General features: G+C 70.1%; 48 protein-coding genes, 1 tRNA gene and 1 pseudogene (1 of these 50 running past the window's edge). 34 read left to right on the forward strand and 16 right to left on the reverse strand.

All coding sequences use genetic code 11. From position 1 onward, the window contains the following. Nucleotides 1-110 precede the first annotated feature (110 nt). A pseudogene (locus tag AC07AB_RS34370) lies at nt 111-203 on the reverse strand (CopG family transcriptional regulator); the annotation flags it as partial. A 691-nt stretch (nt 204-894) separates the two neighbouring features. Between AC07AB_RS34370 and AC07AB_RS34375 the strand changes: the two are divergent. After that, complete coding sequence (locus AC07AB_RS34375; protein WP_478575528.1) at nt 895-3,966, forward strand: N-6 DNA methylase; 3,072 nt, start codon at nt 895-897, stop codon at nt 3,964-3,966. Nucleotides 3,967-5,008: 1,042 nt separating this feature from the next. Here AC07AB_RS34375 and AC07AB_RS34380 read toward each other — a convergent pair. Continuing rightward, a tRNA-Arg gene (locus tag AC07AB_RS34380) sits at nt 5,009-5,080 on the reverse strand. A 189-nt stretch (nt 5,081-5,269) separates the two neighbouring features. Here AC07AB_RS34380 and AC07AB_RS34385 point away from each other — a divergent pair. The 25 genes from AC07AB_RS34385 (at nt 5,270) to AC07AB_RS34505 (ending at nt 31,652) form a co-directional block, all read left to right on the forward strand. Continuing rightward, nucleotides 5,270-5,791 carry a response regulator gene (locus AC07AB_RS34385; RefSeq protein WP_478575531.1) on the forward strand — a complete coding sequence of 174 codons (522 nt, stop codon included), beginning with the start codon at nt 5,270-5,272 and terminating at the stop codon, nt 5,789-5,791. A gap of 338 nt (nt 5,792-6,129) precedes the next feature. Further along, complete coding sequence (nrtL, locus tag AC07AB_RS34390; RefSeq protein WP_478575533.1) at nt 6,130-6,945, forward strand: ArgS-related anticodon-binding protein NrtL; 816 nt, start codon at nt 6,130-6,132, stop codon at nt 6,943-6,945. An 18-nt stretch (nt 6,946-6,963) separates the two neighbouring features. After that, nucleotides 6,964-8,355 carry a diaminopimelate decarboxylase gene (gene lysA, locus AC07AB_RS34395; RefSeq protein ID WP_478575535.1) on the forward strand — a complete coding sequence of 464 codons (1,392 nt, stop codon included), beginning with the start codon at nt 6,964-6,966 and terminating at the stop codon, nt 8,353-8,355. Between the two features lie 97 nt (nt 8,356-8,452). Then, entirely contained in the window at nt 8,453-9,745 is a 1,293-nt protein-coding gene (locus tag AC07AB_RS34400) for a homoserine dehydrogenase (protein ID WP_478575537.1), read from the forward strand. Nucleotides 9,746-9,753: 8 nt separating this feature from the next. Continuing rightward, entirely contained in the window at nt 9,754-10,842 is a 1,089-nt protein-coding gene (gene thrC / locus AC07AB_RS34405; protein WP_478575540.1) for a threonine synthase, read from the forward strand. 338 nt (nt 10,843-11,180) lie between these two features. After that, nucleotides 11,181-12,098: a homoserine kinase gene (gene thrB / locus AC07AB_RS34410; protein WP_478575543.1), complete on the forward strand. Its 918-nt coding sequence runs from the start codon at nt 11,181-11,183 to the stop codon at nt 12,096-12,098. Between the two features lie 373 nt (nt 12,099-12,471). Beyond that, nucleotides 12,472-14,706: a transcription termination factor Rho gene (gene rho / locus AC07AB_RS34415; RefSeq protein ID WP_478575546.1), complete on the forward strand. Its 2,235-nt coding sequence runs from the start codon at nt 12,472-12,474 to the stop codon at nt 14,704-14,706. A gap of 318 nt (nt 14,707-15,024) precedes the next feature. Continuing rightward, entirely contained in the window at nt 15,025-16,137 is a 1,113-nt protein-coding gene (locus AC07AB_RS34420; RefSeq protein ID WP_478575549.1) for an LCP family protein, read from the forward strand. 203 nt (nt 16,138-16,340) lie between these two features. Continuing rightward, nucleotides 16,341-16,568, forward strand: coding sequence for a 50S ribosomal protein L31 (rpmE, locus tag AC07AB_RS34425; RefSeq protein WP_478575551.1), 228 nt, complete (start codon nt 16,341-16,343; stop codon nt 16,566-16,568). 103 nt (nt 16,569-16,671) lie between these two features. Continuing rightward, nucleotides 16,672-17,751 carry a peptide chain release factor 1 gene (gene prfA / locus AC07AB_RS34430; protein ID WP_478575553.1) on the forward strand — a complete coding sequence of 360 codons (1,080 nt, stop codon included), beginning with the start codon at nt 16,672-16,674 and terminating at the stop codon, nt 17,749-17,751. 92 nt (nt 17,752-17,843) lie between these two features. Next, nucleotides 17,844-18,725 (forward strand): peptide chain release factor N(5)-glutamine methyltransferase, encoded by an 882-nt coding sequence (gene prmC / locus AC07AB_RS34435; protein WP_478575556.1) that lies wholly within the window; start codon nt 17,844-17,846, stop codon nt 18,723-18,725. Between the two features lie 52 nt (nt 18,726-18,777). Beyond that, nucleotides 18,778-19,425: an L-threonylcarbamoyladenylate synthase gene (locus AC07AB_RS34440; protein WP_478575559.1), complete on the forward strand. Its 648-nt coding sequence runs from the start codon at nt 18,778-18,780 to the stop codon at nt 19,423-19,425. After that, entirely contained in the window at nt 19,422-20,072 is a 651-nt protein-coding gene (locus tag AC07AB_RS34445; protein WP_478575561.1) for an arsenate reductase/protein-tyrosine-phosphatase family protein, read from the forward strand. Before AC07AB_RS34440 ends, AC07AB_RS34445 begins: the two co-directional genes overlap by 4 nt. A gap of 69 nt (nt 20,073-20,141) precedes the next feature. Then, a complete protein-coding gene (locus AC07AB_RS34450; RefSeq protein ID WP_478575564.1) occupies nt 20,142-21,404 on the forward strand; it encodes a serine hydroxymethyltransferase in 1,263 nt (420 codons plus the stop codon). Nucleotides 21,405-21,503: 99 nt separating this feature from the next. Then, on the forward strand, nt 21,504-22,883 hold the full coding sequence (locus tag AC07AB_RS34455; RefSeq protein ID WP_478575724.1) for an MraY family glycosyltransferase: 1,380 nt from the start codon (nt 21,504-21,506) through the stop codon (nt 22,881-22,883). 258 nt (nt 22,884-23,141) lie between these two features. Beyond that, the gene (locus tag AC07AB_RS34460) at nt 23,142-23,579 is read left to right on the forward strand and encodes a hypothetical protein (protein WP_478575567.1); all 438 of its coding nucleotides are present in this window, start codon (nt 23,142-23,144) and stop codon (nt 23,577-23,579) included. Nucleotides 23,580-23,858: 279 nt separating this feature from the next. Then, complete coding sequence (atpB, locus tag AC07AB_RS34465) at nt 23,859-24,653, forward strand: F0F1 ATP synthase subunit A (protein ID WP_478575726.1); 795 nt, start codon at nt 23,859-23,861, stop codon at nt 24,651-24,653. Nucleotides 24,654-24,728: 75 nt separating this feature from the next. Further along, nucleotides 24,729-24,971, forward strand: coding sequence for an ATP synthase subunit c family protein (locus AC07AB_RS34470; protein ID WP_478575570.1), 243 nt, complete (start codon nt 24,729-24,731; stop codon nt 24,969-24,971). A gap of 41 nt (nt 24,972-25,012) precedes the next feature. Then, nucleotides 25,013-25,567, forward strand: a complete 555-nt coding sequence (locus tag AC07AB_RS34475) for a F0F1 ATP synthase subunit B (protein WP_478575572.1) — start codon at nt 25,013-25,015, stop codon at nt 25,565-25,567. A 14-nt stretch (nt 25,568-25,581) separates the two neighbouring features. Then, entirely contained in the window at nt 25,582-26,397 is an 816-nt protein-coding gene (locus tag AC07AB_RS34480; RefSeq protein WP_478575728.1) for a F0F1 ATP synthase subunit delta, read from the forward strand. A gap of 148 nt (nt 26,398-26,545) precedes the next feature. Next, nucleotides 26,546-28,138 carry a F0F1 ATP synthase subunit alpha gene (atpA, locus tag AC07AB_RS34485; protein WP_478575575.1) on the forward strand — a complete coding sequence of 531 codons (1,593 nt, stop codon included), beginning with the start codon at nt 26,546-26,548 and terminating at the stop codon, nt 28,136-28,138. Nucleotides 28,139-28,161: 23 nt separating this feature from the next. Beyond that, nucleotides 28,162-29,091 carry a F0F1 ATP synthase subunit gamma gene (locus AC07AB_RS34490; RefSeq protein ID WP_478575578.1) on the forward strand — a complete coding sequence of 310 codons (930 nt, stop codon included), beginning with the start codon at nt 28,162-28,164 and terminating at the stop codon, nt 29,089-29,091. A 2-nt stretch (nt 29,092-29,093) separates the two neighbouring features. Continuing rightward, nucleotides 29,094-30,548, forward strand: coding sequence for a F0F1 ATP synthase subunit beta (gene atpD, locus AC07AB_RS34495; RefSeq protein ID WP_478575581.1), 1,455 nt, complete (start codon nt 29,094-29,096; stop codon nt 30,546-30,548). A gap of 120 nt (nt 30,549-30,668) precedes the next feature. Beyond that, the gene (locus tag AC07AB_RS34500; protein WP_478575584.1) at nt 30,669-31,046 is read left to right on the forward strand and encodes a F0F1 ATP synthase subunit epsilon; all 378 of its coding nucleotides are present in this window, start codon (nt 30,669-30,671) and stop codon (nt 31,044-31,046) included. A gap of 156 nt (nt 31,047-31,202) precedes the next feature. Then, complete coding sequence (locus AC07AB_RS34505; protein WP_478575586.1) at nt 31,203-31,652, forward strand: DUF2550 domain-containing protein; 450 nt, start codon at nt 31,203-31,205, stop codon at nt 31,650-31,652. A gap of 140 nt (nt 31,653-31,792) precedes the next feature. Here the strand turns inward: AC07AB_RS34505 and AC07AB_RS34510 are convergent, their stop codons facing one another. From AC07AB_RS34510 to AC07AB_RS34520, 3 genes are all read right to left on the reverse strand, one after another. Next, complete coding sequence (locus AC07AB_RS34510) at nt 31,793-34,042, reverse strand: glycosyl hydrolase family 18 protein (RefSeq protein ID WP_478575589.1); 2,250 nt, start codon at nt 34,040-34,042, stop codon at nt 31,793-31,795. Nucleotides 34,043-34,251: 209 nt separating this feature from the next. Continuing rightward, nucleotides 34,252-34,935 carry a response regulator gene (locus tag AC07AB_RS34515; protein WP_478575591.1) on the reverse strand — a complete coding sequence of 228 codons (684 nt, stop codon included), beginning with the start codon at nt 34,933-34,935 and terminating at the stop codon, nt 34,252-34,254. Then, entirely contained in the window at nt 34,932-36,146 is a 1,215-nt protein-coding gene (locus tag AC07AB_RS34520) for a sensor histidine kinase (protein WP_478575594.1), read from the reverse strand. Before AC07AB_RS34520 ends, AC07AB_RS34515 begins: the two co-directional genes overlap by 4 nt. Nucleotides 36,147-36,305: 159 nt before the next feature. On the opposite strand from AC07AB_RS34520, the gene AC07AB_RS34525 reads away from it, so the two are divergent. Further along, on the forward strand, nt 36,306-36,896 hold the full coding sequence (locus AC07AB_RS34525) for a hypothetical protein (RefSeq protein WP_478575597.1): 591 nt from the start codon (nt 36,306-36,308) through the stop codon (nt 36,894-36,896). A gap of 6 nt (nt 36,897-36,902) precedes the next feature. Here the strand turns inward: AC07AB_RS34525 and AC07AB_RS34530 are convergent, their stop codons facing one another. Continuing rightward, nucleotides 36,903-37,400: a VOC family protein gene (locus tag AC07AB_RS34530; protein ID WP_478575599.1), complete on the reverse strand. Its 498-nt coding sequence runs from the start codon at nt 37,398-37,400 to the stop codon at nt 36,903-36,905. A 129-nt stretch (nt 37,401-37,529) separates the two neighbouring features. On the opposite strand from AC07AB_RS34530, the gene AC07AB_RS34535 reads away from it, so the two are divergent. Then, the gene (locus tag AC07AB_RS34535) at nt 37,530-37,976 is read left to right on the forward strand and encodes a MarR family winged helix-turn-helix transcriptional regulator (RefSeq protein WP_478575602.1); all 447 of its coding nucleotides are present in this window, start codon (nt 37,530-37,532) and stop codon (nt 37,974-37,976) included. 3 nt (nt 37,977-37,979) lie between these two features. On the opposite strand, the gene AC07AB_RS34540 is transcribed toward AC07AB_RS34535, so the two are convergent. Then, entirely contained in the window at nt 37,980-38,552 is a 573-nt protein-coding gene (locus AC07AB_RS34540) for a cob(I)yrinic acid a,c-diamide adenosyltransferase (protein ID WP_478575604.1), read from the reverse strand. A 220-nt stretch (nt 38,553-38,772) separates the two neighbouring features. On the opposite strand from AC07AB_RS34540, the gene AC07AB_RS34545 reads away from it, so the two are divergent. The 3 genes from AC07AB_RS34545 to AC07AB_RS34555 all read left to right on the forward strand — a co-directional run bounded on the left by AC07AB_RS34545 (nt 38,773) and on the right by AC07AB_RS34555 (nt 42,891). After that, nucleotides 38,773-39,621, forward strand: a complete 849-nt coding sequence (locus AC07AB_RS34545; RefSeq protein WP_478575607.1) for a 3-hydroxyacyl-CoA dehydrogenase family protein — start codon at nt 38,773-38,775, stop codon at nt 39,619-39,621. Nucleotides 39,622-39,770: 149 nt separating this feature from the next. After that, nucleotides 39,771-40,094 (forward strand): STAS domain-containing protein, encoded by a 324-nt coding sequence (locus tag AC07AB_RS34550; protein WP_478575609.1) that lies wholly within the window; start codon nt 39,771-39,773, stop codon nt 40,092-40,094. Nucleotides 40,095-40,308: 214 nt separating this feature from the next. After that, nucleotides 40,309-42,891 (forward strand): ATP-binding protein, encoded by a 2,583-nt coding sequence (locus AC07AB_RS34555; RefSeq protein ID WP_478575612.1) that lies wholly within the window; start codon nt 40,309-40,311, stop codon nt 42,889-42,891. A gap of 200 nt (nt 42,892-43,091) precedes the next feature. On the opposite strand, the gene nucS is transcribed toward AC07AB_RS34555, so the two are convergent. Beyond that, nucleotides 43,092-43,754, reverse strand: a complete 663-nt coding sequence (gene nucS, locus AC07AB_RS34560) for an endonuclease NucS (protein ID WP_478575615.1) — start codon at nt 43,752-43,754, stop codon at nt 43,092-43,094. Nucleotides 43,755-43,963: 209 nt separating this feature from the next. On the opposite strand from nucS, the gene AC07AB_RS34565 reads away from it, so the two are divergent. Next, nucleotides 43,964-44,356 carry an SCO5389 family protein gene (locus AC07AB_RS34565; protein ID WP_363132677.1) on the forward strand — a complete coding sequence of 131 codons (393 nt, stop codon included), beginning with the start codon at nt 43,964-43,966 and terminating at the stop codon, nt 44,354-44,356. Nucleotides 44,357-44,494: 138 nt separating this feature from the next. On the opposite strand, the gene AC07AB_RS34570 is transcribed toward AC07AB_RS34565, so the two are convergent. Then, complete coding sequence (locus tag AC07AB_RS34570) at nt 44,495-45,520, reverse strand: LLM class flavin-dependent oxidoreductase (RefSeq protein ID WP_478575618.1); 1,026 nt, start codon at nt 45,518-45,520, stop codon at nt 44,495-44,497. A 205-nt stretch (nt 45,521-45,725) separates the two neighbouring features. Between AC07AB_RS34570 and AC07AB_RS34575 the strand changes: the two genes are divergently transcribed. Continuing rightward, nucleotides 45,726-46,058 (forward strand): ATP/GTP-binding protein, encoded by a 333-nt coding sequence (locus AC07AB_RS34575; RefSeq protein WP_478575621.1) that lies wholly within the window; start codon nt 45,726-45,728, stop codon nt 46,056-46,058. Between the two features lie 76 nt (nt 46,059-46,134). Here AC07AB_RS34575 and AC07AB_RS34580 read toward each other — a convergent pair whose 3' ends face one another. From AC07AB_RS34580 to mce, 7 genes are all read right to left on the reverse strand, one after another. Continuing rightward, nucleotides 46,135-47,205 carry an ABC transporter permease gene (locus AC07AB_RS34580; RefSeq protein WP_478575624.1) on the reverse strand — a complete coding sequence of 357 codons (1,071 nt, stop codon included), beginning with the start codon at nt 47,203-47,205 and terminating at the stop codon, nt 46,135-46,137. Continuing rightward, nucleotides 47,202-48,398: an ABC transporter ATP-binding protein gene (locus AC07AB_RS34585; protein WP_478575626.1), complete on the reverse strand. Its 1,197-nt coding sequence runs from the start codon at nt 48,396-48,398 to the stop codon at nt 47,202-47,204. The genes AC07AB_RS34580 and AC07AB_RS34585 overlap by 4 nt, the downstream gene beginning before the upstream one ends. A gap of 280 nt (nt 48,399-48,678) precedes the next feature. Further along, nucleotides 48,679-49,449, reverse strand: a complete 771-nt coding sequence (locus AC07AB_RS34590; RefSeq protein WP_478575628.1) for an ABC transporter permease — start codon at nt 49,447-49,449, stop codon at nt 48,679-48,681. A 2-nt stretch (nt 49,450-49,451) separates the two neighbouring features. Next, the gene (locus AC07AB_RS34595) at nt 49,452-50,531 is read right to left on the reverse strand and encodes an ABC transporter ATP-binding protein (RefSeq protein WP_478575631.1); all 1,080 of its coding nucleotides are present in this window, start codon (nt 50,529-50,531) and stop codon (nt 49,452-49,454) included. A 183-nt stretch (nt 50,532-50,714) separates the two neighbouring features. Next, the gene (locus tag AC07AB_RS34600; RefSeq protein ID WP_478575633.1) at nt 50,715-51,650 is read right to left on the reverse strand and encodes a cellulose-binding protein; all 936 of its coding nucleotides are present in this window, start codon (nt 51,648-51,650) and stop codon (nt 50,715-50,717) included. Between the two features lie 114 nt (nt 51,651-51,764). Then, the gene (gene scy, locus AC07AB_RS34605; RefSeq protein WP_478575636.1) at nt 51,765-56,339 is read right to left on the reverse strand and encodes a polarized growth protein Scy; all 4,575 of its coding nucleotides are present in this window, start codon (nt 56,337-56,339) and stop codon (nt 51,765-51,767) included. Nucleotides 56,340-56,502: 163 nt separating this feature from the next. Then, nucleotides 56,503-56,931 (reverse strand): methylmalonyl-CoA epimerase, encoded by a 429-nt coding sequence (gene mce / locus AC07AB_RS34610; protein ID WP_478575638.1) that lies wholly within the window; start codon nt 56,929-56,931, stop codon nt 56,503-56,505. Between the two features lie 137 nt (nt 56,932-57,068). Here mce and AC07AB_RS34615 point away from each other — a divergent pair, with 137 nt between their 5' ends. Further along, nucleotides 57,069-57,671 carry the 5' portion of an acetyl-CoA C-acetyltransferase gene (locus AC07AB_RS34615; protein WP_478575640.1) on the forward strand. It continues 600 nt past the right edge of the window, so 603 of the gene's 1,203 nt are visible here — the first part of the coding sequence; the start codon lies at nt 57,069-57,071; its stop codon lies beyond the right edge, outside the window.

Consider the following 57,671-nt stretch of genomic DNA (forward strand, 5'->3'; position numbering starts at 1 on the left):
CTGGTCGTTCGTGTAGATGTCGCAATCCACACCGAACCCGGAAGGCCCTCACTCATTCAAGATCACCCAGCCGTGATCACTGTCACCAACCTCCCTGGACAGAACACCTAGGCCGACAGCCCGGACGGCCCCCCACGGGCCTTGGCGGCTTCTGCGATGTCGCGTGGCATGGTGATCGAGTACTTGCCGGTAGGCTCACTCATACTACTACTGAGATTCTCCGCGTGATGTCGCACGACGGCAGGCTCCTGACCTGGCGCTGTCGAGGGAGTTCTGGCGACACCACAGCGAGGTGATCAGTAATCCTACCTCTCATCCTCCTGGCCCGGAGTGAATCTCCAGTTGCGGCTCGTGGAGCAATTGAATCTACTCCGCCCCCGTTGGCGGCTGCAGTAGATGCGTTCACTCGAAAGAAGTGGTGGACGCCATTACGGTTGCGAGGTCGGGTGCGTTCGGGGTTTCCCCAACAAGGCCGAGGTTACGAAAGCTGAGAGTTCGGTTGCAGGTCGCTCAGGGAGAAGTGAGCTGGATGTCCGGGAGCTGGCCGACGAGTCATGCTCGGTGCTCCTCGTCTTGAAGCCGTAGGGCCGGGTCCGCCGCATGACAACGGCCCGACGGTCTTTACGTCCTCTATCGCGACGATCTCCAGGTGTAGCAGGAGACACGGCTCCACACGGCGTCCCGCCGTCCGGCCGCTCCGGATCCGGCTGGCAGCTTCTCCGTCCACAACGCTGCTCGGTACCATAGGCCAGTTGCTAGTCTCTGCTGTCAGCATCATCCCAGGCGAGGCCCTGTGGGGGCGTTGATTGGGTTGGGTGCCGGTTCGCCGGCTACGTGACACTGCGACGGGTGTCTGCGAGATGCCATCTTCTCGATCGCTGAGGGAGCGACCAAGTGAAGGACGAACAGATGCGTAGCTTGGTCCAGAGGGTAGCTAAGCGCGATCCAAAGCGTACTGAGTCTGATTTGCAATCAGATGTCAAATCTTTGCTGCTCACTCTAAATCTCAACGTATCCAGCAAAGACCTGCATCTTGAAGCGCCTCTTCGAGACGGTACTCGGAGGAGGATCGATATCGAAATCGGTCAGACCGTTATCGAAACCAAGAAGGATCTTCAGCGCGCAGGCGTTCTCGATGATGCCGTAGAGCAGCTGGCTGGGTACGTTAAAAAGCGCACCGAGCAACTTGGCGCCCGATACCTCGGGGTCCTGACGGACGGTGCTTCATGGCACTTGTTCGAACTGGTCGATAACGATCTCCGGCCGGTCATTACTCACACTGTCAATGCCGACGATCCTGATGTTGAAAAGTTGCAAGTTTGGCTAGAGGTAGTCCTTGCTACGCAGGTATGTATCAAGCCGACACCTGAAGAAATCAAATGTCGCCTGGGCGTCGAGTCACCTACCTACGTGTTGAACCACAGCAGTTTGCGACGCATCTACGACTCAGTAGCTGATTTTCCTGAAGTTTCCATCAAGAGACGACTGTGGGCGAAGCTGCTGCGCACAGCGGTTGGTGCCAGTTTTAAGGATGACCGAGAGCTTTTTATCGATCACTCGCTCCTTGTCCTTCAAGCCAACCTGATTGCACACGCTGTCCTTGGATTCGATCTGCGACAGTTCATCGGAGCGGAGAGGGCTCTCGTCCAGGGTGTCGAATTCAAGAATGCGCAAATTGGCAATGTAGTGGAAGCCGACTTCTTCGACTGGATGCTTCAGTCACCCGAAGGTGAGCCCTTCGTCGCCAACTTGGCGAGGGAGATAAGGCGTTTCCAGTGGGCTGAAGTTGAGCACGATGTGCTGAAGGTCTTGTACGAATCAGTCATCACTCCTGCTGTGCGGAAGTCACTCGGTGAGTACTACACGCCTGACTGGCTGGCAGAACATGTTGTAGAAACTAACGTCCTGTGCCCTCTTACGGACCGCGTTTTGGACCCTGCCTGCGGGTCAGGAACATTCCTGTTTCATAGTGTCCGCAGATACTTGCGTGCTGCGGAAGATGCAGGAATCTCAAATGGTCCAGCCCTGACTTCCCTTGAAGATTTGGTTTTCGGGATTGACGTACATCCCGTTTCCGTCCAGTTGGCGCGGGTTACTTATCTGCTGGCGATCGGATTGGATAGACTCACCAGTGAGGACCGTCCACCATTTTCGGTCCCCGTTTATCTCGGCGACTCCGTGCAATGGGAGAACAGTGGCAGTAGCGCCGACAGCACTTGTCTCACTGTCAATGTCGATGCAGCGGATCTGACTGAAGAAACGACAGACACTCTGTTTTCGGTTGGTGAACGGCTCGCCTTTCCGCTGCTGATCGTCAATGACCCAGGAACTTTTGACCGACTCGTGAGTGATATTTCAGAGAAGGCCCAAACGTTCGCAAATGTTGGGGCAAAGAAGCCTTCCATTCGATCCCTCATGAGCCAATATGGAATTGTCGATGACGGAGACAGGGAGCTTCTGCAAGATACCTTCGATGTGATGTGCGATCTAAACGCTCGAGGTGAAAATCACATATGGGGTTATTACGTCAGGAATCTCGTTCGCCCGCTTTGGTTCACGCTTGAGCATCGCCAAGTGGACGTCTTGGTCGGTAATCCCCCGTGGGTTGCCTATCGTTTCATGACCGATGCAATGCAGCGTCACTATCAGCGACTCAGTAAAACGCGACGAATTACTGCTGCCGGTCAGAATGCATCCAATCAAGATCTGGTAGCCCTTTTCATCGCGCGCACCGTGGAGCAATATCTGAAGCCGGGCGGGAGATTCGGGTACGTCACGCCTCGATCCATTATCTCTCGTCCTCAGTATGAGGGGTTCAGGAAGGGCGTATGGGCTTCGACGTCAAAGGGGAGGGTGACGGCCCGGTTCAACAAAGCCTGGGATCTTGACCAAGTTAAGCCGGATATTTTCCCGGTTCCGGCGGCTGTAGTAAGTGGTGTTCGCAGTGATAGTGCGACTCCCCTGACGTCGTCAGTCCTCAGGTACAGCGGTAAAATTCAGAAGCGATCAATCTCTTGGCTTGACGCATCCCCCCTTTTGTCAATCACGGAAAGCGACGTCAAGGCGGTCTCAGCCAGGGCAGGGTTCCGCTCACCATATGGAAAGTCCGTCTTCATGGGGGCCACAATCCGGCCTCAGATGCTCTTTTTCGTCACAGAGTTGAAGTCTGGGCCGCTGGGTGCTGGCTTTAGACGTGTCAAGGTGGAGTCTTTGCGACCACGCCTTGAAAAAGAGCCTTGGAAGTCGTTGCCCGGCATCGCGGGGAATGTGGAGAAACAGTTTGTTCAGCCAGTGATCCTCGGCTCGACGGTGCTCCCTCATCGACTTCTGGAGCCGCGTAAGGCGGTCGTTCCTGTACTGGATGGAAGGGTACTGGGGAAAGAGGAAATAGAGGACTACCCGGGGCTCGCCAATTGGTGGAAGGAGGCTTCGAAGCTTTGGCTGGCCAACAGAGGCGATAAGAACGCTTTGTCTTTGATTGAGCGGATGAACTATCAACGGGGTGTCTCATCGCAGCTAGTTAAAGGAAGCCACCGAGTGGTGTACAGCAAGTCAGGTACGAAACTGGCGGCTGCCCGTGTTGAGGGGCAACAGCCACTGGTTGAGCAGTCGTTGTATTGGTTGACGGTGCCATCGCGGGAGGCGGCGCAGTATCTTGTTGGCATCATCAACTCGCCAACGGTTCTAGCGCGCGTTGCTGACTACCAATCCCGTGGCCTTTTCGGGGGACGTGATTTCGTGAAACTGGTCTGGCAGCTGCCAATTCCGTACTTTAGTCCATCGAATCCGCTCCACGCAGAAATTGCGGAACTTTCCGCTAGGGCTGAAGGCGCCGCAAGCGCTGTCGTCATCCCAGATGGTCTCGGATTCCAAGCTGCGAGAAAGCTGCTAAGGGCTGCTTTCACGGACCAAGGAATCACAGCAAGGCTCAACGCCAAGGTGATTGAGCTCCTAGAGGGTGTCTGAGAAGCTCTGTTCAGGGCAGGGTTCTTGGTGGTGCCTCTGCTTGGGGGAGGCGGGGCGGCTGTTCGGGGGGGCGCATCCGACGGATCTTTCGGATGCTGAGTGGGCGGTACTCGAAACTGCTGGTTCCTCCGCCGATGCCGGGCGGCCGGCAGGCCAAACACGCCCGGCGCGAATGCGTCGAAGTGTTTGCGTACTGGCTGTGGGCAGGCTGTGCCTGGCGACTCAAGCAGAACGCCCAGCTGCGGCAGGAGCGGGAGATCCTGCCGCAGGGCCGCGAAGTGTTTCGCGGGCGAGACCAACCGGTGAGCAGCCTCAGTTCGTCGCTGACCATCAGCGCCGCCACGGCGTGCAGCGGCTGCGTGCACCATCCTGGGCATCGCCGGTCCAGCTTCTGCCACTGGGCAGGGGCACACCGCCATCATCGAGCCCGCAGTGAACCGCCGGCGGCTCCATCATCGACGACTTCCGCATCAGTCCCGCCGCGGGCACCGCCACCTGCCCGGCCGGACACACCGCCTACCTTGGCCAATCTCAGGTCAACGGTGTCCGCACCCGCGGCAGCCTCACCGCAGCGATCATGCACACGGGCCGCGGCACGCAGCACACGAGCCGGGCGTTCGCTGCAGCCTGCGCTCAGGCGGGTGTCCGCCAGTCCATAAGCGCCGTCGATAGCTTAGTGGACAACACGTTCACGGAGAACTTCAACGCGCCCTTCAAATGAGCACCGCTCCAGTGGCGAAAGGGCTGATCGAACGATCGCCAAGCCCGCCTCGACGCCTTCCGTCAGCTCCGCCGCTTCGACATCCGTCCCGCCGACATTCCCGGCTCGGACAACGCAGCCGGTCACCTACGAGAACACCTTCCACACAACATCAACTACGCCGACCGAAGCCGCATAAGACCTGTCCACGATCCGGCGGCGAAGCTCCTCATCCACAGACCTCGACATGCGGCCGCTCCGGGGCACACGGCTTCACATATGCGAAGACCCCACTCTCAGTGTTTTCACTGATGGTGGGGTCTTTGGGCACCTTACGCAAGGTGCCCCCGGCAGGATTCGAACCTGCGCACACGGCTCCGGAGGCCGTTGCTCTATCCCCTGAGCTACGGGGGCGTGTCGCCCGTTTGCCTGGCGACAAGTAGAACACTACCAGCTCTCGCAGGGTGCCCAGGAACAGGTATTTGCGGGGATCGGGGCGGTTGGGGGAGCGGAGAGACGTGGTGGGAGGGGCGCGGGGGATAAGGGGTGTTCTGTGTTGGTTGTCTTGGATGGGTTGGTTCCGCCCAAGATCCGCTCCCTCACATGGCGGAAGTGGGGAAAACCCGGACGCAGCAGGAGGTGCGCGCCTACTCTCTAGTTGTGCCGGGCTCGACCGGCCGGGTCCTTGTCGTCGATGACAACAAGGTGATCCGGCAGCTGATCAGGGTCAACCTTGAACTCGAAGGGTTCGAGGTCGTGACCGCGGCCGATGGTGCCGAATGCCTGGAGATCGTCCATCACGTACGGCCCGACGTCGTGACGCTGGATGTCGTCATGCCACGGCTCGACGGGCTGCGTACCGCCGCCCGGCTGCGGGCCGATCCACGTACCAGCCGGCTGCCGATCGCGATCATCAGCGCCTGCACCCAGCCCGAAGTGGACAGTGGGCGTGCGGTAGGGGTGGACGCGTTTCTGGCCAAGCCGTTCGAGCCCGCCGAGATGGTGCGGCTGGTGCGGCGGCTCATGGGGCGGAGCGGTGACGAGGACGGCGAGGACGCCGGGCTGCCGGACTCGGCCGCGCCCGGCGGGGCGGACGCGGAGTCGGTGGGGCGGCCCGCGGGGTGAAGGCCGTTCGCGGCGGTGTTCCCGGTCTGTCCCGCCAGGTGAAGCCTGTGCACGGCGGTGCTCCTGGTCCGTCCCGCGGGGTGAAGGCCGTTCGCGGCGGTGTTCCCGGTCTGCCCCGCGGGGTGAAGCCCGTGCCCGGAGGCGCTCTCGGTCCGTCCCGCAAGGTGAAGGCCGTTCGCAGCGGTGCTCCCGGTCCGTCCCGCAGGGTCAAACCTGCCCACGACGCCCCTCCCGGCCCGTCCCGCAAGGCGAAGCCTGTCCACGGCGGCACCCTCGATCCGTCCCGCCAGGTGAAACCTGTTCGCGGAGGTACCCCCCGTCTCCCATACGCTTGTCCCGTGACCCCAGCTGAACTCTCGTGCACCGTGGTGCGCACCGTGCGTCGCGCCGTCGAGGCCGGCGAGCTGGTTGCGCCCGTGCCCGAGCGGGTCACCGTGCGGACCCCGCCGCGCCCCGGCTGCGGGGAGTTCGCCACCAACGTCGCGCTGCGGCTCGCCAAGGAAGCCGGGCGGCCCGCCCTCGACATCGCCGAAGTGCTGCGGCGCCGGCTCGTCCGTGAACCCGGTGTCCAGCGCGTCGACGTCGCCGGGCCCGGGTTCTTGAACATCACGCTCGACGCCGCCGCCCACACCACGCTCGTACGGGATCTCCTCACCCATGCGACCCCCAGCCCGCCCCTGCCGCTCACGCCCGACGCCGGCCTCATCCGTCGGCTCGGCCCCGACGCCGCGCGCTGGAGCCTGGTCACCGCCCCGGGCTTCGACCGCGACCTGCTGCTCGTACAGCGGGAGGGCAACCCCCTCTTCCGCGTGCGGTACGCCTACGCCCGTACCCAAGCCCTCGCCCGTAACGCCCGTGACCTCGGGTTCAGTCGGGAGGAAGCCGACACCGGGGCCGGCGGTGAGGTGTTGCTCGGGCTGCTCGCCGACCGGGAGCGCGTCATCGCCGCCGCCGATCCCGCCCGTCTCGCTCGCTACCTTGAGCACCTCGCCGACGCCTTCTCCCGCTGGCACCACCAGTGTCCGGTCCTGCCCCTCGGCGACGAGAAACCCTCGGCCGTTCACCGCGCCCGACTGGCCCTCGCCGAGGCCACCGGGGCTGTGCTGGCAGACGGCCTCCACCAGCTCGGCATCACCGCACCCGCACATCTCTGAGGGGAAACTCCAGAAACCATGAGCCGTTCCGCCCACCCCGCCGGGCCCCGCCACGCCGATGTGCTCCCCGAAGGGCACTACACCGCTCCGGCGGCCGACCTCAACGCCCTCGATCCGCGCGTCTGGGCCCGTACGGTCACGCGCGGCGCCGACGGCGTCGTCACCGTCGGCGGCATCAGTGTCACGCGGCTCGCCGAGGAGTTCGGCAGCCCCGCCTACATCCTCGACGAGGACGACTTCCGCGCCCGTTGCCGCGCCTGGCAGCAGGCGTTCGGCGCGGACGCCGACGTCTTCTACGCGGGCAAGGCGTTCCTCTCCCGCGCCGTCGTGCGCTGGCTGACCGAGGAGGGGCTGAACCTCGACGTCTGCTCCGGCGGCGAGCTGGCCACCGCCCTCGACGCCGGCATGCCCGCCGAGCGGATCGCCCTGCACGGCAACAACAAGTCGACGGAGGAGATCACCCGAGCCGTCGAGGCCGGCGTCGGGCGGATCGTGCTCGACTCCTTCCAGGAGATCGTGCGCGTCGCGCACATCGCCGATCGGCTCGGCAAGCGCCAGCGCGTGCAGATCCGCGTGACCGTCGGGGTCGAGGCGCACACCCACGAGTTCATCGCCACCGCGCACGAGGACCAGAAGTTCGGCATCGCGCTCGCCGGCGGGCAGGCCGCCGAGGCGGTGCGCCGGGTGCTCAAGCTGGACGGGCTGGAGCTCATCGGCATCCACTCGCACATCGGCTCGCAGATCTTCGACATGGCCGGCTTCGAGGTCTCCGCCCGCCGCGTCGTGCAGCTGCTCGCCGAAGTGCGCGATGAGCACGGCGTCGAGCTGCCCGAGATCGACCTCGGCGGCGGCCTCGGCATCGCCTATACCTCCGAGGACGACCCCCGGGAGCCGCACGAGATCGCCGCGGCGCTCGGCGACATCGTCGGCCGCGAGTGCGAGTCCGCCGGACTCGCCGTGCCGAGGCTCTCCGTCGAGCCGGGCCGGGCCATTGTCGGCCCCACCGCCTTTACGCTGTATGAGGTCGGTACGGTCAAGGAACTGGCCGGACTGCGCACCTATGTCTCCGTCGACGGCGGTATGTCCGACAACATTCGTACGGCCCTTTACGACGCCGACTACACCGTCGCGCTGGTCTCCCGCTTCTCCGACGCCGAGCCGATGCTCTCCCGCGTCGTGGGCAAGCACTGTGAATCCGGCGACATCGTCGTGCGCGACGCGTTCCTCCCCGCCGACCTGGCCCCCGGCGACCTCCTCGCGGTCCCCGCCACCGGCGCGTACTGCCGTTCCATGGCCAGCAACTACAACCACTCGCTGCGCCCGCCGGTCGTGGCGGTAAAGAATGGCGAGGCGCGCGTCATCGTCCGGCGCGAAACGGAAGAAGATCTTCTGCGCCTCGATGTCGGCTAGCGGAAAAAACAATCTCGGATACTGGACGGGGGACAGAAACCCCCGTCCGGTGAGTGAGACTGGTGTACCACCAAAGATGTATGAGAGACGAGGTCGGATGATGCGTACGCGTCCGCTGAAAGTGGCGCTGCTGGGCTGTGGTGTTGTCGGCTCAGAGGTGGCGCGCATCATGACGACGCACGCGGACGACCTGACGGCGCGCATCGGCGCCCCGGTCGAGCTCGCCGGGATCGCGGTCCGCCGCCCCGGCCGGGTGCGCGACGGCGTGCCCGCCGAGCTGATCACCACCGATGCCACCGCGCTCGTCAAGCGAGGCGACATCGATGTGGTCGTCGAGGTCATCGGCGGCATCGAGCCCGCCCGGACCCTGATCACCACCGCCTTCGAGCACGGCGCCGGGGTCGTCTCCGCCAACAAGGCGCTGCTCGCCGAGGACGGCGCCGCGCTGCACGCCGCCGCCGAGAAGCAGGGCGCCGACCTCTATTACGAGGCCGCCGTCGCCGGCGCGATCCCGCTGGTACGGCCGCTGCGCGAGTCGCTCGCGGGCGACAAGGTCAACCGGGTGCTGGGCATCGTCAACGGCACGACCAACTTCATCCTCGACCGGATGGACTCCAGCGGGGCGGGCTACTCCGAGGCGCTCGACGAGGCCACCGCCCTCGGGTACGCGGAGGCCGACCCGACCGCCGACGTCGAGGGCTTCGACGCCGCCGCGAAGGCCGCGATCCTGGCCGGAATCGCCTTCCATACGCGCGTACGCCTCGACGACGTGCACCGTGAGGGCCTCACCGAGGTCACCTCCGCCGACATCGCGTCCGCGAAGCGCATGGGCTGCACGGTCAAGCTTCTCGCCATCTGCGAGCGGGCCGCCGACGGAAAGTCCGTCACCGCCCGGGTGCACCCGGCGATGATCCCGCTGAGCCACCCGCTGGCCTCCGTGCGCGAGGCGTACAACGCCGTCTTCGTCGAGGCCGAGGCGGCCGGTCAGCTGATGTTCTACGGGCCCGGCGCCGGCGGCTCGCCCACGGCCTCCGCCGTCCTCGGCGACCTCGTCGTGGCCTGCCGCAACAGGCTGGCGAACACCACCGGACCAGGCGAGTCCGCCTACACGCGGCTGCCCGTGAGCCCGATGGGCGAGGTGGTCACGCGCTATCACATCAGCCTCGACGTCGCCGACAAGCCGGGCGTGCTCGCCCAGGTCGCCACGGTCTTCGCCGAGCACGACGTGTCCATCGACACGGTCCGCCAGCAGGGCAAGGACGGCGAGGCGTCGCTGGTCGTGGTCACCCACCGGGCGGCCGACGCCGCCCTGTCGGCGACGGTCGAGGCGCTGCGCAGGCTCGACACCGTGCGGGGTGTCGCGAGCATCATGCGGGTCGAAGGGGAGTAACGGAAGCAATGTCTGCAATCACCAGTCCGCGGCTGTCGGGCACCCACCAGTGGCGCGGCATCATCGAGGAGTACCGGGACCGGCTGCCGGTCCACGCGAACACCCCGGTCGTCTCGCTCCGCGAGGGCGGCACGCCGCTCGTACCCGCCCAGGTGCTCTCCGAGCGCACCGGCTGCGAGGTGCACCTCAAGGTGGAGGGCGCGAACCCCACCGGGTCCTTCAAGGACCGCGGCATGACCATGGCCATCACGCAAGCCAAGGAGGAGGGCGCGAAGGCCGTCATCTGCGCCTCCACCGGCAACACCTCCGCCTCGGCCGCGGCGTATGCCGTACGGGCCGGAATGGTCTGCGCCGTGCTGGTGCCGCAGGGCAAGATCGCGCTCGGCAAGATGGGCCAGGCGCTGGTCCACGGTGCGCGCATCCTCCAGGTCGACGGCAACTTCGACGACTGCCTCACGCTGGCCCGCGGCCTCTCCGAGAACTACCCGGTGGCGCTCGTCAACTCGGTCAACCCGGCCCGTATCGAGGGGCAGAAGACCGCGGCGTTCGAGATCGTCGACGCGCTCGGCGACGCGCCCGACCTCCACGTCCTGCCCGTCGGCAACGCCGGCAACATCACCGCCTACTGGCGCGGCTACCGTGAATACGCCGCCGACGCGGTGGCCTCGCGCACGCCCCGGATGTGGGGATTCCAGGCGTCCGGTTCCGCCCCGATCGTGCGCGGCGAGGTCGTCAAGGACCCGCACACCATCGCCACCGCCATTCGCATCGGCAACCCCGCCTCCTGGAGCCTCGCCGAGCAGGCGCGCGACGAGTCGGGCGGCCTCATCGACGCGGTGACCGACCGCCAGATCCTGGCCGCCTACCGGCTGTTGGCCTCGCAGGAGGGCGTGTTCGTCGAGCCCGCCTCCGCGGCCAGCGTCGCCGGGCTGCTCAGCGCCGCCGAGCAGGGCAAGGTCGACCCCGGGCAGCGCATCGTCTGTACGGTGACGGGGAACGGGCTCAAGGACCCGGACTGGGCGGTGGCCGGCGCGCCGCAGCCCGTGACGGTCCCGGTGGACGCGGACGCGGCGGCCCGGCGGCTCGGCCTCGCGTAGCCCCGGCCCGCGCAGCCTCGCCTGGACGGCACCGTCCCGTACGACGTGCGGAACCGGCCCTACGGGCCACAACCTGCCGTAATGGCAGCAATGGAGCACAGGGCGGCGTGCGACACGCATCGTGCGCCTCCTGTGCGCCCTATGTCGCCGCAGAACCTTCCTTCGATAGGCTGTACTCAATCCGCCCCGCCGCAGACCCCCGCCGCCGCCGTGCGTCATCGTGGTCGTGGCCCCTTGAGGGCGCTCGTACCTTCTCCGCCCCACATCGCCACTGAGTCACACCAGTCACACCCGACCCCCAGTCACCGGACTGTCATACCAAGGAGAGTCATCGAGCGATGGCCGGTCCCGCCTTCCGCGCCGCCGCCGTCCGAGTGCGCACCCCCGCCACCAGCGCCAACCTCGGTCCCGGCTTCGACGCCCTCGGCCTGTCCCTCGGGCTCTACGACGACGTCGTGGTCAGGGTGGCCGACTCAGGGCTGCACATCGACATGGCCGGCGAGGGCGCGGACACGCTGCCGCGCGACGAGGGCCATCTGCTGGTACGGGCCCTGCGCACGGCCTTCGACCTGCTCGGCGGGCAGCCGCGCGGCCTGGAAGTGGTCTGCGCCAACCGCATCCCGCACGGCCGCGGACTCGGCTCCTCCTCCGCGGCGATCTGCGCCGGAATCATCGCCGCGCGGGCCGTGACCATAGGCGGGGCCGAGCGGTTGGACGACGCGGCGCTGCTGGAACTGGCCACCGAGATCGAGGGCCACCCGGACAATGTCGCGGCCTGCCTGCTCGGCGGCTTCACGCTGGCCTGGACGGAGTCCGGGGCCGCGCGGGCCGTCCGTATGCAGCCCTCGGAGTCCATCGTTCCGGTGGTCTTCGTGCCCGCCGGGGCGGTGCTCACCGAGACCGCGCGCGGTCTGCTGCCGCGCACCGTCCCGCATGTGGACGCGGCGGCGAACGCGGGCCGCGCGGCGCTCCTGGTCGAGGCGCTGACCAGGCGTCCCGAGCTGCTGCTGGCGGCCACCGAGGACCGGCTCCACCAGGAGTACCGCGCGCCGGCGATGCCGGAGAGCGTGGCCCTGGTCAACCGACTGCGCGCGGACGGCGTCCCCGCGGTCATCTCCGGCGCGGGCCCGACGGTGCTCGCGCTGACCGAGGACGGTGCGGCCGACAAGGTCGCACGACTGGCGGGCGAGGGGTGGGCGGCCAACCGGCTGGCTCTCGACGCCCGAGGTGCGAGCGTTCTGCCGCTCGGCACCTGACGACACACGGTTGTGGGTCTTGGAGAGGGGGAATATTTGTTGGACCCGGTAGTGTTAACCTCAAGTCTGCACTCGACGCCATACCGGCGCGGTGCTCTGTGTCCCGATCAGGGACCGCCTTTCTTCCGGGAGCCTCCCCAACTGCCTGAGCAGCCTGCCTGAGCAGTTTCGAGCACGCTCCGGAATCGGCGTGAGCGACATGGGTGATGCGTCACTTACTGAATTCCTTCACGCCGGAACCATGAATTGATCTTTCCGCCGTACCGGCGGACCACCGCCCCGGCTCGGTCCGCAAGCCAAGGACCGCAGTCGGACAGCACAACCGGTCGCCGAGCCAGACAGGCCGACGCCCGCTCCAGGGAAGGACCCCTTCGTGAGCGACACCACCGATCTGATGGGCGTGACCGCCGACGGTTCCGTCGGCAATGCCTCCGCGCCCGCCACGGACGCTCCCGCCGCGCCTGCCACCGGTGCTGCCCCTGCCAGTGCCACCCGGCGGCGCCGTTCGGGCACGGGCCTCGACGCCATGGTCCTGGCGGAGCTCCAGCAGCTCGCCTCCAGCCTCGGCATCAAGGGCACCGCGCGGATGCGCAAAGGCCAGTTGATCGAGGTCATCAAGGAGAAGCAGGGCCAAGGCTCCGGCTCCGACAAGCCCGCCGAGGCCCCGGCCGCCGAGACCAAGCCGAAGCGCCGTGCGACCTCCAAGGCCCGTACGGCCGAGAGTGAGGCCGCCGCCGAGACCGGCAAGGCCCCCAAGGCCGACAAGGCCCCCAAGGCCGAAAAGGCCGATAGGGCTGACAAGACCGCCAAGAGCACGGCCTCCGCCGAGAAGGCCGCGGCCCAGCAGCAGATCGAGATCCCGGGCCAGCCGAACAGCGACGAGCAGCCGGCCGGTGAGCGCCGCCGCCGTCGGGCCACCGCCCCGTCAGGCAGCCCCGAGGGCGCCGAGGCCAGGACCGAGGCGAAGGCGGACGTCAAGGTCGAGGAGAAGACCGACATCAAGACCGACACCAAGGCCGAGGCCACCACGTCGGCGTCCGCTCAGGACACCGCTGAGGGCCGGTCCGGCAAGGGCGGCGACCGCCAGGACCGCGGCCAGAAGAACGACCGCCGGGACCGCCAGGACCGCGGTGACCGCGGTGACCGTCAGGACCGTGGCGACCGCCAGGACCGCGGCGGTGACCGTCAGGGCGGCGACCGTCAAGGCGGCGACCGTCAGGACCGCGGCAACAGCCAGCGCGGCAGCCAGGACCGTCAGGACCGCGGCGACCGCCGGGGCAGCAAGACCGACGACGGTGGCCAGCAGGGCGGCAACCGCCAGCAGCGCGACAACCGCGACAACCGCGGTGGCGGCGGCCAGCAGGACGACGACGATTTCGAGGGCGGCCGCCGCGGCCGGCGCGGCCGCTACCGCGACCGGCGCGGACGCCGCGGCCGTGACGACTTCGGCAACGAGCCGCAGGTCTCCGACGACGATGTGCTGATCCCCGTCGCGGGCATCCTCGACATCCTCGACAACTACGCGTTCATCCGGACCTCCGGCTACCTGCCCGGCCCCAACGACGTGTACGTCTCCCTCGCCCAGGTCCGCAAGAACGGCCTGCGCAAGGGCGACCACGTCACCGGCGCCGTGCGGCAGCCCAAGGACGGCGAGCGCCGCGAGAAGTTCAACGCGCTCGTCCGCCTCGACTCGGCCAACGGCATGGCGGCCGAATCCGGGCGCGGGCGGCCGGAGTTCGGCAAGCTCACCCCGCTCTACCCGCAGGACCGGCTGCGCCTGGAGACCGACCCGGGCGTGCTGACGACCCGGATCGTCGACCTGGTCGCGCCGATCGGCAAGGGGCAGCGCGGGCTGATCGTGGCACCGCCGAAGACCGGCAAGACCATGATCCTGCAGGCGATCGCCAACGCCATCACGGTCAACAGCCCCGAGTGCCACCTGATGGTCGTCCTGGTCGACGAGCGTCCGGAAGAGGTCACCGACATGCAGCGGTCGGTCAAGGGCGAGGTCATCTCCTCGACCTTCGACCGCCCGGCCGAGGACCACACCACCGTCGCCGAGCTGGCCATCGAGCGCGCCAAGCGCCTCGTCGAGCTGGGTCACGACGTGGTCGTCCTGCTGGACTCCATCACCCGCCTGGGCCGCGCGTACAACCTCGCGGCCCCCGCCTCCGGACGCATCCTCTCCGGTGGTGTCGACTCGACCGCGCTCTACCCGCCGAAGAAGTTCTTCGGCGCCGCGCGCAACATCGAGGACGGCGGCTCGCTGACCATCCTGGCCACCGCGCTGGTCGACACCGGCTCGCGGATGGACGAGGTGATCTTCGAGGAGTTCAAGGGCACCGGCAACATGGAGCTCAAGCTCGACCGGAAGCTCTCCGACAAGCGCATCTTCCCGGCGGTGGACGTGGACGCGTCCAGCACCCGCAAGGAGGAGATCCTGCTCAACTCGGAGGAGCTCGCCATCGTCTGGAAGCTCCGCCGGGTGCTGCACGCGCTCGACTCGCAGCAGGCCATCGAGCTGCTTCTGGACAAGATGAAGAAGACGAAGTCGAATGCCGAGTTCCTGATGCAGATCGCCAAGACGACGCCCAACGGCAACGACTGATCCCGTATCGGCTCGCGTATCGCGTTTATCCAGCAGGCCCCCGTCACAGCCGTGACGGGGGCCTGCTGGCTTGAGATCTACAACACAGGAATCACCGGCACCGGTACTCGGGACAGACTCCGGGATTCTGGTTGAAATCGCAGGTCGGGGGCGCGGAGGCGTATCCGCCGGACCGTCGGGACAAGCGCTTTCTAAGAATGTCCTTAAAGGCCCCTGTGCAACCCTGACGCTTGCCTCGGCGTCTGACAGACGACCGAGAAACCGCGCCTGACCAATACGGCAGGGGGTACCCGAACACAGCGGAGGATTGAGGAGCGGATGGCACAGGAGAGCAAGAGCGGGCAAGCCACGGCATACCGCCGCCGCGCCCGTGGCCGCCGCCGCAAGGCGCGCAGCCCGCGCCGCAAGGCGCTGCTGATCACCGCCTGGATAGCCGCCGGCCTGGTGCTGCTGGGCGGTGGAGGTCTCGGCTTTCTCTACTTCAAGTTCAATGGGAATCTGACCGGCGTCGACATCAACGCCGCGCTCGGCAAGGACCGCCCCGCCAACGTCGACAACGGCTCGCAGGACATCCTCGTGCTCGGCTCCGACTCGCGGGCCGGGGCGAATGGCAAATACGGCAAGGACGAGGGCAGCGCCCGCTCCGACACTGCCATGATCGTGCATGTGTATAAGGGCCACAAGAAGGCCAGCGTGGTCTCCATACCCCGCGACACCCTCGTCTCCCGGCCGGAATGCGCGGCCCCCGGCGGCAAGACCGCTCCGCCGGTCAAGAACGCCATGTTCAATGACTCCTACTCGGTCGGCGGCCCGTCCTGCGCGGTCAAGACCGTCGAGGCCATGACCGGCATCCGCATGGACCACTACCTTGAGGTCGACTTCGCCGGCTTCCAGAAGCTCATCGACGAGCTGGGCGGCGTCAAAATCACCACCACCAAGCCGATACACGACAAGGACAGCCACCTCGACCTCGGGGCGGGCACCCACACGCTCCGCGGCGAGCAGGCGCTCGGGCTGGTACGGACCCGGCACGGCGTCGGCGACGGCAGCGACCTCGGCCGGATCAAGCTCCAGCAGGCGTTCATCAAGGCCCTGCTCGACCAGATGAAGTCGATCGGCCTGTTCACCAGCCCCGGCAAGCTGTACGGGGTCGCCGACACCGCCACCTCGGCGCTCACCACCGACTCCGACCTGGCCTCCGTCAACAAGCTGCTGGACTTCGCGAACGGCCTCAAGTCGATAGGGTCCGGCGATATGCAGATGACGACCCTGCCGGTCACCTACGACGCCAGCGACCCGAACCGGGTGGTGCCGCTGCACTCCAAGGCCGGCCGGATCTGGGAGGCGCTCCGCGCCGACCAGCCGATCCCGGCGGATGCCGTCAAGGGCTCCGCGGGCGACAAGACCGGCGCCGACGGCGTGGTCAAGTGAGGCTCACGGGCCGCGCGGGGCCAGAGGTCCGGCGGGCCCGGCAGAGGCCCGCTCGCGGCCCGGCGGGGGCCTGGGAATATCTGGCCCCGCCCCCCGGTTTTGGGGTATGCGGGCAGTACTGGCAAACTGGTCCGCTGGCCCCGGTTCACGTAAGGCAATCCCGCCTCTACGACCCGGCGCCCTCCCGAACCAAGGAGTACCCCTTGAAGCGCGACATCCACCCGGAGTACATCGAGACCCAGGTCAGCTGCACCTGCGGCGCCTCCTTCACCACCCGTAGCAGTGCGGTCACGGGCGGCACCATCCGTGCCGACATCTGCTCCGAGTGCCACCCGTTCTACACGGGCAAGCAGAAGATCCTCGACACCGGTGGCCGTGTGGCGCGGTTCGAGGCCCGCTTCGGCAAGAACGCCGGGTCCCCCAAGAAGTAGCGACCCGCGGGCGCCGGTCCTCGGTCGCCTCTCGACTTCGAGGGGTGACCGGACCGGCGCTTTGTCGTCCAGCAGGCCCGTCACTTCCAGCTAGGGAATCTTGATGTTCGAGGCAGTCGAGGAACTGATCGGCGAACACGCCGACCTCGAAAAGCGGCTCGCCGACCCCGCCGTCCACGCGGACCAGGCCAACGCCCGCAAGCTCAACAAGCGCTACGCCGAGCTGACCCCGATCATCGGCGTCTACCGCTCCTGGAAGCGGACCGGCGACGACATCGAGACCGCCCGTGAGCTGGCCCAGGACGACCCCGACTTCGCCGCCGAGGTCAAGGACCTGGAGCGGCAGCGCGAGGAGCTGACCGAGCGGCTGCGGCTGCTGCTCGTACCCCGGGACCCCAGCGACGACAAGGACGTGATCCTGGAGGTCAAGGCGGGCGAGGGCGGCGAGGAGTCCGCGCTGTTCGCCGGCGACCTGCTGCGGATGTATCTGCGCTATGCCGAGCGCGTCGGCTGGAAGACCGAGATCCTGGAGGCCAACGAGTCCGATCTCGGCGGCTACAAGGACGTCCAGGTGGCCGTGAAGACCAAGGGCGGGGGCGGCGCCACCGAGCCCGGCCAGGGCGTCTGGGCCCGCCTCAAGTACGAGGGCGGGGTGCACCGCGTCCAGCGCGTGCCCGCCACCGAGTCGCAGGGCCGCATCCACACCTCCGCCGCGGGCGTGCTCGTCACCCCGGAGGCCGAGGAGGTCGAGGTCGAGATCGGCCCCAACGACCTGCGCATCGACGTCTACCGCTCCTCCGGCCCCGGCGGCCAGTCCGTCAACACCACCGACTCCGCCGTGCGCATCACCCACCTGCCCACCGGCATCGTCGTCTCCTGCCAGAACGAGAAGAGCCAGCTCCAGAACAAGGAGCAGGCGCTGCGCATCCTGCGCTCGCGGCTGCTGGCCGCGGCCCAGGAGGAGGCCGAGCGCGAGGCGTCCGACGCGCGGCGCAGCCAGGTCCGTACGGTGGACCGGTCCGAGCGCATCCGGACGTACAACTTCCCGGAAAACCGCATCTCCGACCACCGGGTCGGTTTCAAGGCGTACAACTTGGATCAGGTCCTCGACGGCGAGCTGGACCCGGTGATCCAGGCGTGCGTCGACGCCGACTCGGCCGCCAAGCTGGCGGCCGCCCAGTAAGCCCCACGGACCCGCGGGCCCACCCGCCCCGCGGTCCCGCAGGTCTCGTCAAGCCCTAACGTTCTCGCAAGTTCGCAAGTCGGAGGAACAGCGTGCAGCAATCTGCCGGGGGGCGACCCCCGCACCCCCGATCCGTGCTGCTCGCCGAGGTGGCCCAGGCCACCCAGCGGCTGGCCGACGCGGGCGTCCCCTCGCCCCGCTTCGACGCCGAGGAACTGGCCGCGTTCGTGCACGGCGTCAAACGCGGCGAACTGCACCGCGTCGCCGACGCCGAGTTCGACGCCCGCTACTGGGAGGCCGTCGCCCGCCGCGAGGCCCGCGAACCGCTCCAGCACATCACCGGCCGCGTCTTCTTCCGCTACCTCGAACTCCAGGTCGGCCCGGGGGTGTTCGTGCCCCGCCCCGAGACCGAGTCGGTCGTCGGGTGGGCCATAGACGCCGTACGCGCCATGGACGTCGTCGAGCCGCTCATCGTCGACCTGTGCACCGGCTCCGGCGCCATCGCCCTCGCCCTCGCCCAGGAGGTGCCGCGCTCGCGCGTGCACGCCGTCGAGCTCGACGAGGGCGCCCTGACATGGGCCCGCAAGAACGTCGAGGGGTCCCGCGTCGTTCTCCACCACGGGAACGCGCTGACCGCGCTGCCCGAGCTCGACGGCCAGGTGGACCTGCTCGTCAGCAACCCGCCGTACATCCCGCTGACCGAGTGGGAGTACGTCGCACCGGAGGCCCGCGACCACGACCCCGAGCTCGCGCTGTTCTCCGGCGAGGACGGCCTGGACACCATCCGGGGCATCGAGCGCACCGCCCACCGGCTGCTGCGCCCCGGCGGCGTCGTGGTGATCGAGCACGCCGACACCCAGGGCGGCCAGGTGCCGTGGATCTTCACCGAGGAGCGGGGCTGGGCGGACGCCGCCGACCACCCCGACCTCAACAACCGCCCGCGGTTCGCGACGGCCCGCAGGGCGACGCCGTGACCCGGGCGCCCCGCACGCATGGACTCAGTAACCGCTTCGCGAAGGAGATGTGATGGCACGGCGATACGACTGCAGCGACGCGACCGACCGCAAGACCGGCCTGCGCGAGGCGACAGCGGCGGTCCGCCGCGGCGAACTGGTCGTGCTGCCCACCGACACCGTCTACGGCGTCGGCGCGGACGCCTTCAGCGCCGAGGCGGTCGGCGACCTGCTGGAGGCCAAGGGGCGCGGTCGGACCATGCCCTCGCCCGTACTCGTCGGCTCGCCGAACACGCTGCACGGACTCGTCACCGACTTCTCCGAGCAGGCGTGGGAGCTCGTCGACGCGTTCTGGCCCGGCGCGCTCACCATCGTCGCCAACCACCAGCCGTCGCTGACCTGGGACCTGGGGGAGACCCGCGGGACCGTGGCGGTGCGGATGCCGCTGCACCCGGTCGCCATCGAGCTGCTCACCGAGTTCGGCCCGATGGCCGTCTCCAGCGCCAACCTCACCGGCCACCCCTCCCCGCAGGACTGCGACGCGGCCCAGGAGATGCTCGGCGACGCGATCTCCGTCTACCTCGACGGCGGGCCCACCCCGGCCGCCGTGCCGTCCTCCATCGTCGATGTCACCCGCGGCACCCCGGTGCTGCTGCGGGCCGGCGCGCTCAGCGCCGAGCAGCTGCGCGAGGTTGTACCCGATCTTGAGGTGGCCAATTGATCGCCCCGCAGGGGCGTGGCATAGCGGGACCGGACTTCTCCGCCGACACCTTCCGCATCCTCCACGTCAGCACCGGCAACGTCTGCCGCTCGCCCATCACCGAGCGGCTGACCCGCTATGCCCTCAGCGACCGCCTCGGCGACCCCTCCACCGGCGGCCTCGTCGTGGAGAGCGCCGGCACCTGGGGCCATGAGGGCGCGCCCATGGAGGCGCACGCCGCGACCGTGCTCGCCGACTTCGGCGCCGACCCGGACGGCTTCATCGGCCGCGAGCTCCTCGACGAGCACGTCATCCGCGCCGACCTGGTCCTGACCGCCACCCGCGACCACCGCGCGCAGGTCATCTCGATGGGGCACTCGGCGGGGCTGCGCACCTTCACGCTCAAGGAGTTCACCCGGCTCGTACGGGCCATAGACCCGGCCACGCTGCCCGACCCGGTGCACGGCGGCGTCGTCGGACGCGCCCGGGCGCTGGTGCAGGCCGCCGCCGCGCTGCGCGGCTGGCTGCTCGCCCCGAACGCCGAGGCCGACGAGGTCCACGACCCGTACGGCGCCCCCATCACCTTCTTCCGCTCCATCGGCGACGAGATCAACCAGGCCCTGGACCCGGTCGTCACCGCGCTCACCGGAGTCCCCACCCGGACCTGACCGGCTGCGGGCCGGGGTCGCCGGGCCTACATTGGGGTGCACCACCCCTCAAGGTCCGGAGCCAGTGCCATGCCGGTCGCCGCAGTAGCACCCCACACCCACTGGGGCCCCGATTTCGACGCGCTGCGCCGCGAGGACCCGGAGCTGGCGGGGCTGCTCCTCGCCGAGCTCGGCCGGCAGTCCGCCTCACTGCAGCTCATCGCCGCCGAGAACTTCACCTCGCCCGCCGTCCTGGCCGCCCTCGGCTCCCCGCTCGCCAACAAGTACGCGGAGGGCTATCCGGGCGCCCGCCACCACGGCGGCTGCGAGCTGGTGGACCTCGCCGAGCGGATCGCCGTCGACCGGGCCAAGGCGCTCTTCGGCGCCGAGCACGCCAACGTCCAGCCGCACTCCGGCTCCTCGGCCGTCCTCGCCGCGTACGCCGCGCTGCTGCGCCCCGGGGACACGGTGCTGGCGATGGCGCTCACCCAGGGCGGGCACCTCACACACGGGTCGCCCGCCAACTTCTCGGGCCGCTGGTTCGACTTCGTCGGCTACGGGGTCGCGCCGGCCACCGGCCTCGTCGACTACGGGCAGGTGCGCGAGCTGGCCCGTACGCACCGCCCCAAGGCGATCGTCTGCGGCTCGATCTCGTACTCGCGCCATGTGGACTACGCCGCCTTCCGGGACATCGCCGACGAGGTCGGGGCGTATCTGATCGCGGACGCCGCGCACCCGATCGGCCTGGTGGCGGGGGGCGCGGCGCCCAGCCCGGTGCCGTACGCGGACGTGGTGTGCGCCACCACGCACAAGGTGCTGCGGGGGCCGCGCGGCGGGCTGATCCTGTGCGGCGCGGAGCTGGCGGACCGCATCGACCGGGCGGTGTTCCCGTTCACGCAGGGCGGCGCGCAGATGCATACGGTCGCGGCGAAGGCGGTGGCCTTCGGCGAGGCCGCCACCCCGGCCTTCACGGCGTACGCGCACCAGTGCGTCGCGAACGCCCGGGTGCTGGCCGCGGCGCTCGGGGCCGAGGGGCTCGCGGTGAGCACGGGCGGCACCGACACGCATCTGATCACCGCGGACGTCGCCCCGCTGGGCATCGACGCGCGGACCGCCAGCGGCCGTCTGGCGGCCTGTGGCGTGGTCCTGGACACCTGCGGGCTCCCGTGTGCCGACGGGCGGGCCAGGGGCGTCAGGCTGGGCAGCGCGGCCGTCTCCACGCAGGGGATGGGGGAGGCGGAGATGGCGCGTATCGGGGCGCTGGTGGGCGCGGCGCTGCGGCAGGACGCGCGGGCCCGTGCGGAAGTGGCGGAATTGGCCGGAAGGTTCCCTCCTTATCCCGATCACACCTGAGGGCTGACACCATCCGCCAACGGGGCACGTCCTCAACCGCATTCACGATTCGGGGGTGGACGCGAATATGGTGTGGGGCTGTGATGGCCAGCGAAACCTCTGGGGCAGCCTGTGCGTGAATATCTGCTGACGCTGTGCGTCACCGCCGCGGTCACCTATCTGCTGACGGGACCAGTGCGGAAGTTCGCGATGGTGGCCGGCGCGGTGCCGGAGATCCGTGCGCGTGACGTGCACCGCGAACCGACGCCGAGGCTCGGCGGTATCGCGATGTTCGGCGGTCTGTGCGCGGGGCTGCTGGTCGCGGCCCATATGCAGAATCTCAAGGGCGTCTTCGAGCTCTCGAACGAGCCGCGCGCGCTGCTGTCGGGGGCGGGGCTGATCTGGCTGCTGGGCGTGCTGGACGACAAGTTCGGCGTGGACGCGCTGGTGAAGCTCGGCGGGCAGATGATCGCCGCGGGCGTGATGGTCCTCCAGGGCCTGACGATCCTGTGGATTCCGGTGCCCGGCGTCGGCACGGTCGCGCTGACCCCCATGCAGGGCACGCTGCTGACGGTGGCCCTGGTGGTCATCACCATCAACGCCGTCAACTTCGTCGATGGGCTGGACGGGTTGGCCGCCGGAATGGTGTGCATCGCCTCGGCGGCCTTCTTCATGTACGCGTACCGGATCTGGTTCGGCTACGGCATCGAGGCGGCGGCCCCGGCCACGCTGTTCGCCGCGATCCTGATGGGCATGTGCCTGGGTTTCCTGCCGCACAACATGCACCCGGCGCGGATCTTCATGGGCGACTCCGGGTCGATGATGATCGGTCTGGTGCTGGCGGCGGGCGCGATCTCCATCACCGGGCAGGTGGACCCGGACGCGATGCGGCTGTTCACGGGTTCGGAGCGGGCGGCGGTGCACGGCACCGTGCCGGTCTACATTCCGCTGCTGCTGCCGCTGACCGTCGTGATGGTGCCGGTCGCCGACCTGATCCTGGCCATCGTGCGGCGCACCTGGAACGGCCAGTCGCCGTTCGCGGCCGACCGCGGCCACCTGCACCACCGGCTGCTGGAGATCGGCCACTCGCACAGCCGCGCCGTGCTGATCATGTACTTCTGGTCGGGGCTGATCGCCTTCGGCGCGGTCGCCTACTCGGTCAACTCCTTCAGCATGTGGATCGTGCTGCTGATCGTCCTGCTCAGCGCCGTCGGGCTCGTCCTGCTGCTCCTGCCGCGCTTCACGCCCCGCGCGCCGCTCTGGGCCCAGCACCTGGTGCCGCCGCGCTACCGCCGCCGGGCCTTCCTCGAACGGTCGGCGAGCAAGAGGGCCGCGAAGGCCGCGGGGAGGCTCCGTACGGACGGTGCGGACGCCGAGACCGCCGCCGCTGCCGGCGGCGAAGCGGAGCGGGAGCCGGTGCCCACCGGAGTCAACGGCGCGACGGCGGTCGGCGACCGGTCGCGATTCGCCCATACCAGGAAAATCAGCAGCGATCGCTGATTCCGTGCAGACGTCGTATACCAGACGGCGATCGATCTGTCCGGTGGACATGCAGGGATTAACTCTCCCGTGTGATGGGCAGCACACGATGTAGGTAAAGACCTCATCAAATAGTTTGTGATACCGTTCACTAAACCCGGTGCTAGAGCCGAAGGACCGTAGTACGTACGGTCCTTCGTCGCGAGGTCCATCTCACCTCCGGGGATACGCTCGTCCACGACGAATCGTTGCTTCCGACTCCCGCCGGAGAAACCCTTCATGCAGTCCAACGACGCCCGAACACTCCTGCTCTGCGCCGTACCGGCCGCCATCACCGGCGGTGCCGCCGTCGTGGTCGGCGCCGTGGCCGCCGGCGGCAAGGGTGCGATCGGGTCGGCCGTCGGCACGCTGCTGTCGGTCTGCATCATGGCGATGGGGTACTACGTCCTTCAGCGGACCGCGCGACAACTCCCGCACCTGTTCCAGGCCATGGGCCTGATGCTGTACGTGACGCAGTTCCTCGTGGTCGGGATCTTCCTCGCGGTGTTCAAGCACACGACGCTGTTCAACACCAAGAGCTTCGCGCTGACCCTGCTGGTTGTGACTTTGGTGTGGATCGCCGCGCAGACGCGCGCCCACCTCAAGGCCAAGATTCTCTATGTGGAACCGGAACCCGCCGACGCGAAGAAGTCCGCGCCGACCGGGTCTCCGTCATGACCGGTAGGGCCGCGATAAACACCACCACGCTCACCTGCTATCGTCCGGTGCCATCTGAGGCACAGCAAGCGCAGGCAGCTGAACTCCCGAGTTTCCAGGGACGGAATCGGCAGTCCATGCAGCTGATGCCTGCTGAGCCATTCGGCTCCGCGCCGACCAGCCGCCCCCAAATCCGTAAGACCAGTCCAGTGCCGCTCCGTGGCTGTGCGCCGCGCCGACACAACGAGGTTGCCGTACCTATGCGCCACGCTGAAGGAGCTCGCGGTGAGTGCTGACCAGATGCTCGCCTTCGAGACCGATTGCCACCTCTTCGATGGGTGTGGCTTTCCCGCTCCGGGCCTCCACTCGTTCATGTTCGAACCGCTCTTCACCGTCGGCGGCTATGACGTCAACAAGCCAATGCTGCTGGCGTTGTTGAGCACGGTCGTCATCATCGGGTTCTTCTGGGCGGCTTTCGGCCGGGCCAAGGTGGTGCCGGGCAAGCTCCAGATGATCGGCGAGTCCGGTTACGACTTCGTGCGCAAGAGCATCGTCTACGAAGCTCTCGGCAAGAAGGTGGGCGAGAAGTACGTCCCCTTCATGGTCTCGCTGTTCTTCTTCGTCTGGATCATGAACCTGTGGTCGATCATTCCGGTCGCCCAGTTCCCCGTGACGTCGATCATCGCCTTCCCCGCGGGCCTCGCCCTGATCGTCTACGTCCTGTGGATGTCCCTGACGTTCAAGAAGCACGGCTTCGTCGGCGGCATGAAGAACATCACCGGCTACGACAAGTCGCTCGGCCCGATCCTGCCGATGATCGTGTTCCTGGAGTTCTTCTCGAACGTGCTGGTCCGGCCGTTCACCCACGCGGTCCGGCTCTTCGCGAACATGTTCGCCGGCCACCTGCTGATCCTGATGTTCACCATCGCCAGCTGGTACATGCTGAACGGCATCGGCATCGCGTACGCCGGCGTCTCGTTCGTGATGACCATCCTGATGACCGCCTTCGAGCTGTTCATCCAGGCCGTTCAGGCGTACATCTTCGTCCTCCTGGCCTGCACCTACGTGCAGGGCGCGCTCGCCGAGCACCACTGAGCCCCCTGCTCCTCCAGACCAATTGACGTCCGGTGGCCAACCCCCACCGGCCCATGAAAAGAAGGAAGAACCGGCATGTCCGCTCTCCAGACCCTTGCCGCCGAGGGTGTTCACGGCTCCATCGGCTCCATCGGCTACGGCCTCGCGGCCATCGGCCCCGGCGTTGGCGTCGGCATCATCTTCGGCAACGGCACCTCGGCCCTCGCCCGCCAGCCCGAGGCGGCCGGCCTGATCCGCGCCAACCAGATCATGGGCTTCGCGTTCTGTGAGGCGCTCGCCCTGATCGGCATCGTGCTGCCGTTCGTCTACGGCATCTGATCCAGGCGTACTGACAGCAGTTCTTGACGAAAGGCATTGATGTGAACGCCCTGGTACAGATGGCGGCCGAGGAGGCGGAAAACCCCCTCATCCCGCCGATCCCAGAGCTCGTCATCGGCCTTATCGCCTTTTTCATCGTCTTCGGCTTCCTCGCCAAGAAGCTCCTCCCGAACATCAACAAGGTTCTGGACGAGCGCCGTGAGGCCATCGAGGGCGGCATGGAGAAGGCCGAGGCCGCCGAGGCCGAGGCTCAGCAGGTCCTTGAGGACTACCGGGCCCAGCTCGCCGACGCCCGCCACGAGGCCGCGCGGATGCGCCAGGAGGCGCAGGAACAGGGCGTCGCACTCATCGCCGAGATGAGGACCGAGGGTCAGCGGCAGCGTGAGGAGATCATCGCTGCCGGGCACGCCCAGATCGCCGCCGACCGCAAGGCCGCGGCGGCCTCGCTCCGCCAGGACGTGGGCAAGCTCGCCACCGACCTGGCGAGCAAGCTCGTCGGCGAGTCCCTGGAGGACAGCGCCCGGCAGAGCCGCACCATCGACCGCTTCCTCGACGGACTTGAGGAGAGCGCGACGACGGCTGAGGCAAAGCGATGACGGCCGTGACAGGTATGCGCGGCGCGAGCCGTGAGGCGCTGGCCACCGCGCGTGAGCGCCTCGACGCACTGGCGGACAGCACGTCCGTCGACGCGGCGAAGCTCGCCGAGGACCTGGCCGCCGTCACCACGCTCCTCGACCGCGAGGTGTCGCTGCGCCGGGTCCTGACCGACCCGGCGCAGAGCGGCCAGTCCAAGGCCGAACTGGCGGGCCGGCTGCTCGGCGGCCAGGTGGGCGGCGAGACCGCCGACCTGGTCTCGGGCATGGTCCGTTCCCGCTGGTCGCGTTCGCGCGACCTGGTCGACGCGATCGAGGAGCTGGCGGCCTCCGCCGACCTCATCGCGGCGCAGCGGGCCGGCGCCCTCGACGCCGTCGAGGACGAGATCTTCCGGTTCGGCCGGATCGTCTCCTCCTCGACCGAGCTGCGGGCCGCGCTGACCGACAAGCTGGCGACCACCGCCGCCAAGGCGGAGCTGCTGAGCAGCCTGCTCGGCGGCCGGGCGCACCAGGTCACCGAGCGGCTCGTAGTCCGCCTTGTCGCCCAGCCGCGAGGCCGTAGCCTTGAGGGAGGGCTCACCGCCCTCTCCAAGCTGGCCGCGGAACGGCGCGACCGCATGGTCGCCGAGGTCCGCTCCGCGGTGCCGCTGAGCGACGGACAGAAGCAGCGCCTGGGCGCCGCGCTGGCCAAGCTGTACGGGCGGCAGGTGCACCTCAACCTCGATGTGGACCCGGAGGTCCTCGGCGGGGTGTCGGTGCGCGTGGGCGACGAGATCGTCAACGGGACCATCGCGGACCGCCTCGAAGAGGCGACCCGGCGGATGGCCGGCTGACCGGCCACCACCAACTCAAGAGCAAGACCGCGGCCCGCGTTGGGCCGTAGCGGAAACCCCAGGGGGCCGTGACAGGAGCGGCGCACGCCGCGTGGCCCCCCGGACCCGCAAGAAACTTCGGGCCCAACAAGGAGAGCAGGGAACCCAGATGGCGGAGCTCACGATCCGGCCGGAGGAGATCCGGGACGCGCTGGAGAACTTTGTCCAGGCGTACAAGCCGGACGCGGCCTCGCGCGAGGAGGTCGGTACGGTCAGCGTTGCCGGCGACGGCATCGCGAAGGTCGAGGGACTTCCCTCGGCCATGGCGAACGAGCTGCTGAAGTTCGAGGACGGCACCCTCGGCCTCGCCCTCAACCTTGAGGAGCGCGAGATCGGTGCCGTCGTCCTCGGCGAGTTCAGCGGCGTCGAGGAGGGCCAGCCGGTGCAGCGCACCGGTGAGGTGCTCTCCGTCGCGGTGGGCGAGGGCTACCTCGGCCGCGTCGTCGACCCGCTCGGCGCCCCGATCGACGGCCTCGGCGAGATCGAGACGGACGGCCGCCGCGCCCTGGAGCTCCAGGCGCCCGGCGTCATGGTCCGCAAGTCGGTGCACGAGCCGATGCAGACCGGCCTCAAGGCCGTCGACGCGATGGTGCCGATCGGCCGCGGCCAGCGCCAGCTGATCATCGGCGACCGCCAGACGGGCAAGACCGCCCTGGCCGTCGACACGATCATCAACCAGCGCGACAACTGGCGTTCCGGCGACCCGAAGAAGCAGGTCCGCTGCATCTACGTCGCCGTGGGTCAGAAGGGCTCCACCATCGCGTCCGTGCGCGGCGCGCTGGAGGAGGCCGGCGCCCTGGAGTACACGACGATCGTCGCGGCCCCGGCGTCCGACCCGGCCGGCTTCAAGTACATCGCCCCGTACACCGGCTCGGCCATCGGCCAGCACTGGATGTACCAGGGCAAGCACGTCCTGATCGTCTTCGACGACCTGTCGAAGCAGGCCGACGCCTACCGCGCCGTCTCCCTGCTGCTGCGCCGCCCGCCGGGCCGCGAGGCGTACCCGGGTGACGTCTTCTACCTGCACTCCCGTCTGCTGGAGCGCTGCGCGAAGCTCTCCGACGACATGGGCGCGGGTTCGATGACCGGTCTGCCGATCGTCGAGACCAAGGCCAACGACGTCTCGGCGTTCATCCCGACCAACGTCATCTCGATCACCGACGGCCAGTGCTTCCTGGAGTCCGACCTGTTCAACGCGGGCCAGCGGCCGGCGCTGAACGTCGGTATCTCGGTCTCCCGCGTCGGCGGCTCCGCCCAGCACAAGGCGATGCGCCAGGTCTCGGGCCGACTGCGCGTGGACCTCGCCCAGTACCGCGAGCTGGAGGCGTTCGCCGCCTTCGGTTCTGACCTGGACGCGGCCTCCAAGGCGCAGCTGGAGCGCGGCAAGCGGATGACCGAGCTGCTCAAGCAGGGTCAGTACGCGCCGTACGCGATCGAGGACCAGATCGTCTCCGTCTGGTCGGGCACCACCGGCAAGATGGACGACGTACCGGTCGAGGACATCCAGCGCTTCGAGCGCGAGCTGCTCGACTACATGGGCCGTGAGCACAAGGGCCTCATGAACAGCATCGTCGAGGGCGCCAAGATGTCCGACGACACCATTCAGGCGCTCACCGACGCCGTCGCCACCTTCAAGAAGCAGTTCGAGACTTCGAGCGGCGATCTTCTCGGTGACGACGCCCCGGCCGGCACCTCGAAGTGACGACGACGGAAGGGACCTGATCCATGGGAGCCCAGCTCCGGGTCTACAAGCGTCGCATCCGCTCCGTCACCGCGACCAAGAAGATCACCAAAGCGATGGAGATGATCGCCGCCTCGCGCATCGTCAAGGCGCAGCGCCAGGTGGCGGCATCGACGCCGTACGCGAGTGAGCTCACCCGCGCGGTGACGGCGGTTGCCACCGGTTCGAACACCAAGCACGCCCTGACCACCGAGGTGGCGAGCCCGGTACGGGCCGCGGTGCTGCTCATCACGAGCGACCGCGGACTGGCCGGCGGCTACTCGTCCAACGCCATCAAGGCGGCGGACCGGCTCACCGAGCGGCTGCGCTCGGAGGGCAAGGAGGTCGTGACCTACATCATCGGCCGCAAGGGTGTCGCGTACTACGACTTCCGGGAGCGCCCGGTCACCCAGTCGTGGACCGGTTTCACCGACAGCCCGACGTACGCGGACGCCAAGATGGTCGCGGCGCCGCTGATCGAGGCCGTACAGCAGGACACGGCCGAGGGCGGCGTGGACGAACTCCACATCGTCTTCACCGAGTTCGTGTCGATGATGACGCAGCAGCCGGTGGACGACCGCCTGCTGCCGCTGAGCCTCGCCGCGGACGGTCAGGAGGCGTCGGACGACGCCGCCGCGAAGGGCGAGATCCTTCCGCTCTACGACTTCGAGCCGTCGGCGGAGGGCGTCCTCGACGCCCTGCTGCCGCGGTACGTCGAGAGCCGTATCTACAACGCGCTGCTCCAGTCGGCTGCCTCCAAGCACGCCGCCACCCGCCGCGCGATGAAGTCGGCGACCGACAACGCCGGAGAGCTCATCAAGACGCTCTCGCGGCTTGCCAACGCGGCCCGCCAGGCCGAAATCACCCAGGAAATCAGCGAGATCGTCGGCGGTGCGAGCGCCATGGCCGACGCGACCGCGGGGAGTGACCGATAACCATGACCACCACTGTTGAGACGGCCGCAGCGGCCGGCGTGGCCACGGGCCGCGTCGCGCGGGTCATCGGGCCGGTCGTCGACGTGGAGTTCCCCGTCGACGCGATGCCTGAGATCTACAACGCGCTGCACGTAGAGGTCGCAGACCCGGCCGAGGACGGCAAGCTCAAGACGCTGACCCTTGAGGTCGCCCAGCACCTGGGCGACGGCGTGGTCCGCGCGATCTCGATGGAGCCCACCGACGGCCTGGTCCGCCAGGCGACGGTGGTCAACACCGGGACGGGCATCACGGTGCCGGTCGGCGATGTCACCAAGGGCAAGGTGTTCAACACCCTTGGCAAGATCCTGAACAAGCCGGAGGCGGAGTCCGAGGTCACCGAGCGGTGGCCGATCCACCGCAAGGCGCCCAACTTCGACCAGCTTGAGTCGAAGACCGAGATGTTCGAGACCGGCGTCAAGGTCATCGACCTGCTGACCCCGTACGTCAAGGGCGGCAAGATCGGTCTGTTCGGCGGCGCGGGCGTCGGCAAGACGGTGCTCATCCAGGAGATGATCTACCGCGTCGCCAACAACCACGACGGTGTGTCGGTGTTCGCGGGCGTCGGTGAGCGTACCCGTGAGGGCAACGACCTCATCGAGGAGATGACCGAGTCCGGCGTCATCGACAAGACGGCGCTCGTCTTCGGCCAGATGGACGAGCCGCCGGGCACCCGGCTGCGCGTCGCCCTGGCCGGTCTGACCATGGCGGAGTACTTCCGCGATGTGCAGAAGCAGGACGTGCTCTTCTTCATCGACAACATCTTCCGGTACACCCAGGCCGGTTCCGAGGTGTCCACCCTGCTCGGCCGTATGCCGTCCGCGGTGGGTTACCAGCCGAACCTCGCGGACGAGATGGGCCTCCTCCAGGAGCGCATCACCTCGACCCGCGGCCACTCGATCACCTCGATGCAGGCGATCTACGTGCCGGCGGACGACCTCACCGACCCGGCCCCGGCCACGACCTTCGCGCACCTCGACGCGACGACCGTGCTCTCGCGCCCGATCTCGGAGAAGGGCATCTACCCGGCGGTGGACCCGCTGGACTCGACGTCCCGCATCCTGGACCCGCGCTACATCTCGCAGGAGCACTACGACTGCGCCTCGCGCGTCAAGACGATCCTGCAGAAGTACAAGGACCTCCAGGACATCATCGCGATCCTCGGCATCGACGAGCTCGGCGAGGAGGACAAGCTCACCGTCTTCCGCGCCCGCCGGGTGGAGCGCTTCCTGTCGCAGAACACCCACGTCGCGAAGCAGTTCACCGGCGTGGACGGTTCGGACGTCTCGCTCGACGAGTCGATCTCCGCGTTCAACGCGATCTGCGACGGGGAGTACGACCACTTCCCCGAGCAGGCGTTCTTCATGTGCGGTGGCATCGAGGACCTGAAGGCCAACGCCAAGGAGCTGGGCGTCTCCTGAGCCCCGTGCTCACCGGCCGGGGGCGGGTACCTGCCGCCCCCGGCCGTCATGGCCACTAGTATTCGTAGTATTCGACCCCAGACCTGCCATGCCCGGCAGGTGGAGACCCGAGGAGCCACGTTGGCTGCTGAGCTGCACGTCGAGCTGGTCGCGGCGGACCGAAGCGTCTGGTCCGGCGAGGCCACTCTGGTCATCGCGCGCACCGCATCGGGTGACATCGGCGTCATGCCCGGCCACCAGCCGCTGCTCGGTGTGCTGGAGTCCGGCCCGGTGACCATCCGTACGAGCGAGGGCGGAACCATCGTCGCCGCGGTGCACGGCGGATTCGTCTCGTTCGCGGACGACAAGCTCTCGCTGCTGGCCGAGATCGTCGAGCTGTCGGACGAGATCGACGTCCAGCGCGCGGAGCGGGCGCTGGAGCGCGCGAAGTCGGAGACGGACGCGGCCGCCGAGCGGCGCGCGGATGTCCGGCTGCGCGCGGTCGCGGGTGTGCACTGAACCCACGGCCCATAAGAACGTACGGTGGGGTTCCGGGGCCTGTCCCGGAGACCCGCGAATCCTCAGCCGCGGACGGCACTGGAGCATTCCAGGGCAGTCCGCGGCTGAGGCGATGCAGGTGCGGTTGGACTAGATGACGCGAGGAGGTCGGTGAAGATGGTCCTCGCTCTGCTTGTGAGCGGCAGCGTCGTCCTGCTGGTCCTGGTGGGACTCTTCGTCTTCGGACTGCGCAGACGTCTCATCCAGCGCTCCGGGGGCACGTTCGACTGCTCCCTGCGCTGGAATGTGACCGAGGCGGAGACGGAGCCCAGCGGCAAGGGCTGGGTGTACGGGGTGGCCCGCTACAACGGCGACCGGATCGAGTGGTTCCGCGTCTTCTCGTACGCGCCCCGGCCGCGCCGTGTCCTGGAGCGCGCCTCCATCGAGGTCCTGGACCGCCGCACCCCGCGCGGCGAGGAGGAGCTGGCGCTGCTCTCCGACGCCGTCGTCCTGGTCTGTGTGCACCGCGGTACGCGGCTGGAGCTGGCGATGAGCGAGGACGCCCTGACCGGCTTCCTGGCCTGGCTGGAGGCGGCGCCGCCCGGCCAGCGGGTCAACGTGGCCTGACCGGGCAAGACGCCCCCGGACATGGCGAGACGCCCCCGGACATGGCGAGACGCCCCCGGACATGGCGAGGCGCCCCCGGACATGGCGAGACCGGGGGCAGCGGGCGACTCGCTGCCCCCGGTCGTCCTGTGGCGGCCGGGTTACTTGAGGCCGTTGTCCAGCGCGGTCATCAGAGTGCCGCTGTCACCGGACATCTCCCAGACCATCGCGCCGCCGAGCTTCTTCGTCTTGAGCCAGGCGGTCTTCTTGTTGATGGACCAGACGTCGTCGAAGGTCCACCACTGCCCGTTCGCGCCGGTGTAGCCGTAGGTCGCGATCGCCGTCTCGTCGTGGTAGACGGTCAGGTTCGGCACGGACGCGATCAGGTTGTCGTAGCCGCGGGTGCCCGACTCCTCCGGGAACTGGCCGGGGGCCGCGCCGCTCGCGGTCTGCCACGCGCCGTGCGCGCCGCCGTCCGCGACCTGCTGCCAGCCGCGCCCGTAGAAGGCGAGCCCCAGGGCCACCTGGCTCGGTTTGACGCCCGCGTCGAGATAGGCGTTCACGGTCTTCTCGACGCTGAACTTGGTGTCGTACGGGTCCTTGGCGTCCTGGTAGAGGTTGCCCTGGTGGCCGGTGCGCTTGGGCTCCCAGCTGTCGTCGCTGCCCGAGCCGTGGAAGTCGTAGCCCTGGACGTTGGCGAAGTCCATGTAGTCGAAGACGCTGGGGTTGCCGTCCTTGGTGGTGATGTCCCAGCCGGCGTCGAGCTTGGCGGGGTCGGCCGGGGTGAAGGCGGTCAGCAGGTACTTCTTGCCGGACTCCCCGGACAGTGAGTTGAGCTGCTTGCGGAACTCCGCGAAGAGCAGCGTGTTGTTGGCCTTGTCGTCCTTGGAGACGTGGTTGCCCGCGTGTCCGTCGGAGCCCGGCCACTCCCAGTCGATGTCGAAGCCGTCGAAGATCCCGGCCGCCGCGCCCTTGCCGCCGCGTCCGCCGGTGACCGGCAGGTCGCCCTTGATGTACATGTCGATGCAGGACTTCACGAACTTCTGCCGGGAGGCGTCGGTCTTGGCGACGTCCGAGAAGTACTTGCTGTACGTCCAGCCGCCGATCGACATGAGGGTCTTCAGCTTCGGGTGCTTCGCCTTGAGCTTCTTGAGCTGGTTGTAGTTGCCCGCCAGCGGCTGGTCCCAGGTGTCGCCGGTGCCGTCGACCGACTCGCCCGCGCCGAAGCCCTTCTCGTAGTCGGCCCAGGAGTCGCCCGCGCCGTCACCCTGGTTGGGGTCCTGCGGGTTGGGGGTGGTGGCCTTGGTGACGCCGTTGAGGCAGGTGAGGTTGGTCGGGTCGATGTTCGAGAAGGAGTAGTTGATGTGGGTGAGCTTGGCGGCGGCGCCGGTCGTCTCCAGGGACTTCACGGTGTAGCCGCGGCCGTAGATGCCCCACTGCACGAAGTAGCCGGCCTTGATGCGGTCGGTCGGCTGCTCGTCGCCGCCGGTGGTCCGTACGGTCAGCGCCGGGGAGGCGGGGCCGACCTGGTCGGACGTGTCGCGGGCGACGACCGTGTAGGAGTAGTCGGTGCCCGGGGTCAGCCCGGTGTCGGTGTAGGCGAGCTTGCCGACGGTCGCGACCTTCACGGTGCCGCGGTAGACGTCGTAGTTCTTGAGGCCCTTGTCATCGGTGGCCGCGGGCCACTTGAGGCCGACCGTGGTGTCGGTGACCGTGGTGGCCTTGGGTGCGCCGGGCGCCGAGGGCGGGTTGTCGGTGCCGCCGCCGGTGCTCGTACGGAAGGTGGCCGGCGGTGATTCCGGGCCGGTCTGCCCCGCCGTGTCGCGGGCGACGACCTTGTAGGTGTACTCGGTGTCGGCGCTCAGCCCGGTGTCGGTGAAGGAGGTGCTGCCGACCGTGCCGACCACGGTGTCGCCGCGGTAGACGTCGTAGTTCTTGACGCCCTTGTCATCCGTGGCGGCGGCCCAGGTCAGCGAGACGGTACTGGCCGTCACCCCGGTCGAGGTGGGCTGGCCGGGGGCGGTCGGCGGGGTGTCGGTGGGCGAGGAGCCGTCGCACGGACCGCCGTCGAGCTTGCAGCCGGTGGCGTCGCCGTTGCCGGCGGCGACGAAGCCGAAGGTGGCGCTGGCACCGGGCGGGATGGTGCCGTTGTACTCCCGGTTCTTCGCCGTGTAGTGCGTGCCGGAACTGCTGATCAGGGAGTCCCAGTACGCGCCGACGGTGGTGCCGGAGGAGAAGTCCCACTCGACGGTCCAGCCGTTGATGGGGGAGGACCCGGTGTTCTTGACGGTCCACTCGCCCTGAAAGCCGGTGCCCCAGTCGGAGGTCTTGACGAACGTAGCCGTGGCGTCGGTGGCCGCCTGCGCGGGGGTCGCGGTCAGGCCGACGAGCGCGGCGATGGGGAGGAGCAACGAGGCGAAGGCCGCGCCGACCCTGGTGACGGTACGTCTGGAGCGTTTGGTGCGTCCTAAGGTTCCTGTGCTCAAGGAGTGCTCCTCGAATGAGGTCCGATGGGGAACCTGTGCCGCCAGGTGAGTGTGCGCATTCTGAACACACTCACCACAGTCGTGAGGGGAGAGTAAGAAGGTCTGGACCAGCGGTCAAGAGGTCTGTACCAAAGTCAAGAGGGCCGGATCAGCCCCAACTCCTGCGCCAGCACCGCTGCTTGCACCCTGCTGCGCAGCTCCAGCTTGGCGAGCAGGCGGCTGACATGCGTCTTGACCGTCGCCTCCGCCATATCGAGGCGGTCCGCGATCTCCGCGTTGGAGCGCCCCTCGCCCAGGCAGACGAGCACCTCGCCCTCGCGGCGGGTCAGCGCGTCGAGCACGGCCGGGTCGGGCGCGTGCGGCGAGGGCGCCGGCGCGGGGCGCGCGAACTCCGCGATCAGCCGGCGGGTCACGGCCGGGGCGATCATCCCCTCGCCGCGCGCCACGGTCCGTACGGCCGCGACCAGTTCGGCCGCCTCGCTGTCCTTGAGCAGGAACCCCGCCGCACCGGCCCGCAGCGCTCCGAAGACGTACTCGTCGAGGTCGAAGGTGGTCAGCACGAGGACGTCGGCCAGCCGCTCCCCGGTGATCAGCCGGGTGGCCGAGACGCCGTCGAGCCGCGGCATCTGGACATCCATCAGCACGACGTCCGGGCGCAGTTCGCGGGCGAGCCGCACGGCTTCCTCGCCGTCGGCCGCCTCTCCGGCCACCTCGATGCCCGGGGCCGAGCCGAGGATCAGGACGAGCCCGGCCCGTACCGCCGACTGGTCCTCCGCGACCAGTACCCGTACCGGCTCTCCCGGGGTCTCAGCGTTCACTGCGATCCTCTCTCGTGCAGCGGGAGCACGGCCCGTACGCGCCATGCCTTGCCGTCCTCGTTCCCGATTCCCTCGTCCGCCGGCACCGGGCCCGCCTCGAACTCCCCGTCCAGCAGGGCGACCCGCTCGCGCATGCCGACCAGCCCCGCGCCGGAGCCGGGCGCGCGGGGTCCGAGGCGGTCCCCGAACGGGCTGGTCACGCAGACCTCCAGCGGGCCCTCGCCGACGCGACCGAGGCGGACCGCCACCTCGCCGGGCGCGGCGTGCTTGAGGGCGTTGGTCAGGGACTCCTGGACGATGCGGTACGCGGCCAGCTCGACGGGGGCGGGCAGCGGGCCCGGCGCGCGCTCGTCGAGCAGGGTGAAGCGCAGGCCGGAGCCCGAGCCGTTGGTACGGGCCTGCGCGAGGAGCGCGTCGAGCGCGTCCAGCCTGGGGGCGGCGGCAGGCTCCTGCTCGCCGCCCGCGTTCCGCAGCAGGCCGATCAGGCGGCGCATCTCCGCCAGCCCCTGGACGCTGTTGGCGCGGATCACGGCGAGCGCGTCGGCCGCCGCCTTCGGCTCGCCTATCGACAGGGCGGCCGTGGAGTGGATGGCGATGGCCGAGAGGTGGTTGGCCACCATGTCGTGCAGCTCGCGCGCCATCCGGGCGCGCTCCGCGCCGACGGCCTCGCGGCGGTCCAGCTCCGCCAGCAGCGCGGTGCGCTCCGCCTCCAGCCGGGCCGCCCGCGCGCTGTCGCGGTGCCGCCGGATGCCGACGCCGGTCCAGGCGGGGGTGATGGTGACCAGTGCCGCGGCGACGCCGAGGAGGAGCGCCTCGGGCCTGCGCAGCAGCGCCAGCGACACCAGCGTCACCAGCACCGTGAACAGCTCGGAGCCGCGGGGGACGCGGCGCGCGGCGGCCGGCGGTCCGTACAGCACGGCCGCGTACACCAGGTCGGTGAACATCACGACGGTGGCGATGAGGGTGCCGGTGGACTGGTCGAGGGCGAGCGCGAGGACGCCGACGGCCAGCCCCGTCTGCGGCGCGGTGCGGCGCAGCAGCTCGGCCCCGGCCATCACGGCGAGCGCCACCAGCGCCAGCGGCTTGGGGAACCCGTCGATGGGCCGCCCGCCGCTCAGCCCGAGGAACCACAGCGCGAGTCCGCCGAGCAGCCCGCCGGCGGCGATGAGCACGTCATGGCGGTGCGGGCGGCCGGGGAGGCGGAGTGGCATGGGTCCATCACAGCACGTGGGACGGGCCGGGGACGTCGGCGCCGGGGCGCGCGTACGGGCCGCCGACTACATCGAAGGATGCAGCGCGGGATCGTCACGGGCGACGACGCGAACGCTCGCGGCGCCGGTGAGTCTGGAGGTGAGAGATGGGAGAGAGCCGTGATCGTCACATTGATCGTCGCCTGTGAAGTCGCCTTCTGGGTGCTGCTGGCCGTGGGGCTGGGCCTGCGCTATCTGGCGAAAATGCCCCGGGCCGGGCTCGCGGTGCTGCTGCTGGAGCCGGTGCTGGAGCTGGTCCTGCTCGCCGTCACCGCGATCGACCTGAAGAACGGCGCGGAGCCGGGCTCGAAGCACGGCCTCGCCGCCGTGTACATCGGCTTCACTGTGGGTCTCGGCCACCACACCATCAAGTGGGTCGACGGACACGTGGCCCACCGCTGGGCGGGCGCGCCGAAGCCGGCCAAGCCGCCGAAGTACGGCATGGCGCGCACCGTGCACGAGTGGAAGACCGCGGGCCGCTGGACCCTCGCCGCCGTGGTGGCGATGGCGCTGCTCCAGGGCGCCATCTGGTACGTGGGGGAGGGCGGCGGCACCAGTTCGCTGCGCTCGTGGCAGATGACGATGGTGTGGGTGATCGGCATCAATGTGGTCATCGCGGCGAGCTACACGTTCTGGCCGAAGCAGCCGCCGAACGGTGGCGAGGGGACCGGCGGTGAGGCGGCGCGGTCGCACTCTCTCAGCAAGCGCTGAGGGTCCTCAGCGGGTGGTGAACGTGCCGCCCCAGCGCTGCCGCGCCCCGTCGAGGTCGAGCGGCTTGCGGACGATCGGGTTCGCGTAGGACCAGGAGTCGCGGGGGACCGGCCAGATCACCTCGATCTCTATCCCGTCGGGGTCGGTGCAGTAGACCGACAGGTGCATGCCCTGGTCGAAGGTCTCCTTGACGCGGCCCGCGGCCTCCAGCCGCTCCTTGACCTCGGCCAGCTCGTCCAGGGTGCCGACCTCGAACGCCACGTGCAGCAGGCCCGGCGGGGCGGCGTCGGGGCGTACGGCGCCCGGCGCCTCGGCGCGGATCAGGCCGAGGTCGTGGTGGTTGTCCGACTCCTCGGTGGAGCGGAGGAAGACCATGAACGGGTCGGGGCCGTCGCCGGGGATGCTGTCCACCACCTTCAGCCCCAGGGTGTCGCGGTAGAAGCGGGTCGAGACCTCGATGTCGGTGACGGACAGGACGATGTGGTTCACCCGGCGGATCGTCATCAATCTCTCCTGCACATAAGGTGACGCGTGATGCGCCCCCGTAGCGGGGCGCTGAATAGAGAGGTACCAGTTAAAGAGGTACCTCTGCAATATTCCGTGTGGGGTGAACGTCGGTTGGAAGAGGAACGCGTGACGGATCCGGCCACGCCGTCCGAGGTCGCCGAGCGGTTCTTCACCGTCACCAAGCTGCTCCGCAAGCGCGCCAACGAAGGCATGCGCGGGCAGGGGCTCACCATCGCCCGTGGCAGGCTCATGTCGGTCCTGTACCGGGGCGGCCCCGCCCGCATCAGCGCGCTGGCGGCCGAACTGGGCATGGCGGCGCGCAGCATGACCGAGGCGGTCGACGCGCTGGAGCGCGACGGCCTGGTCCGCCGCACGCCCGACCCGACGGACCGCCGGGCTGTGCTGGCCGCGCTCACCGACCGGGGGAGCGAGGTCATCAAGGAGGCGGACGGGCCGCGGCGGGCCGTCATGAATGGCCTGTTCTCCGCCCTGGAGCCCGAGGACCGCGCCGAGCTGATGCGGCTGCTGGACATCATCCGCGCGGCGGCGGAGTCCCCGGAGCCCCTCCCGTAGCCGTCAGCGCTCGCCGCCCGGGACCCACAGGACGTCCCCGACCGCCTTGTTGGCCGTCCGCGCCAGGATGAACAGCAGGTCCGAGAGGCGGTTCAGATACGTGGCGGTCAGGGGGTTCATGATGTCGCCGTGCACCTCCAGCGCCGCCCACGTGGAGCGCTCCGCGCGCCGGACCACCGTGCACGCCTGGTGCAGCAGGGCCGCGCCCGCCGTGCCGCCCGGCAGGATGAAGCTGCGCAGCTTCTCCAGATCCGCCAGGAAGCGGTCGCAGTCGGCCTCCAGCTTGTCGACGTAGGACTGCTCGACGCGCAGGGGCGGGTACGCGGGCTCCTCCACGACCGGGGTCGACAGGTCGGCGCCCACGTCGAAGAGGTCGTTCTGGACCCGTACGAGCACCTTCACGACCTCCTCGGGCAGCTGCCCGAGCGCGACCGCCACCCCGATCGCGGCGTTCGCCTCGTTCGCGTCGGCGTACGCCGAGATGCGGGTGTCGGTCTTCACGGTGCGGCTCATGTCGCCGAGGGCGGTGGTGCCGTCGTCGCCGGTGCGGGTGTAGATGCGCGTCAGATTGACCATGCGTACGAGCCTAAGCGGCCCCGGGCGCGCGGAGGCCGTCCGCGCCGCCGCTCCTGGAGCGCCGGCCCGCCGCCGGCCGGGCCCGGATCGGCGGACGGACCGTCAACTGCGCGCCGGAGATGCGGCGAAGAACACACAGTGACGCGCACCTCACACTGGTGCGACGAAGGGTGAACGGACGTTAAGGTCCGGCAAACAGCGTCGAGGAGAGGTGTGTGTCGTGGCGAAGAAGCTCGCCGTCATCGGGGCCGGTCTGATGGGTTCCGGCATCGCCCAGGTCTCCGCCCAGGCGGGATGGGACGTCGTCCTGCGCGATGTGACCGACGCGGCGCTGACGCGCGGCACGGACGCCATCAAGACGTCGTACGACCGGTTCGTGGCCAAGGGCAGGCTGGACGCCGCCGCCGCCGAGGCCGCGCTCGGCCGCATCGCCACCACCACCGACCTCGACGGGGCCGCCGACGCCGACATCGTGGTCGAGGCCGTCTTCGAGAACATCGACACCAAGCGGGAGATCTTCCGCACCCTCGACGGGCTGGTCCGGGACGAGACCGTGCTCGCCTCCAACACCTCCGCCATCCCGATCACCAAGATCGCGGCCGCCACGCGGCGCCCGGAGCGGGTCGTCGGCGCCCACTTCTTCTCGCCCGTGCCCATGATGCAGTTGTGCGAGCTCGTCCGTGGGTACAAGACCAGTGACGAAACCCTCGCCACCGTGCGGGAGTTCGCCGAGGGCGTCGGCAAGACCTGCATCGTCGTCAACCGTGATGTCGCCGGGTTCGTGACCACCCGCCTCATCTCGGCCCTGGTCGTCGAGGCGGCGAAGCTGTACGAGTCCGGGGTGGCCACCGCGGAGGACATCGACGTCGCCTGCAAGCTGGGCTTCGGTCACGCGATGGGCCCGCTGGCCACCGCCGACCTCACCGGCGTCGACATCCTGCTGCACGCGGCCGACAACATCTACACGGAGTCCCAGGACGAGAAGTTCGCGCCCCCGGAGATCATGCGCCGCATGGTCGACGCGGGGGACATCGGCCGCAAGAGCGGCCAGGGCTTCTATCAGCACTGAGGGGTGGTTGTGCGAACCATCCAGACCGGTGTCACCCCAAGGGGTGAATTCGGTATCGGTTCGCTTACAGACGGCAACTTCGCGGCATGAGAGGCAGTCAGTTCTGTAGACACGGAGGCAACATCACGTACCGGACCCGGGGAGCGCATATGCATATCAGGGGCGACCACGCCGAGCTGGTCGTCGGGGGCCGCCTCGACGTCCGCAGCGCGGCGGACGCCCGTACGGCCCTGCACGCCGCCGTCGACTCCGGCCACGGCGATCTGGTCCTGGACCTGACCGAGCTGGAATCGTGGGACGCCACCGGGCTCGGCGTCATCATGGGCGCGCACCGCCGTGCGGGGCGTATGGGACGGCGGCTCGTGCTGCGCGGGGTGCCGCCGCAGATGCAGCGCCTCCTGGTCGCCACCCGGCTGCACCGCATCCTCGCCATCGAGGGCGGCATCGAGGCGGAGTCGCTGCCGCGCGTCTGACGCCGCCGCGGCGTCCCGCCGATCCTCCACCGGACTGTGATGTCCCAGGCGGCGCGACACCCCTCAGGTGCGGGGATACTGTGGGAAGGTTTAGGGTTCGGTGTCCCCGCCGCGTACCGAAAGCCTACGGCGGGCACCGGACCAGAAGCGACGGCGAGCGTGCGGACAGGCCGGGAGGGCAATACGGCACGCCACGCATCTGGGGGGCTTGACCATGGACCCGATGGACCGGGGACCGGAAGACCGCGAAGGCCGCGACGGCGACGAGCGCCGCGACGGCCGCACACCGACGGACGACGGCCGCCCGCCGGCGTCGGCGCACGAGCGGATCACGCCCGGCTCCGCCGGCGAAGCGCCGACGCTCGCCCGTACCGTACAGCTCATCGCCGGTGACTATCTGCTCACGGTCAACCCCGTGGACGGCAGCGAGATCGAGGTCTGCCCGCCGGCCGGGCGGCCCGGCCGCCCGGACAAGCATCTGCCCGAGGAGCGCGCCGAGCTCCGCCGGGCGGCGGCACCGCCGCCCCTCACCGGGGCCGCCGGGTCCGAACTGCCCTTCCTGGGGCGCACCGAGGAGCGCGAGCGGCTCGTACGGCTGCTGGGCCGCGGCCGGTCCGTACGGCTCACCGGGCCGCCCGGAGCGGGCCGCACCGCCCTGCTCGACGCCGTCGCCGAGGACTGCGCGACCCTCGCGCCCGACGGCGTCGTGCGCCTCTCCGGCTACCGACGCACCTCCACCGACCTCCTGTACGACCTCTTCGCCGCCGTCCACCGCGCCCCGCTGCACCGCCCCGACCGCGACCAACTGCTCTCCCTGGCGGGCGACATCGGCGCCGTCGTCATCCTCGACGACCTCGAATTCGGCGGCGCCGCGCTCGACGACCTCCTCGACGCGACCCCCGAGTGCGCCTTCCTGATCGCGGCCACCCCCGACGTCGCCGCCCCCTCCGACGACTCGCACCTCGAAGAGGTCTTCCTCGGCGGGCTCGGCCGCGACGCCTGGCTGGAGCTGCTGGCGCGCGCCGTGCGCCGGCCCCCGGCCGCGGACGAGGCGGGCTGGGCCGCGGACCTGTGGTTCGAGTCCGAGGGGCTGCCGCTGCGGTACGTACAGGCCGGGGCGCTGCTGCGGCGGCGCGATGCGCAGCGCGCCGGACCCACCGGCTCCGCCGACGAGTCCGCTGAGTCCGCTGGGTCCGCCGAGTACAGCTCCTTCGGGGAGCGGCCCGTCGACGCGCCCTTCGGTGCGGGCGACCCGCGGGACGTGCCGCTGCCGACCACCGCCGAGGCCGCCGCCCCCGCCGCGCTGCTCGCCTCCTACGTCAGCGAGGCCGGCCGCGACACCCTGCGCTTCGCCGTGGCGCTCGGCGGCGAACTCCCGCACCAGGCGCACCTCCCCGCGCTCGTCGGGGACGCCCACGCCGACGCCGCTCTCGCCGAGCTGATCGCCTGCGGGCTCGTCACCCCGGCCGGGGCCCACTACCGGCTGGCGGGCGGCGTCCTGGCCCAGCTCCAGGCCGCCGGGTACGGCACCGACACGGCCACCCACGCGCAGCTCGCGGCCCAGCACTACGCCTGGTGGGCCGGGCACCCCTCGGTCACCCCCGAGCGCACCGCCGTCGAGTCCGACGCGATCCTCGCCGCGATGGGCGTCCTCGTGGCCAGCCGCGAGGCCGGGCACCCGGCCGCGGCCGTGCTGCTGGCCCGTACGGCGGCGCCCGCGTTCGCCGCGGCGCTGCACTGGAGCGCCTGGGAGCGCAGCCTGCGGTACGGGCAGGAGGCCGCCCGGATCGCCGGCGAGGTCGCCGAAGAGGCGTACTTCCACCACGAGTTGGGCATCCTCGCGCTCTGCACCGGCAACCTCGACCGGGCCCGCGCCGAGCTGGAGGCGTCCATCGGGCTGCGCGGCGTGCTCGCCGACCGGCGTGGCACGGTCGCGGGCCGCAGGGCGCTCGCCCTGGTCGCGGACCGCTCCGGGCGGCCCGCCGCGGCGCCGCCGCTGACGCCCGACGGGTACACGCCCGCGGGGGAGGAGATCCCGGCCGCGCAGTCCGAGGAGTCGGCGTCGCCGCCCGGCGGCGTCTCCGCGCCGTTCGCCGCGGGCCCGGAGGACAGCACGACCACGATCATCACCCGGCTCGCCGCCGACGGGGGAGCGGGCGCGGGCGCGCCGCCGCCCCCGGCGCGCAAGGCGGTCTTCGGCGGCGCGCGGCGCAATCTGGTCGCGGCGGGCGCCGGCGCGCTGCTCGCGGCCGTACTGGGCACCGTGGTCACCCTCGGCGCCACCTCCGGCGACGACAAGGGCCCCTCCGACGAGGTCAAGCCGGGTCAGTCGGCGTCCCAGCAGGACGGCGACGACGGCCTGAACGCCGACCGGCCGGACGACGGCCCGAGCAGCCACGGCGGGGCGCCGGGGCAGCCCGGCACCACCGGGAAGCCCGGGGCGACGACCAGCCCGGGCGGTCCCTCCGAGTCGCCGGACCCCTCGGACAGTGGCTCGCCGGACGACCCGACCGGGAGCGGGAAGCCCTCGAACTCGCCGACGCACTCCCCGACGCAGAAGCCGACGGTCCCACCGACCCACTCGCCGACGCACTCCCCGACGCAGAAGCCGACGACCTCCCCGACGCAGCCCACGACCCCGCCGCCGACGCATGACCCGGAACCGACCGACCCGCCGACGACGACCAAGGGCCCGCCGACCGGCCCGACGTCCAGCCAGACGGTGACGCAGTCGGCCTCCCAGTCGGCGCCCGCCTCGTCGAAGACCGCCGCCGGCGCGGACGCGCCGGTCGCCTAGGGCCCGCCGCCCGCCGCCTGCCGCCCGGGCCTGGCGCCGGGGGCCCGCCGCCCGGCCCGCGCTCGCGGCTCCGTACGCGGCGTGACGGAAGCGGAAGCGGAACGGGCCGTACGGGGGTTTCCCGTACGGCCCGTAACACTCACGGCCTGGCGTGAAAAGAGCGGATAGCGCTCAAAAGGAGGATCAGGAGCGGCTCGGGATCAGAAGAGGCGGAGCTTGTCGTCCTCGATGCCGCGCAGCGCGTCGTAGTCCAGGACCACGCAGCCGATGCCCCGGTCGTTGGCCAGTACCCGCGCCTGGGGCTTGATCTCCTGGGCCGCGAAGATGCCCTTGACCGGGGCGAGATGCGGGTCCCGGTTGAGGAGTTCGAGATAGCGCGTGAGCTGCTCGACGCCGTCGATCTCGCCGCGCCGCTTGAGCTCCACGGCCACCGTCGCGCCGTCCGAGTCCCGGCAGAGGATGTCCACGGGGCCGATGGCGGTGGGGTATTCGCGCCGGATCAGCGTCCAGCCCTCGCCAAGTGTCTCGATCCGATCGGCGAGGAGCTCCTGCAGGTGTGCTTCCACGCCGTCCTTGATGAGGCCGGGATCGACGCCCAGTTCGTGCGAGGAGTCGTGCAGAACCTCCTCCATGGTGATGATGAGCTTCTCGCCCGCCTTGTTCACCACGGTCCACACATCGCCGTCGCCCTCCTTGAGCGTGCAGGGCGGCGACATCCAGTTGAGGGGCTTATAGGCCCTGTCATCAGCGTGGATGGAGACACTGCCGTCGGCCTTGACGAGGATGAGGCGCGGTGCCGAGGGGAGATGGGCGGTGAGCCGGCCCGCGTAGTCCACGGAGCAACGGGCAATGACGAGACGCATGGTCGGTCACGCTACTCGACGCCGGGCCGTCCACGCGATTCGCCCCGGATGAACCCAAACGGCGATGGCCGGTTGTGTGCGCATTCTCCTGGTGCGGCGGCAGTGGCCGAATTACCGTTGAAGGGGGCGGTCGCCGTGCGGGCACTCTCCGTTGTCGACCGCCCGCCCATCCCTTAGACCCCGCTCATGGGGTCGCGAGAGGAGAACCCATGTCGCTCGACGTCTCACCGGCCCTCCTCGAACAGGCCGAGCGAGGCGAGGTCGACGAAGCCGAATTCGTCGACTGCGTCCGGACCTCCCTGCCCTACGCCTGGGAGATGGTCAGCTCCCTGGTGGCCCAGCTCAAGGTCGACGGTGGCGAGTTCGCCGACAACCAGACTCCCCCTCCGAACGAGCAGGCGCGCGGCCAGCTGCTGCGCGCGCTGGCGAGTGACGCGATCCGCGGTGCGCTCCAGCGGCACTTCGGAGTCCGCCTGGCGTTCCAGAACTGCCACCGTGTGGCGGTCTTCCCGCTCGACCCGGCGGTCGACGACCGCCTCGCCCGTTTCACCTCGATCCGGGGCCAGCTGCTGAACCAGTCTCCGGAGCTTCGGGACTGCTGATGTGATTCGGCTGCCGCCCCGTATGCGGGAGGTGCGTGCACTTACGGGGGCGGCAGCATCCCGGCCCGGTCGGCTGCTCGCGGGGCGGTCGCGCCCCGGCCCGGTCGGCCGCTTGCGGGACGGTCGCGCCCCGGCCGGTCAGCCGAGCAGCGGGAGCACCTCGGCGCCGAGCCGGCGGACGTTCTCCTCCGTCGCCGCCAGATCGCCCGAGCCCTCCGTGAGGAGGGCGAACCGCCGGATCCCGGTGCGCTCGGCCGAGGCCGCCAGACGGTCCGCGCACAGCCGCGGCGGGCCGACCGGGTGCAGGCCGCACAGCAGCTCCGTATAGGCCATCGGGTCGCGCATCGGGCGTCGCGTCCCGTCGACCGTGACATGGGCGGCCAGCCCCTGGCGCAGCCAGCCGGGCATCGACTTCTTCAAGGTCTCCTCCGCCGCGCCGGGCTCGTCCGCGATCTGCGCGACACCGGCCGATACGTGCCCGGCCGCCGCGACCTCCTCGGGCGAGTGGCCCGTGGCGAGGGCGTGATCGCGCCACAGGGCCACCATCTCCGCCTTCTCGTCGTCCCCGCAGTGCATGCCCAGCAGCATGGGCAGCCCGTGCTCGGCCGCGAGCCGGGCGGTGTCCGGGGAGGTACAGGCGACGATCACGGGCGGCTGGGCGAGCTCCGACAGCTCGTCCGGGCGCGGTACGACATCGACCTCGCGGAAGGCGTACCGCTCCCCGCGCGCGCCCACTCTCGGCTCCCGCAGCCAGCGGGTCAGCAATTCGAGGGATTCCGGAAAGCCCGACTCGTACGCGCCGAGCCCCGATCCGAAGACCTCCAGATCCACCCACGGCCCACCGCGCCCCACCCCGAGGGTGAACCGCCCGCCGGAGACGAGATGCAGCAGCGCCGCCTGCTCGCCCAGGGCGACGGGGTGCGAGGTCGGCAGCACGCTGACGGCGGTGCCGACGCCGATCCTGCGGGTACGGCCGAGCAGCAGCCCGGCGAGGGTCACGGCGGACGGGCAGACGCCGTACGGCACGAAGTGGTGCTCGGCGAGCCAGACGTCGTCGAGCCCGGCCTCCTCGGCGACTTCGGCCGTCCGTACGGCGCGGTGCAGCGCCTCCCCCTGCCCCTGGCCGGGGAACTGCGCTGCCAGGACGAATGCTCCAACGCGCATCGCTCTTAAGCCTCCTAGCGACCGACGCGACATCCCCCTGTAGGCAACAACGTGTGACACGTGCCAAGGGCACGGCTTCGCATAAACTTTCATGATGATCGGAGGGTCGCCGGAGGGGCGGCTGCCCTACGTGTACCCGGGGCTGTGACTCTGACGCGTAATCTGGTGACGCCCCGTAACTCTCCAGATCCCCATGAGGTGTCCCGTGTCCCCGCGCCGAAACCGCCCGCGAGGCGGCGCCGACAAACCCGCCGCGCGTGATGAGGGCGGCGCCCCCAGCGAGCGCTACGGACTGGAGCGCTCGGAGGACTGGCGGGGCGAGCCGTGGATCGTGCGCATGGTCGGCGGCGGCGGCGCGGCCAAGCACTACCGGTGCCCCGGCTGCGACCAGGAGATCCCGCCCGGCGTTCCGCACGTCGTCGCCTGGCCCGACCACGGCGGCGTGGAGGACCGGCGGCACTGGCACAAGGCGTGCTGGAACGCGCGGGACCGCCGGAGCGCGCGGCTCCAGCGGTCCCGTAACGCGCCGCGGTACTGACCGCGCGGCGCGGTGCCTTCGGTGCGTCCGGTCCGGTGCTTCCCACACGTCGCGGATGTGTCCGGTCCGGTGCTTCCTACACGTCGCGCTTGGCCATGGCGGCGTAGGCGCCGGCCATCGCGACCGCCGTCACACCCAGCATGATCCACAGCGGCGTCCAGCCGGTCGGCCCGTCGTCCCCCATCACGGTGCCGTAGAACGCGCCGAGCTGGCTGGGGATCGAGTACAGGAAGAGGAACTCGCGGACCTTCGACAGGCTCTCCGAGAACATGAACAGGCCCAGCACCAGCGGCAGCAGGACCACGCCCAGCATGACCGTGACGGCGCCCGCGGAGTGCCGCAGCAGCGTGCCGACGGCCATCGCCAGCAGGCTCAGGACCGCGACGTAGAGGCTCACGCCGACGGTCGCCCGCAGCCAGTCGCCGGCCGTCGCCACGTTATCGACCGTGATGCCGCTCAGCACCGCGGTCTGCAACAGCGCGACGAGCGCCGTGGTGACGGCGGTGATCACGAACGTCACCGCGAAGAGGATCATGCCCTTCGCGGCGAGCACCCGCCCTCTGCTCGGGCAGGCGGTCAGCGTCGCGCGGATCATCCCCGTGCCGTACTCCGAGGTCATCGTGAGCGCGCCCAGCGTGAGCACGCACATCGAGCCGAGCAGCACGCCGAAGAAGCCGAAGGCCGGGAGCGGGGTGTCGTTCTCGCCGCCCTGTGCTCCGACGGCCACCGCGACGAGCAGGCCGACGCCGACGACGAGGGCGATCATCACGCCGAGCGTCCACATCGTCGACCGCACCGACTTGATCTTGGTCCACTCGGAGGCGAGGGCGTCGCCGAGGTGCGCCTGGCGCATGGGGATCGGCGAGGCGTAGCCGTAGAGCCGGTTCTGGTCCTGGTACTGGCCCTGCCCCTGGCCGTACGCGCCACCCGGCCACTGCTGCGGCGGACCGCCCTGCGCCGGCGGCTGCCCGTACGGCTGCGCGTGCGGCTGTCCGTACGGCTGCGAGGCGGCCGGGCCGGGTGCGGCCGGCGGCTGGGCCGGGGCCTGCCGCGCCGGGGCGGCCGCGGGCTGCTGCGGGGCGTTCGCGGGGGGCCCCTGCGGCGGCACGGGCTCCTGGGGGGCCTGCTGCTGGTTCGGGGTCGTCATCGGGCGTCCTTGTTATCGCGGTTATCGCGGTTGTCGCGCTTGTTCAGGTCGGCGGAGGCGGGGCCGCTCGGCGGGGCGGCCTGCGGGGCCGCGGCGGGCGGTGCCTGCTGCGCCTGGTGCGGGGCCGCGTACGGGTTGGGGTGTCCGTACCCGCCGGGCTGGGGCGCGCCGGGACCCTGCGGGGGCCCGCTCTGCCGGCCCCAGCCGTCGGCCGGATTGTGGCCGACCGGCGTGTACCCGGCGGGCACCTGCTGGTGCAGACCGATCCGCTGGTCGGCCGTGGAGCGGTAGTCGACGGCGCCCTGCGTCAGCCGCATGTACGCCTCCTCAAGCGACGCCTGGTGCGGCGAGAGCTCCCACAGCCGTACGTCCACGCCGTGCGCGACATCGCTGATCCGCGGCAGCGGCAGCCCGGTGACCCGCAGCCCGCCGTCCTGCTCGGGCAGCACCTGGCCGCCGGCCTCGATGAGCGAGGCGGTGAGCTTCTCGCGCAGCTCGGGCTCCGAGTCGGGGGTGCGGACGCGCGCGAAGTCCGCCGAGTTCTGCGAGATGAAGTCCTTGACGCTCATGTCCGACAGCAGCTGGCCGCGGCCGATGACGATGAGGTGCTCCGCGGTGAGAGCCATCTCACTCATCAGGTGGCTGGAGACGAAGACCGTGCGGCCCTCGGCGGCCAGCGACTTCATCAGGTTGCGGACCCACAGGATGCCCTCCGGGTCCAGACCGTTGACGGGCTCGTCGAACAGCAGCACCTGCGGGTCGCCGAGCAGCGCCGCCGCGATGCCCAGCCGCTGGCCCATGCCGAGCGAGAACCCCTTGGACCGGCGCCGGGCGACGTCCTGGAGGCCGACGACCCCCAGCACCTCGTCCACGCGGCGCGCGGGGATGCCGGAGAGCTGGGCGAGGCAGAGCAGGTGCTGACGGGCGCTGCGCCCGCCGTGCACCGCCTTGGCGTCGAGCAGGGCGCCGACCTGGCGCGGGGCGTTGGGCAGCTCGCGGAAGGGGTGGCCGCTGATGGTGACGTGTCCCGCGCTCGGCTGGTCCAGACCGAGGATCATGCGCATGGTCGTCGACTTGCCGGAGCCGTTGGGCCCCAGGAAACCGGTGACGGTGCCCGGCCGCACCTGGAACGACAGGTTGTACACGGCCGTCTTGGCGCCGTAGCGCTTCGTCAGGCCGGCTGCCTCGATCATTCTCCGCCCCTCACGAGATGGTCGGGGCGCGTGCCCCGTAAGCGTTAGGAGGATAACCAGGCGTTGACGGTTCCCGTTAAGTGAGATTCCGGTGAGACTTGGGGGCGGGGGACTGCGGCGACGGGACTCAGGGCCCTGTGGACGACGGGGGGACGACGGGGGGACGACGGGGCCGGGCTTCCGGTTCGGGACGGGCCGGGGCGCGGTCTGTCCCGGTGCCGGCGCCCCGCTCGGGGACCCGGTCCCGGGCTCCCGCGCGGTGTCGGAGGCCCGCGCGGTGCTACGCGTCGCGCCGCTTCAGCGTCAGATAGCCGAAGATCAGCGCCGCCAGCACCCACAGCACCATGATGCCGAGGCCGCCCCACGGCCCGTACGGGGCATCGTCGCCGGTCGGGACCGTGTGCATGATCTTCCCGCCCGCCTGGTCCGGGAAGTACTGGCCGACCTTCTTGGTGGCGGAGACGCTGCCGAGGATGTTCGTGACCAGGAAGAAGAACGGCATCAGGATGCCCAGCGACAGCACCGGGCTGCGCAGCACCGCGGTGATGCCCATCGAGAACATCGTGATGAGCGTCATGTAGAGCCCGCCGCCGAGCACCGCCCGCAGCACCCCCGGGTCGCCGAGGGACGCCTTGTGGTCGCCCAGCATCGCCTGGCCGAGGAAGAACGTGAGGAACGACGTCACCATGGCGACGACCAGGGCGAGCAGCGTGGCGACCGTGATCTTGCCGAAGAGGAACGCGCCGCGCTGCGGTACGGCGGCCAGCGAGGTGCGGATCATGCCGGTGCTGTACTCGTTGGAGACCACCAGCACGCCGAAGACGATCATCGCGAGCTGACCGAGCCCGGTGCCCGCGAAGCTGGTGAGCGTCGGGTCGAAGGTGAACTGGTCCTCCGGCGACAGGTCCTTGAAGCCGTTCTTGGCCACGGCGCTGATCAGCGCGCCGAGCGCGATCGTCACCACGGCGGCCAGCCCCAGCGTCCACACCGTGGACCGCACCGATTTGATCTTGGTCCATTCCGACCGCAGGACCTGTTGCGCCACCGCCATCGTCAGGAGCCCTTCTTCCGGTTCTTGCGGTTCCGCTGACCCTGCTGCCAGTCCGAGCCCCACTGCGGCGCCGGTGCGCCCTGCGCGCCGTCCGTGTCTGCCACGTCCGCCGTGCCCGCCGTGCCCGCGCCGCCGGCGCCGTCCAGGGCAGCCGGCCCGGCCGCGAGCCCGGTCGACGACGAGTGCGAGTGGTACTCCACCGACCCGGCGGTCAACTGCATGAACGCCTCCTCCAGCGATGCCTGCTGCGAGCTCAGCTCGTGCAGTACGAGCCGGTGCTCGGCCGCCAGCTCGCCGAGCGCCGAGGCGGCCACGCCGTCCACTTCCAGATGGCCGTCCGAAACGGTCACCGCGGTGATTCCGGCGCTCGACAGCACATCGCGCAGCCGCTCGTGTTCGGGCGAACTGATTCGTACGTATGACCGAGAATTCTCCCGAATGAAGTCGGCCATCGATGTGTCCGCCATCAACCGCCCCTGGCCGATGACCACCAAATGTTCGGCGGTGAGCGCCATTTCACTCATCAAGTGACTGGAGACGAAGACCGTACGACCCTGTGCGGCCAGCGACTTCATCAAATTGCGAATCCAGTGGATGCCCTCGGGATCGAGCCCATTGACCGGCTCGTCGAACATCAGGATCTCCGGGTCGCCCAACAGCGCGCCGGCGATCCCCAGCCGCTGCCCCATGCCGAGCGAGAAACCTTTGGAGCGCTTCTTGGCGACCGCGGTCAGCCCGACCATTTCCAGTACCTCGCCCACCCGGGCGCTGGGGATGCCATTGCTCTGGGCCAGGCACAGCAGATGGCTGTAGGCGGTCCGGCCGCCGTGCATCGCCTTCGCGTCGAGCAGCGCGCCGACGGACCGCAGCGGGTCCGTGAGCTGCCGGTAGTGCTTGCCGTCGATCCGCACACTGCCACCGGACGGGTTGTCCAGGTCCAGCATCATCCGCATCGTCGTGGACTTCCCCGCGCCGTTGGGCCCCAGGAAGCCGGTGACGATCCCAGGCCGTACGGTGAAGGTGAGACCGTCCACGGCGAGCTTGTCGCCGTACCGCTTGCTCAGCCCCTCAAGCTCGATCATGCGGCCACGCTAAGGGGGTATGCGGGCCTCCGCCACCCCTGACCGGAACCGGGCCGAAAGCCCGCCACACCGGCCCCTCACGCACCGTGGAGTCCAGCAAACACAGGGCGCCCCCACCACCGCCGCAACGGCGGAGCGGGGGCGCTCCCTGGGTCCGGTCGGCCGGGCGCGGCCCGGCCGGCGTCAGCGGGTCTGCTGGGCCGGAACCCCGCGCGTGGCCTCGTCGTCGCCGGGCGCACCGGCCGCGGCCACCGCGGCGCCGGTCAGCGTCGCGAGCATCTCGCGGACATTGGTCAGCTGGGCGTTGATGGAGTCGCGGCGGTTGGTGAGCGCCGCCAGCTCCCGCTCCGATTCGCTGCGGATACGGTCCGCCTTGGCGTTCGCGTCGGCCACGATGTCCTCGGCCTGACGCTGCGCGGTCTCCACCGTCTGACGGGCCCGGCGCTCCGCGTCCGTACGCAGCTTCTCGGCCTCCAGCCGCAGCTGCTCGGCGCGGTGCTCGATCTCCGCGAGCCGCTTCTCCGCCTTGGCCTGACGCGACGCCAGATCGCGCTCGGACTGCTCGCGGCGCTTGGCCAGATTCGTCTCGAAATCGGCGGCGGCCTGGGCGGCCTTGGCGCGCGTCTCCTCGAAGAGGGAGTCCGCCTCCTCGCGCTTGGACTGCGCGTCCTTCTGCGCCTCGGTGCGCAGCGTGGAGGCGTCGCTCTTCGCCTTCTCGACGATACGGGCGCCCTCGTCCTCCGCCTTCGACTTCCGCTCGGCGGCGAACGCCTCGGCGTCGTTGCGGACCTGCTGGGCGGCCGACTCGGCCAGCTCACGGTGCTGCTCGGCGGCGCGGCGGGCCTCCTCGCGCAGATCCTTGGCCTCTTCCTCGGCCAGCCGAAGGATCTTCTCGACGCGGGCGCCGAGCCCGGCGTAGGACGGCTCCGCGTCGTTGACCTGGGCCTGGGCGTTCTGCGTTTCGAGGTGCAGCTCCTCGATCCGCTTTTCCAGAGAGGTGATACGGGCCAGTGCACTGTCACGGTCGGCGACGAGCTTGGTAATGCGGTCGTCCACCTGGCCGCGGTCGTATCCACGCCGCACGAGCTCGAAGCCGAAGGGGGAGGAAGTGTCGCTCATGGGGTTCCTGTCGAAAGAGACCGGTGAGGTGATAGAGGGAATCCTAGGGGTGCGAACGGCGTGTCATCGAGTCAACGTCCGATTGGTCTGGAGAATGTCCCCTCATTCGAGTGGCTAGTTATCGGACTGCTTGCCACTCGTGCGAGTGGAACCGGCTCCGGCCGCCGCCTTGACGCCGCCGCCATCCTTACCCCCGGCGGCGGTGGGCGACTCGAATGACTCCAACGCCTCCAACACGTCCTGGACGCGGGAGATCTCTGTATTGATGTCCTTGCGGCGACGTACCAGCACCTCCAGCTCCTGCTTGCCCTCGTCCACGATCCGCTGGGCCTCCGCGGTGGCCTCGGCGCGTACGCGCTCCGCCTCCCGCACCGAATCGGCCTTCTTCTGCTCGGCCTCCTTGAGCAGCCCCTCCGCCTTGCGCACCGCGGCGATACGGACCTTGCTCGCCTCGCTGCCGGCGTCCGAGACCAGCTTCTCCGCCTTCTCCTTGGCCTCCGCGAGCTGTTCGGTCGCCGCCGCCACCAGCTTGTCGCAGCGCTCGCCCGCCGACTGCATCGCCTCGGACGACTCGCGCCGGGCCCGGTCGTGCAGCTCCTCGACCTCGCCCTCGATCCGGGTCCGCAGCTCCTCCGCCCGGTCCCGTATAGCCGTCGCGTCGCCCCGCGCCTCGGCCAGCAACGTGTTCGCGTCCGTACGGGCCTGCTCGACCAGCGCGTTGCCCTCGCCGGTGGACTCCGTGACGATCCGCTCGGCCTCCTTGCGGGCCGCGCCGACCATGCTGTCGGCCTGCTCCTCGGCGGCCGTCGCCGCCCGTACGGCCTCTTCCTGAGCCTTGGCGACCAGCTGGTCCGCCTGCTGGGCGGCGTCGTTGCGGCGCTTGGACGCCTCCTGGCGCGCCTCGTCCAGGGCCTCCTGCGCCTGCGCCCGCGCCTCGGTGCGCAGCCGCTCCGCTTCCGCCTCGGCCTCCGCCTTGACCCGCTCGGACTCGGCGCGGGTGCGGGTCGCGTGCTCCTGCGCGGAGGTGACGGTCTCGGCGGCCTCGGCGCGCAGCCGGTCCGCCTCCTTCGTCGCCTCGGCGATCAGCGCGTCGGCCTGCTCGGCCGCCTCGCTCCGGCGGGCGCCCGCCGCCTCGCGGGCCTCGTCGAGCGTACGGGCCGCCTCGCTCTGCGCGCCCTCCAGCGCCTCGGCCGCGTCCGCGCCCAGCTTCTCCGACTTCGCCGTGGCGTCGGTCACCAGGACCTCGGCCTCGGTCAGCGCCTCCGACATCAGCCGGTCGGCCTGCTCCGCGGCCTCCGAACGGCGGGCGTTCGCCGCCTCCCGCGCCTCGTCGAGGATGCGGTCCGCGTCCTCCTGCGCCGAAGAGGTCAGCTCCGTGGCCTCGTTGACGATGCGCTCGGCCTCGGCACGGCCCTCCGCACGCACCCCCTCCGCCTGCTGGGCGGCGTCGGCGCGCATCTTGTTCGCGTCGTCCCGGGCCTCGGCGCGGGTCCGGTTCGCGTCCTGCTCCGAGGAGGCGAGCGCGTCCGAGGCGTCCGTACGCAACTGCTGAGCCTTGGCGGAGGCGTCCGACACCATCCGCTCGGCCCGCGCCGTGGCGTCCGCGGTCAACTTCTCCGCGTGCTCGGCGGCTTCCGTGCGGTGCGTCTCGGCCGCCTCGCGCGCCTCGTCGAGCGCCGTCGTCGCCTCGGCGCGCAGCCGCTCGGCCTCCGCCGTGGCGTCCTCGACCAACTGGTCGGCGTACGCGGTGGCTTGCGCGCGGTGCTCCTCCGCGGCCTCGCGGGCCTCACCGAGCGTCGTCGCGGCCTCGGTGCGCAGCCGCTCCGCCTCCGCCGTCGCCTCCGCGACCAGCGCGTCGGCCTGACCGGCCGCCTCGGCGCGCCGGGCGTCGCCCGCCTCGCGCGCCTCGTCCAGCAGCCGGTCCGCCTCCGTACGGGCCTTCTCGACGGTCTCGGCGGCCGCCGCGCGCTGCTGATCGGCCTCCTCCGCCGCCATCGTCATCAGCTCGTCGGCCTGCTCGGCGGCCTCCGAGCGGCGGGCGTTCGCCGCCTCCCGGGCCTCGTCGAGCACCGCTTCCGCCTCGGCGGCCAGCCGCTCCGCCTCGGCCGTGGCCTCCGCGACCGCCTGCTCCGCGGCGGACTTGGCGGCCTCGGCGGCCTCTTGCGCCTCCCGGCGGACCCGCCCGGCGTCCTCGGCGGCCCGCTCCCGCTCGGCGTACGCGTCGGAACGGACCCGGTCCGCCTCCTCCTGCGCCTCCGTGCGGGTGCGCTCCGCGTTGTGCTCGGCGGCCGAGCGCAGCCCGGAGATCTCCTCCTCGGCCTGCTCGTGCAGGCCCGCGACGGCGTCCCGCACCTGCTGGGCGGTCTGCTCCGCGGTGGCGACCAGTTCGCCCGCCCGCTGCTCGGCCTCCGCCGACAGCCGCTGGGCCTCCTCCTGCGCCTCCGTGACCCGCTTACGGGCCGAGGCGAGCAGCTCCTCGCTCTGCTCGTGCGCCTGTTCGCGCTCCGCCTGCGCCTCGGAGCGGGCGTCGCCGAGCAGCTGCTCGGCCTCCCGGCGGCGGCGGGCCGCCTCCTCCTGAGCCGCCGTCAGCGCCTCGGCGGCCTCGGCCTCCGTGCGCTCGGCCGCGGCGTTCGCCTCGGACCGCACCCGGTCGGCGGCCTCCTTGGCCTCCTCGCGCAGCCGCTCCGCCTCGGCGGTGGCCCGCTCGCGCAGCCGCACGGCCGCCGCCTCGCCCTCGGAACGGGCGCTCGACGCCTCTTCGACCGCCTCGGCGCGTACGCGCTCCGCCTCGGTCTCCGCCTGCTGCTGGAGCGTGCGCAGCCGCTCCGCGGCCTCCGTGCGCAGCCGCTCCGTCTCCTCCGACGTCTCCCGGCGCAGCCGTTCGGCCTCGGTACGCGCCTCGTCCAGCGCGGACTCCGCCGCGGTGACCCGGGTCTCGGCCTCCTCGCGCAGCCGGACGAGCTCCGCCTCGGCCTCCTCGCGCAGCGCCTCGGCGCCCCGCTCGGCCTCCTCGCGCAACTGGCGGGCCGTCTCCTCGGCCTCGGTGCGCGTCAGTTCGGCCTGGCCCTCGGCCTCGGTGCGCGTCTCCTCGGCCTCCGTACGGGCCTTCTCGACGCTCTCCTCGGCCTGCTTGCGCAGCGCCGCGGCGCGTTCGGACGCCTCGGTCCGTACGCGCTCGCTCTCGGCGCTCGCGCCGCCGCGGGTCTCCTCCGCGTCGGCCTTCGCCCTCGTCAGCAGCTCCTCGGCGGTACTGGCCGCCTCCTCGATCTGCTGGACCGCCTCGCGCCGGGCCTCGGTGCGCAGCCGCTCGCCCTCGGCGACGGCCTCCGCGCGCAGCTGCTCGGCCTCCCCGCGCAGCCGCCGGGCCTCCTCCTGGAGCTCGACGGTCTTGGCGCGGTACTCCTTGGTGTCGTCCTTCGCCGCGCCCTTGAGCTGCTCGGCGGACTCGGTGGCCTGCTCGCGCAGCCGGTCGGACTCCGCCTCGGCCTCCCGGCGGATGCGCTCCGCCTCGGCCGCGGCGGACTTGGTGGTGGCCTGCGCGTTCTCGGACGCCTTGGTCAGCACCTCCTCGGCCTGCCGCGCGGCCTTCGCGAGCTGCGCCGCGGAGTCCTCGGCGGCGGCGCTGCGGGCGTCCTCGGCGGCCTCGGCCACCAGCCGCTCAGCCTTGGCACGGGCGTCGTCCCGCTCCTGCTCGGCCTCGGCCCGCAGCGCCTCGGCCTCCTTGGTGGCCTCGCCGACCAGCCGGGCGATCTCCGCCTTGGCGGTGCGGGTGCGCTGCTCGTTCTCCGACTCGGCGCCGGTCAGCCGCTTGGCCGCGGCCTCCTTCGCCTCCGTGACCAGCTTCTCCGACTCGGCCCGCGCCTCGCGCAGCGCCGTCTCGGCCTCCTGCATCCGCGTCTCGGCGGCCCGGGTCAGCTCAGCGGCCTGCCGGCGGGCCTGCTCGGACTCGCCCGCGGCGCCGGTGCGCAGCTGCTCGGCGTGGTCGGTGGCCTCCTGCGCCTGCGTGGAGGCGGCGGTCAGCAGCCGCTCGGCGTCCGTACGGGCCCGCCGCAGTATGGCCTCGGCCTCGGCACGCGCGTCCTCGGCGGCGGAGTTGAGCCGCTCCCGGGCGCGCTCGGTCAGCCGCTGGGCCTCCGCGTGGGCCGTGGCGACCGCCTGCTCGGCCTCGGCCCGCGACTCCTCCATCAGCCGGCGGGCCTGGCCCTCGGTGCGGGCGCGCAACTGCTCGGCCCAGGCGACGTTCTCGTTCACGTGCGACTCGACGGTCCGCCGGCGCTCCGCCAGCTCCTCGTCGAGCCGCTGGCGGCGGGCCACGGCCTCGGAGTGCAGCTCGGATTCGAGCCGGGCCTGCCGCTCGGCGTGCTCCTGGAGCAGCCGCTGGGTCTGGGCACGGGCGTCGCGGAGCTCGCGCTCGGCGTCCGTACGCAACTGGTCGGCCTGGATCTGCGCGTTACGCAGCAGCTGCTCGGCCTGGTAGCCGAGATCGCCGCTGTCGAAGGCAGGGCGTGCCGCGAGGTTGCGGCGCGCCTCGTGCAGCTTGGCGCGCAACACCTCGACCTGATAGCCGAGGTCGTCGGCGTGCTGAACGGCCTTCTCCCGCTCGGTCCGCAGCCGCTTCATCTCGGCCTCGAACTTCGAGAGGTGGTCTTCAGGCTCGTAGCGGTCGTCGCCCCGCACTGCGCGGTCCATCCGTCCCCTGGTCGCGTTGGCGGCCTGCTCCGTCCTGCGTGCTGGTCGAACCCGGAGCCGGCCCTTCCGAGGAAATGGTGTCAGATCATCGGCAAAGCTCGGGCCGAGCCCCGATCCCGTACCCCGGCCGAACCTGCAGTCTACCGGCCGGGGATGGCAGAGGTCAGTGCTCCGTCGCCGCAGTGACGAGTTCGGTGAGGACTCCGTGGCAGTCCTTGGGGTGCAGGAAGGTGATGCGGGAGTCCATCGAGCCCCTCCGCGGCTCGTCGTAGAGGACGCGTACGCCCTTGTCGCGCACGGCCGCGGCGTCCGCGTCGACGTCCTCGGTGCCGAAGGCGATGTGATGCACGCCCTCGCCGTTCTTGGCGAGCCACTTGCCGACCGCGCTGTCCTCGCGGATCGGTTCCAGGAGCTGGAGGTAGGAGGCGCCGCCGTCGGACGTCTCATTGATTTTCAGCATGGCCTCGCGCACGCCCTGTTCCTCGTTGACCTCGGTGTGGAACACCTCGAAGCCGTACGTGGCACGGTAGAACTCGACGGTCGCGTCGAGGTCGGAGCAGGCGATCCCGATGTGGTCGATTCGCGTCAGCATGGTTCCAGTGCACCGCTCGCACGCATGGTTACGCAACGTGCGCGCGATCACACCCGCCGCCCGGTGACCGGGCGGGTACCGCTCAGTACATTGACGGGAACCCTCGTTAACATCCCTCAGCGCGAAGGGGCCGCACCATGACTGGTACGACCGGCACCACCTCTGTGATCGTCGCGGGCGCCCGCACGCCCATGGGCCGCCTGCTCGGCTCCCTGCGGTCCTTCTCCGGAGCCGACCTCGGCGGAGCCGCGATCAAGGCCGCCCTCGACCGGGCCGGCATCGGCGGCGACCAGGTGCAGTACGTGATCATGGGGCAGGTGCTCCAGGCGGGCGCCGGACAGATCCCCGCCCGGCAGGCGGCCGTCCAGGCGGGCATCCCGATGAGCGTGCCCGCGCTGACGGTCAACAAGGTCTGCCTCTCCGGGCTCGACGCCATCGCCCTCGCCGACCAGCTGATCCGCGCGGGCGAGTTCGACATCGTCGTGGCCGGCGGCCAGGAGTCGATGACCAACGCACCGCACCTGCTGCCGAAGTCCCGTGAGGGCTACAAGTACGGTGCGGTGGAAATGCTGGACTCCATGGCGCTCGACGGGCTCACGGACGCCTACGAAGGCGTCGCGATGGGCGAGTCCACCGAGAAGCACAACACCCGCCTCGGCATCGGCCGCGCCGAGCAGGACGAGATCGGCGCCCGCTCGCACCAGCGGGCCGCGGCGGCCCAGAAGAACGGCGTCTTCGAG

This window comes from Streptomyces sp. NPDC044033 (assembly GCF_056434425.1).

What these genes read in the sequence shown, in the direction of transcription:
- AC07AB_RS34385 (WP_478575531.1), top strand. Translation starts at nt 5,270, where the DNA reads ATGGCGGAAGTGGGGAAAACCCGGACGCAGCAGGAGGTGCGCGCCTAC.
- lysA (WP_478575535.1), top strand. Translation starts at nt 6,964, where the DNA reads ATGAGCCGTTCCGCCCACCCCGCCGGGCCCCGCCACGCCGATGTGCTC.
- AC07AB_RS34400 (WP_478575537.1), top strand. Translation starts at nt 8,453, where the DNA reads ATGATGCGTACGCGTCCGCTGAAAGTGGCGCTGCTGGGCTGTGGTGTT.
- thrC (WP_478575540.1), top strand. Translation starts at nt 9,754, where the DNA reads ATGTCTGCAATCACCAGTCCGCGGCTGTCGGGCACCCACCAGTGGCGC.
- thrB (WP_478575543.1), top strand. Translation starts at nt 11,181, where the DNA reads ATGGCCGGTCCCGCCTTCCGCGCCGCCGCCGTCCGAGTGCGCACCCCC.
- AC07AB_RS34420 (WP_478575549.1), top strand. Translation starts at nt 15,025, where the DNA reads ATGGCACAGGAGAGCAAGAGCGGGCAAGCCACGGCATACCGCCGCCGC.
- prfA (WP_478575553.1), top strand. Translation starts at nt 16,672, where the DNA reads ATGTTCGAGGCAGTCGAGGAACTGATCGGCGAACACGCCGACCTCGAA.
- AC07AB_RS34440 (WP_478575559.1), top strand. Translation starts at nt 18,778, where the DNA reads ATGGCACGGCGATACGACTGCAGCGACGCGACCGACCGCAAGACCGGC.
- AC07AB_RS34450 (WP_478575564.1), top strand. Translation starts at nt 20,142, where the DNA reads ATGCCGGTCGCCGCAGTAGCACCCCACACCCACTGGGGCCCCGATTTC.
- AC07AB_RS34460 (WP_478575567.1), top strand. Translation starts at nt 23,142, where the DNA reads ATGCAGTCCAACGACGCCCGAACACTCCTGCTCTGCGCCGTACCGGCC.
- atpB (WP_478575726.1), top strand. Translation starts at nt 23,859, where the DNA reads ATGCTCGCCTTCGAGACCGATTGCCACCTCTTCGATGGGTGTGGCTTT.
- AC07AB_RS34470 (WP_478575570.1), top strand. Translation starts at nt 24,729, where the DNA reads ATGTCCGCTCTCCAGACCCTTGCCGCCGAGGGTGTTCACGGCTCCATC.
- AC07AB_RS34480 (WP_478575728.1), top strand. Translation starts at nt 25,582, where the DNA reads ATGCGCGGCGCGAGCCGTGAGGCGCTGGCCACCGCGCGTGAGCGCCTC.
- atpA (WP_478575575.1), top strand. Translation starts at nt 26,546, where the DNA reads ATGGCGGAGCTCACGATCCGGCCGGAGGAGATCCGGGACGCGCTGGAG.
- AC07AB_RS34490 (WP_478575578.1), top strand. Translation starts at nt 28,162, where the DNA reads ATGGGAGCCCAGCTCCGGGTCTACAAGCGTCGCATCCGCTCCGTCACC.
- atpD (WP_478575581.1), top strand. Translation starts at nt 29,094, where the DNA reads ATGACCACCACTGTTGAGACGGCCGCAGCGGCCGGCGTGGCCACGGGC.
- AC07AB_RS34505 (WP_478575586.1), top strand. Translation starts at nt 31,203, where the DNA reads ATGGTCCTCGCTCTGCTTGTGAGCGGCAGCGTCGTCCTGCTGGTCCTG.
- AC07AB_RS34520 (WP_478575594.1), bottom strand. Translation starts at nt 36,146, where the DNA reads ATGCCACTCCGCCTCCCCGGCCGCCCGCACCGCCATGACGTGCTCATC.
- AC07AB_RS34530 (WP_478575599.1), bottom strand. Translation starts at nt 37,400, where the DNA reads ATGACGATCCGCCGGGTGAACCACATCGTCCTGTCCGTCACCGACATC.
- AC07AB_RS34540 (WP_478575604.1), bottom strand. Translation starts at nt 38,552, where the DNA reads ATGGTCAATCTGACGCGCATCTACACCCGCACCGGCGACGACGGCACC.
- AC07AB_RS34550 (WP_478575609.1), top strand. Translation starts at nt 39,771, where the DNA reads ATGCATATCAGGGGCGACCACGCCGAGCTGGTCGTCGGGGGCCGCCTC.
- AC07AB_RS34555 (WP_478575612.1), top strand. Translation starts at nt 40,309, where the DNA reads ATGGACCCGATGGACCGGGGACCGGAAGACCGCGAAGGCCGCGACGGC.
- nucS (WP_478575615.1), bottom strand. Translation starts at nt 43,754, where the DNA reads ATGCGTCTCGTCATTGCCCGTTGCTCCGTGGACTACGCGGGCCGGCTC.
- AC07AB_RS34565 (WP_363132677.1), top strand. Translation starts at nt 43,964, where the DNA reads ATGTCGCTCGACGTCTCACCGGCCCTCCTCGAACAGGCCGAGCGAGGC.
- AC07AB_RS34570 (WP_478575618.1), bottom strand. Translation starts at nt 45,520, where the DNA reads ATGCGCGTTGGAGCATTCGTCCTGGCAGCGCAGTTCCCCGGCCAGGGG.
- AC07AB_RS34580 (WP_478575624.1), bottom strand. Translation starts at nt 47,205, where the DNA reads ATGACGACCCCGAACCAGCAGCAGGCCCCCCAGGAGCCCGTGCCGCCG.
- AC07AB_RS34585 (WP_478575626.1), bottom strand. Translation starts at nt 48,398, where the DNA reads ATGATCGAGGCAGCCGGCCTGACGAAGCGCTACGGCGCCAAGACGGCC.
- AC07AB_RS34590 (WP_478575628.1), bottom strand. Translation starts at nt 49,449, where the DNA reads ATGGCGGTGGCGCAACAGGTCCTGCGGTCGGAATGGACCAAGATCAAA.
- AC07AB_RS34595 (WP_478575631.1), bottom strand. Translation starts at nt 50,531, where the DNA reads ATGATCGAGCTTGAGGGGCTGAGCAAGCGGTACGGCGACAAGCTCGCC.
- AC07AB_RS34600 (WP_478575633.1), bottom strand. Translation starts at nt 51,650, where the DNA reads ATGAGCGACACTTCCTCCCCCTTCGGCTTCGAGCTCGTGCGGCGTGGA.
- scy (WP_478575636.1), bottom strand. Translation starts at nt 56,339, where the DNA reads ATGGACCGCGCAGTGCGGGGCGACGACCGCTACGAGCCTGAAGACCAC.
- mce (WP_478575638.1), bottom strand. Translation starts at nt 56,931, where the DNA reads ATGCTGACGCGAATCGACCACATCGGGATCGCCTGCTCCGACCTCGAC.